Annotated in this window: 44 protein-coding genes (2 of these 44 only partly in view); 34 read left to right on the top strand and 10 right to left on the bottom strand. The window is 45.5% G+C overall.

Features of this window, described 5'->3' with window-relative positions:
• Together BUB86_RS01015 and BUB86_RS01010 are read right to left on the bottom strand one after the other, a co-directional pair.
• Window positions 1-1,304, bottom strand: partial view of a S9 family peptidase gene (locus BUB86_RS01015; protein ID WP_073204102.1) — the 5' portion only. Its footprint begins 862 nt before the window's first position; 1,304 of the gene's 2,166 nt are visible here — the first part of the coding sequence; it begins with the start codon at window positions 1,302-1,304; its stop codon lies beyond the left edge, outside the window.
• Window positions 1,294-2,796, bottom strand: a complete 1,503-nt coding sequence (locus BUB86_RS01010) for a class I SAM-dependent RNA methyltransferase (protein ID WP_073203934.1) — start codon at window positions 2,794-2,796, stop codon at window positions 1,294-1,296. The genes BUB86_RS01015 and BUB86_RS01010 overlap by 11 nt, the downstream gene beginning before the upstream one ends.
• 161 nt (window positions 2,797-2,957) lie before the next feature.
• Between BUB86_RS01010 and BUB86_RS01005 the strand changes: the two genes are divergently transcribed.
• The 13 genes from BUB86_RS01005 (at window position 2,958) to BUB86_RS00945 (ending at window position 24,016) form a co-directional block, all read left to right on the top strand.
• Entirely contained in the window at window positions 2,958-4,208 is a 1,251-nt protein-coding gene (locus BUB86_RS01005) for a PAS domain-containing sensor histidine kinase (protein ID WP_073203931.1), read from the top strand.
• An 84-nt stretch (window positions 4,209-4,292) separates the two neighbouring features.
• Window positions 4,293-5,072 (top strand): head GIN domain-containing protein, encoded by a 780-nt coding sequence (locus BUB86_RS01000; RefSeq protein WP_175549368.1) that lies wholly within the window; start codon window positions 4,293-4,295, stop codon window positions 5,070-5,072.
• 333 nt (window positions 5,073-5,405) lie between these two features.
• Window positions 5,406-6,116: a sugar phosphate nucleotidyltransferase gene (locus BUB86_RS00995; protein WP_073203927.1), complete on the top strand. Its 711-nt coding sequence runs from the start codon at window positions 5,406-5,408 to the stop codon at window positions 6,114-6,116.
• A gap of 13 nt (window positions 6,117-6,129) precedes the next feature.
• Window positions 6,130-6,927, top strand: a complete 798-nt coding sequence (locus BUB86_RS00990; protein ID WP_073204100.1) for a hypothetical protein — start codon at window positions 6,130-6,132, stop codon at window positions 6,925-6,927.
• 55 nt (window positions 6,928-6,982) lie between these two features.
• Entirely contained in the window at window positions 6,983-7,882 is a 900-nt protein-coding gene (locus BUB86_RS00985) for a CDP-alcohol phosphatidyltransferase family protein (protein ID WP_073203924.1), read from the top strand.
• A complete protein-coding gene (locus BUB86_RS00980) occupies window positions 7,879-8,583 on the top strand; it encodes an HAD family hydrolase (protein WP_073203921.1) in 705 nt (234 codons plus the stop codon). Before BUB86_RS00985 ends, BUB86_RS00980 begins: the two co-directional genes overlap by 4 nt.
• Window positions 8,576-11,182 carry a DUF5686 and carboxypeptidase-like regulatory domain-containing protein gene (locus tag BUB86_RS00975; protein ID WP_073203918.1) on the top strand — a complete coding sequence of 869 codons (2,607 nt, stop codon included), beginning with the start codon at window positions 8,576-8,578 and terminating at the stop codon, window positions 11,180-11,182. The genes BUB86_RS00980 and BUB86_RS00975 overlap by 8 nt, the downstream gene beginning before the upstream one ends.
• A gap of 230 nt (window positions 11,183-11,412) precedes the next feature.
• Complete coding sequence (locus BUB86_RS00970) at window positions 11,413-12,426, top strand: LacI family DNA-binding transcriptional regulator (protein ID WP_073204098.1); 1,014 nt, start codon at window positions 11,413-11,415, stop codon at window positions 12,424-12,426.
• A 13-nt stretch (window positions 12,427-12,439) separates the two neighbouring features.
• Complete coding sequence (locus tag BUB86_RS00965; RefSeq protein WP_081373014.1) at window positions 12,440-15,550, top strand: two-component regulator propeller domain-containing protein; 3,111 nt, start codon at window positions 12,440-12,442, stop codon at window positions 15,548-15,550.
• 94 nt (window positions 15,551-15,644) lie between these two features.
• Complete coding sequence (locus BUB86_RS00960; protein ID WP_073203913.1) at window positions 15,645-18,800, top strand: TIM-barrel domain-containing protein; 3,156 nt, start codon at window positions 15,645-15,647, stop codon at window positions 18,798-18,800.
• A gap of 23 nt (window positions 18,801-18,823) precedes the next feature.
• On the top strand, window positions 18,824-20,677 hold the full coding sequence (locus BUB86_RS00955; RefSeq protein ID WP_139261262.1) for a hypothetical protein: 1,854 nt from the start codon (window positions 18,824-18,826) through the stop codon (window positions 20,675-20,677).
• Window positions 20,678-20,680: 3 nt separating this feature from the next.
• Window positions 20,681-23,044 carry a glycoside hydrolase family 2 TIM barrel-domain containing protein gene (locus BUB86_RS00950; RefSeq protein WP_073203907.1) on the top strand — a complete coding sequence of 788 codons (2,364 nt, stop codon included), beginning with the start codon at window positions 20,681-20,683 and terminating at the stop codon, window positions 23,042-23,044.
• A 99-nt stretch (window positions 23,045-23,143) separates the two neighbouring features.
• Complete coding sequence (locus tag BUB86_RS00945; protein ID WP_073203904.1) at window positions 23,144-24,016, top strand: RNA polymerase sigma factor RpoD/SigA; 873 nt, start codon at window positions 23,144-23,146, stop codon at window positions 24,014-24,016.
• Here the strand turns inward: BUB86_RS00945 and BUB86_RS00940 are convergent.
• From BUB86_RS00940 to BUB86_RS00930, 3 genes are all read right to left on the bottom strand, one after another.
• On the bottom strand, window positions 24,013-25,770 hold the full coding sequence (locus BUB86_RS00940) for a sensor histidine kinase (RefSeq protein ID WP_073203902.1): 1,758 nt from the start codon (window positions 25,768-25,770) through the stop codon (window positions 24,013-24,015). The two genes, BUB86_RS00945 and BUB86_RS00940, sit on opposite strands and share 4 nt — an antisense overlap.
• 53 nt (window positions 25,771-25,823) lie before the next feature.
• On the bottom strand, window positions 25,824-26,408 hold the full coding sequence (locus BUB86_RS00935; protein ID WP_073203898.1) for a DUF4230 domain-containing protein: 585 nt from the start codon (window positions 26,406-26,408) through the stop codon (window positions 25,824-25,826).
• 63 nt (window positions 26,409-26,471) lie between these two features.
• A complete protein-coding gene (locus BUB86_RS00930) occupies window positions 26,472-27,170 on the bottom strand; it encodes a DUF4230 domain-containing protein (protein ID WP_073204096.1) in 699 nt (232 codons plus the stop codon).
• Window positions 27,171-27,267: 97 nt separating this feature from the next.
• Here BUB86_RS00930 and BUB86_RS00925 point away from each other — a divergent pair, with 97 nt between their 5' ends.
• The 18 genes from BUB86_RS00925 (at window position 27,268) to BUB86_RS00840 (ending at window position 48,912) form a co-directional block, all read left to right on the top strand.
• On the top strand, window positions 27,268-27,789 hold the full coding sequence (locus BUB86_RS00925; protein ID WP_073203892.1) for a DUF4738 domain-containing protein: 522 nt from the start codon (window positions 27,268-27,270) through the stop codon (window positions 27,787-27,789).
• A gap of 768 nt (window positions 27,790-28,557) precedes the next feature.
• Entirely contained in the window at window positions 28,558-29,847 is a 1,290-nt protein-coding gene (locus BUB86_RS00920; RefSeq protein ID WP_073203889.1) for a FimB/Mfa2 family fimbrial subunit, read from the top strand.
• Between the two features lie 91 nt (window positions 29,848-29,938).
• Window positions 29,939-30,847: a UpxY family transcription antiterminator gene (locus tag BUB86_RS00915; protein WP_073203886.1), complete on the top strand. Its 909-nt coding sequence runs from the start codon at window positions 29,939-29,941 to the stop codon at window positions 30,845-30,847.
• Between the two features lie 52 nt (window positions 30,848-30,899).
• On the top strand, window positions 30,900-32,234 hold the full coding sequence (locus BUB86_RS00910) for a glucose-6-phosphate isomerase (protein WP_073203883.1): 1,335 nt from the start codon (window positions 30,900-30,902) through the stop codon (window positions 32,232-32,234).
• 121 nt (window positions 32,235-32,355) lie between these two features.
• Window positions 32,356-33,039, top strand: a complete 684-nt coding sequence (locus BUB86_RS00905; protein ID WP_073203879.1) for an HAD family hydrolase — start codon at window positions 32,356-32,358, stop codon at window positions 33,037-33,039.
• A 245-nt stretch (window positions 33,040-33,284) separates the two neighbouring features.
• Window positions 33,285-35,729, top strand: a complete 2,445-nt coding sequence (locus tag BUB86_RS00900) for an SLBB domain-containing protein (protein WP_073203876.1) — start codon at window positions 33,285-33,287, stop codon at window positions 35,727-35,729.
• 4 nt (window positions 35,730-35,733) lie between these two features.
• Window positions 35,734-36,804 carry a hypothetical protein gene (locus BUB86_RS00895; protein WP_073203873.1) on the top strand — a complete coding sequence of 357 codons (1,071 nt, stop codon included), beginning with the start codon at window positions 35,734-35,736 and terminating at the stop codon, window positions 36,802-36,804.
• Between the two features lie 29 nt (window positions 36,805-36,833).
• Window positions 36,834-38,651 carry an aminotransferase class I/II-fold pyridoxal phosphate-dependent enzyme gene (locus tag BUB86_RS00890; RefSeq protein WP_073203870.1) on the top strand — a complete coding sequence of 606 codons (1,818 nt, stop codon included), beginning with the start codon at window positions 36,834-36,836 and terminating at the stop codon, window positions 38,649-38,651.
• Window positions 38,652-38,655: 4 nt separating this feature from the next.
• Window positions 38,656-39,666, top strand: a complete 1,011-nt coding sequence (locus BUB86_RS00885) for an NAD/NADP octopine/nopaline dehydrogenase family protein (protein WP_073203868.1) — start codon at window positions 38,656-38,658, stop codon at window positions 39,664-39,666.
• Between the two features lie 3 nt (window positions 39,667-39,669).
• Window positions 39,670-40,656: a phosphorylcholine transferase LicD gene (locus BUB86_RS00880; RefSeq protein WP_073203865.1), complete on the top strand. Its 987-nt coding sequence runs from the start codon at window positions 39,670-39,672 to the stop codon at window positions 40,654-40,656.
• Window position 40,657: 1 nt separating this feature from the next.
• A complete protein-coding gene (locus BUB86_RS00875) occupies window positions 40,658-41,968 on the top strand; it encodes a lipopolysaccharide biosynthesis protein (protein WP_073203863.1) in 1,311 nt (436 codons plus the stop codon).
• 8 nt (window positions 41,969-41,976) lie between these two features.
• Window positions 41,977-43,215 carry an O-antigen ligase family protein gene (locus tag BUB86_RS00870; protein ID WP_073203859.1) on the top strand — a complete coding sequence of 413 codons (1,239 nt, stop codon included), beginning with the start codon at window positions 41,977-41,979 and terminating at the stop codon, window positions 43,213-43,215.
• Window positions 43,190-43,897 carry a glycosyltransferase family 2 protein gene (locus BUB86_RS00865; protein WP_175549367.1) on the top strand — a complete coding sequence of 236 codons (708 nt, stop codon included), beginning with the start codon at window positions 43,190-43,192 and terminating at the stop codon, window positions 43,895-43,897. The genes BUB86_RS00870 and BUB86_RS00865 overlap by 26 nt, the downstream gene beginning before the upstream one ends.
• Window positions 43,894-44,604 carry a glycosyltransferase family 2 protein gene (locus tag BUB86_RS00860; RefSeq protein WP_254795059.1) on the top strand — a complete coding sequence of 237 codons (711 nt, stop codon included), beginning with the start codon at window positions 43,894-43,896 and terminating at the stop codon, window positions 44,602-44,604. The genes BUB86_RS00865 and BUB86_RS00860 overlap by 4 nt, the downstream gene beginning before the upstream one ends.
• Window positions 44,605-45,561, top strand: a complete 957-nt coding sequence (locus tag BUB86_RS00855) for an NAD-dependent epimerase/dehydratase family protein (RefSeq protein WP_317041746.1) — start codon at window positions 44,605-44,607, stop codon at window positions 45,559-45,561.
• A complete protein-coding gene (locus BUB86_RS00850) occupies window positions 45,558-46,661 on the top strand; it encodes a glycosyltransferase (RefSeq protein ID WP_073203853.1) in 1,104 nt (367 codons plus the stop codon). Before BUB86_RS00855 ends, BUB86_RS00850 begins: the two co-directional genes overlap by 4 nt.
• Before the next feature lie 3 nt (window positions 46,662-46,664).
• Window positions 46,665-47,309 (top strand): dTDP-4-dehydrorhamnose 3,5-epimerase family protein, encoded by a 645-nt coding sequence (locus tag BUB86_RS00845; protein WP_073203849.1) that lies wholly within the window; start codon window positions 46,665-46,667, stop codon window positions 47,307-47,309.
• 169 nt (window positions 47,310-47,478) lie between these two features.
• Window positions 47,479-48,912, top strand: coding sequence for an exopolysaccharide biosynthesis polyprenyl glycosylphosphotransferase (locus BUB86_RS00840; RefSeq protein ID WP_073203846.1), 1,434 nt, complete (start codon window positions 47,479-47,481; stop codon window positions 48,910-48,912).
• A gap of 50 nt (window positions 48,913-48,962) precedes the next feature.
• On the opposite strand, the gene BUB86_RS00835 is transcribed toward BUB86_RS00840, so the two are convergent.
• The 5 genes from BUB86_RS00835 to BUB86_RS00815 form a co-directional block, all read right to left on the bottom strand.
• Complete coding sequence (locus BUB86_RS00835) at window positions 48,963-49,367, bottom strand: N-acetylmuramoyl-L-alanine amidase (RefSeq protein WP_254795058.1); 405 nt, start codon at window positions 49,365-49,367, stop codon at window positions 48,963-48,965.
• A gap of 528 nt (window positions 49,368-49,895) precedes the next feature.
• Window positions 49,896-50,417 (bottom strand): DNA-binding protein, encoded by a 522-nt coding sequence (locus BUB86_RS00830; protein WP_073203843.1) that lies wholly within the window; start codon window positions 50,415-50,417, stop codon window positions 49,896-49,898.
• Window positions 50,418-50,782: 365 nt separating this feature from the next.
• The gene (locus tag BUB86_RS00825) at window positions 50,783-51,652 is read right to left on the bottom strand and encodes a DUF6371 domain-containing protein (RefSeq protein WP_139261259.1); all 870 of its coding nucleotides are present in this window, start codon (window positions 51,650-51,652) and stop codon (window positions 50,783-50,785) included.
• Window positions 51,628-52,803, bottom strand: a complete 1,176-nt coding sequence (locus BUB86_RS00820) for an AAA family ATPase (protein WP_081373011.1) — start codon at window positions 52,801-52,803, stop codon at window positions 51,628-51,630. The genes BUB86_RS00825 and BUB86_RS00820 overlap by 25 nt, the downstream gene beginning before the upstream one ends.
• Window positions 52,804-52,806: 3 nt before the next feature.
• Complete coding sequence (locus BUB86_RS00815) at window positions 52,807-53,139, bottom strand: hypothetical protein (protein ID WP_073203835.1); 333 nt, start codon at window positions 53,137-53,139, stop codon at window positions 52,807-52,809.
• Between the two features lie 229 nt (window positions 53,140-53,368).
• On the opposite strand from BUB86_RS00815, the gene BUB86_RS00810 reads away from it, so the two are divergent.
• The 3 genes from BUB86_RS00810 to BUB86_RS00800 form a co-directional block, all read left to right on the top strand.
• Window positions 53,369-55,378: a polysaccharide biosynthesis protein gene (locus tag BUB86_RS00810; RefSeq protein WP_073203832.1), complete on the top strand. Its 2,010-nt coding sequence runs from the start codon at window positions 53,369-53,371 to the stop codon at window positions 55,376-55,378.
• A gap of 493 nt (window positions 55,379-55,871) precedes the next feature.
• The gene (locus tag BUB86_RS00805; protein WP_073203829.1) at window positions 55,872-56,909 is read left to right on the top strand and encodes an acyltransferase family protein; all 1,038 of its coding nucleotides are present in this window, start codon (window positions 55,872-55,874) and stop codon (window positions 56,907-56,909) included.
• A 10-nt stretch (window positions 56,910-56,919) separates the two neighbouring features.
• Window positions 56,920-57,671, top strand: partial view of an SDR family NAD(P)-dependent oxidoreductase gene (locus BUB86_RS00800; RefSeq protein ID WP_073203826.1) — the 5' portion only. The gene runs 76 nt beyond the window's last position; only the first 752 of its 828 coding nucleotides appear in the window; it begins with the start codon at window positions 56,920-56,922; its stop codon lies beyond the right edge, outside the window.

Below are 57,671 nucleotides of genomic sequence, written 5' to 3'. Positions count from 1 at the left end.
TTGTACGACGAGAACTTCAGGGCTACTCGCTGGCCTGTTGCCGATGACTGGGCGCTCTGAATCACACCGATGCCTTGCCCTAATAGGTGGCGCTCGCCGCTCTTCACCTCAACGGTCCACAGATTGCTGTTCGTTGGGTGTATCTCGTTGCTGGTGTAGAGTATGCTCTTTTTCTTGGTGTTAAAGCCCACCAAGTCCATCACTACCCACTTGCCGCTGGTAATCTGCTTCAGCTCTTTACCGTTTATATCAAAGAGGTACAGGTGGTTATAACCGTCCTTCTGACTCTGCATTACAAACTTAGTGCTGTCCCAAGGCAGGAACTGTATGGGGTTCTGTGGCTCTACATATTTATCCGATGTCTCACGATACAGTTCGGCTATCTTCTTACCTGTTGCTGCATCGTACGATACCAGCCGACAGTCGTTCTGCTTGCGGTTCAGCTCAAACATGTAGATGGTCTTCTCGTCTGGGCTCCAGGCTATGTTGGTAAAGTAGCGGTCGGTTGGGTCGCCAGCCTGCAGATAGATGGTCTTGCCAGTCTTTACATCGAACACGCCCACTGTTACCTTGTGGCTGGTCATACCTGCCATAGGATATTTGTCGGGCTCGTATCTGGCTGTACGAGGGAAGATGTCTACCTGAGGATAGTCGGTCACCATGTTCTGGTCCATGCGATAGAAAGCCAGAAGGTTGCCCTTAGGACTCCAGAAAGTACCTTTGTTGATACCAAACTCATTACGATGCACGCTCTGGCCGTATACTATCTCGCGACTTCCGTCTTTCGAAATCTGGTGCTTCACGCCGTTGCCGTCGGCCACGTACAGCTGATGATCCTCCACCCAGGCTGTGGCGCGCGATATGGGGTTCCAGTCGTTGGCCTGCTGGCCCGATATGCTGTCCTGCCATACTATCTTCTTCTGCTCGAAGTCAATCAGAACGAATGCCTTGCGGTTACCCACAGCCACGATGGGCTTGTCAGGGTAGGGGAATGTGGCATTCATCAGGTGGCGCACGTATCTGTCGTCGTTGCTACCAGCCCACTTGTTGATGTCGTCGAGTGTAAACAGACGTTTCTTCTTGCCAGTCTTGGTGTCTATCACCTTGCACTCTTCCACGTCGGTCTCTATCAGCTTCTCGCCCCACCATGTCAGCCACATGTTCTGTGGTCGCAGGTTGGCGTAGTTTGTTCCGCCAAAGTTCAGGTCTTCTAATGTAAATAGTTTCTTATCCTGAGCGCTCATAGGAGTGAATAATGAACAGTGAATAGCGAATAGTGCTATGAGCAAATATTTAATCTTCATCATCGTCGAATCTCCTTTTCTTTCCTCCAAAGTCCTTCTTGCCGAACTCTCTCTTGCCGCCGCGCTTAAAGTCCTTGCGATCCTTACGGTCCTTGCCGCCAAAGTCCTTGCGGTCTTTGTTAAACTCCTTGCGCTCTCTGCGCTCCTTGCCGCTGCGGTCAAAGCTCTCGTGACCACCACGGTTCTTGCTCAGGTCGTGACGGTGGAAGGTAAAGTTCAGTATGTCGGCCTCTTCGTTCTCCTCTTTCTCTTCCAGACGCTTCTTGAATTCGCGCTCTTTCTTAAAGCGGTGCTTCTCGGCCATTTGGCGTTTCTCCTCTTCGGTCTTTACTACGCCACCCTCTGAACGGAAGTCCTTCAGCTTGCCGTCAAACATCTGGTACTTGCGGAATTCGCACTCCAGCGATCCGTTGTACAGAGGGATCTTGATGCTGGGCTTCAATCCTATCTGGTCAAAGCACTCCTCGCGATAGCTCAGTATCCAGGCGTCGTTGCCCTTAAACTGGTGCTTCAGTCGCTCGCCTATCATCTTATATGTTCCCAATAGGTCGGGCGTAGAAATGCGCTCGCCGTAAGGTGGGTTCGATATGATAATGCTCTTATTGGCAGGCTGTGTAAAGTTCTTGAAGTCCTGCTGCTCAATGGTGATAATGTCGCTCAGTCCAGCGGCCTTCACGTTCATGCGGGCTGTGTTCACAGCCTTCATGTCGATGTCGTAGCCATAAATCTTGTGATTGAACTCGCGCTCCAGACTCTCGTCGTTGTATATCTCGTCGAAGAGGTCGGCGTCAAAGTCTGGCCACTTCTCGAATGCAAACTCCTTGCGGAATAGTCCTGGAGCCATGTTCTTGGCTATCAGTGCAGCCTCAATCAGCAGTGTGCCGCTGCCGCACATAGGGTCGATAAAGTCAGTGTCGCACTGCCATCCTGAAAGCAGTATCATGCCAGCTGCCAGCACCTCGTTCAGTGGGGCCTCTACGCTCTCCTGGCGATAGCCGCGACGGTGCAGGCTCTCGCCGCTCGAGTCCAGACTCAGTGTACACTTGTCGTCGGCAATGTGCATATTCAGTCGGATGTCAGGGTTGCTAATCGATATGTTGGGGCGCTTGCCTGTCTTCTCGCGGAATTGGTCAACAATCGCATCCTTTACCTTGTATGATACAAACTTAGAGTGGCGGAACTCTTCGCTGAACACTACCGAGTCGACGGTAAACGTCTTGTCGGTGCCCAGATACTCAGTCCAGTCAATCTTCTTGATTTCTTCATAAACATCATCAGCGCTTCTAGCTTTGAAATGGTGTATAGGCTTCAGAATTCTGATAGCCGTGTGCAACTGAAAGTTTGCACGATACATCATTTCCTTATCACCCGTAAACGATACCATTCGTCTACCGATCTCTACATCACTTGCCCCCAATTGGGCCAACTCTTTTGCCAGCACAGGTTCCAGTCCCATGAACGTTTTGGCAATTAATTCGTACTTTTGTTCCATTACATTTAGTTTACAGGGTGCAAAGTTAATGTAAATCCACTTAAAAACACTCTTTTTTACTGTTAATCTAACAAAAAAACTTTGTTTTTATGAAAAAACGACCAAAAAATGTGGTTTTTCCAAATAAAATACTTACTTTTGCCCATTGAAATTACGAACCTATGTATAGTTTGCTACTCTATACCCAAACAGAGAATACATATCTCGTCCCGATGCTGTGGGCTGCCGGCATCGTGGCGCTCCTTGTGCTTATCATCATGATGATAGTCCAGCAGCGCATGGGCAGCCGTCTTAAGCGCGAACTTACTGACCTTGATAAGGTTAAGCAGAGTAGCATAGAATACGATTTTGTGCTCAAGGCCATGCATCTCTGTACGTGGCATATCGACTGTAAGAGTCGCCGCATAGCTGTCGATGCTGATTTTCGCGAGGATAAGGGCGATTTAGTGGCTATTCCTGAGGTTCCTCTCGAGCAGCTGTTCGATCTCATTGAAAAGAACGATGCTCAGCGTGTGCGTGCAGCGCTCGAAAAGATTTGCGATGGCAATAGCCTGTCATATCATGAGGTCTATCGTGTCATGACTGGTAAGTCGGGGTTGACCTATTGGGAGGAGAGCTTTGGCACCATCGCTGCCCGTGATGAAGAGGGTAATCCTTCGCGTATCGTAGGCACCTCTATCCGTATCGATGCCCAGAAGGAGATGGAGGCTTCGCTGATTGCTGCCCGTAACAAGGCTGAAGAGAGCGATCGCCTTAAAACTGCCTTCCTGGCCAACATGGGTCATGAAATCCGTACGCCGCTTAATGCCATCGTGGGCTTCTCTGATCTGCTGCCCGTTATCGACAACGATGCCGATCGTAATCAGATTATAGCCGAGATACAGAAGAACAATCACAAGTTGCTGAATATCATCGACGGCCTGGTTAGCATGTCTAAGGTTGAGGCCGAGGCCAAGAGCCTTGTCAAGCAGCAGGTCGACCTTGTGCCTGTGCTTCGTCAGGTGGTCGACTCGTTCTCAGGTATGGTCGATCCGTCGCAAGTTATCTTGGCCACTCAGTTCCCTATTACAGAGCTGATGGTTACCACCGATATTGGCAAGGTCAAGGAGATTATCAGCAACCTCGTTCAGAACGCCGTCAAGTTCACCGATCATGGCTCTATCACCTTAGGCTTCGATTTGCCACAGGGCGACAAGCTCATGCTGTGGGTGCTCGATACTGGTAAGGGTATCTCCGAGGCCGACCAGCAGCGTATCTTCGAGCGTTTCTTCAAGGTCGACGAGTATGTCCCTGGTACTGGCCTTGGTCTTTCTGTGGCCAAGAGTCATGCTGAGAGCCTGGGTGGTGCTATTGGCGTTGATTCTATCCTTGGCGAGGGCTCGCGTTTCTGGGTCGAAATCCCCATGCGATGATTTTTTTCAGCAGTTTGCAACTTCTTGGCCTTTCGTCCCGTCAAACGGATAGAAATGTTTAATTTTTAAAGTGTAATGTTTAGTATGAATAAGTTTTTTCTTCCGTTGTGTGCCGTTGTGGCCATGGCCCTTTGCTCTTGCAGTACTAGTGGCTTAAAGGTCAACTTTACATCCGATAATTCAACTCTTGAAACCCAAACTCGTAACATCAGCGGTTTCGAGCGTGTCGATGTCATAGGTTCGCCCACCGTCTATTATCTCCAGTCTGATTCGTTCTCTGTCCGCGTGAAAGGTCCTAACGCTGAGTATATCAATAATATTCTGACTGAAGTTGATAACGGTACACTCCGTATTCGCAACAAGAACAAGATAGGTTTCGTTAATATCAGCTCTCGTGGCGATAAGGGCGTTGCCGTCTATGTTTCTTCGCCCGATTTGATTGGCGTAACTCTCAACGGTTCTGGCGATTTTATCAGCGAGCGCCGTGTTGATACCGACGTACTCAATATCAGTCTCAAGGGCTCAGGCGATGTACGTTTCACCGATGTGGTGTGCGACCGTTGCGATGCTGAGCTTGTGGGCTCTGGCGACCTTGATATCGAGCATCTCGACACTCGTGAGACCTCTGCTACTCTCATCGGCTCAGGCGACCTTGACATCCGTCAGATCAACTCTGCTCGTACCCAGCTCCAGCTGCGTGGCTCAGGCGATATCGACATCGAGTTTATCAGTGGCTGTGGTGCCGTTGATGCTGAGCTCCTTGGTTCAGGCGATATCACTCTCAAGGGCCAGGTGCGTAGTCTCGACATGCGCAAGCGCGGTTCTGGCGATATCAATAGCAACGATTTGAAGGTCGGACAGTAGTGGTGGAGCTGCTACTGTCTGCGCTCTTTCATTTTGACGATGCAAATCGTACGAATAATTCAAATACAAAACAATACTTTTCCCCATTTATTTTTGATGATTTTTCGATTTTAACATTTGTGCCCGTCTGCCGGTACGCCAGACGTGTAGGTGTGGAATGTTAATAAAAAGTAAATAAATGAACGTAGACCGAATTAAATGATATTTATCAATGCATATTCCTAATAAAACCTAAATAAGTGTCTATAGTTTTCGGCATTTCGTAAGAAATGCATAACTTTGCAGCGCATTTCTTTGGAATAGATGCTGAAATATGATTTAGTTTGATTAAAGATGAAGTATGCAATTATAGCTGCTGGCGAGGGATCGCGATTGGTACAAGAGGGTGTTGCGGCGCCCAAACCACTGGTAAAGGTGGGTGGTGAGATGTTGATAGACCGACTGATACGCGTGTTTATGGATAACAATGCCAGCGAAATATGTGTGATTTGTAATGAGCAGATGACGGCTGTGGCCGAACATCTGAAGGAAATTTCAGAGGCAGGACGTGTGCCCCTGAAATATGTGGTGAAGAGTACCCCCAGCTCTATGCATAGCATGTGGGAGCTGAGTAAATGGCTGAAGGACGAACCCTTTGTGCTGACTACTGTCGACACCATCTTCCGCGAAAACGAGTTTAAGACCTACGCTCAGACTTTTCAGCAGTTTGCTGAATCGGGTTATGCCGACGGACTGATGGGCGTAACCGATTATATCGACGACGAGAAACCACTGTATGTAGGCACTGACGACGATATGAACATCACTGGATTTTATGACACCTGCGATCATCCGAAGTATATCAGTGGCGGTATCTACGGACTGACGCCCAAGAGTATCGACACCCTGAGCCGATGCATAGAACGTGGCGACAGCCGTATGCGCAACTTCCAGCGTGCATTGGTGAGCGACGGGTTGAAGCTGAAGGCTTACAACTTCTCGAAGGTGCTGGACATCGACCATGCAAGCGATATTGAAAAAGCAGAGGCTTTTCTTGGAAAGTGAGAAGGTGAGTGTTATGAGGATATTATTGGTGCAGCGGGCAGAGAAGTTCTCGCCGAATTCGGTTGAGAAGGACAAGGCGATACTGGAGGCAGTAGGCGCACGGCTCATGGCGGCTGGACATCAGATAGACATGGTGAGCGAGGAGGCTCTGGAGGCTCCTGAGCAGTACGACCGCATTATGACGATGGGACGACTGCCTGAGACGCTGGACAAGTTGAAGGCGCTGAACGCCATCAATTCGTCGACAGGCATAGCCAACTGTGCTCGATGCAAGTTAGAGGAAATGATGCGCCGCATAGGCATGCCCATACCACCACGCGAGGGTGTGCATGGCTACTGGCTGAAGCGCGGCGATGCTGCTGCACAGAGCAAAGGCGACGTTCAGTTTGCTGCCACCAAGAACGAATTGCAGACCAAGATACAGGAGTTTGAAGCGCGCGGCATTACAGCCTATACTGTAAGTGCCCACGTGCCTGGCGATCTGGTGAAATTCTATGGTGTGGCTGGCACAGGATTCTTTCGCTATTACTACCCAACCGATGATGGCGACACGAAGTTTGACGACGAACAGCGCAACGGCTCGGCACGTCACTATCACTTCGAGGTTGAGGCGTTACAGGCCTGCACAGAGCAGTTGGCCAAGGCAGTAGGCATCAGCGTGTATGGTGGCGATTGCATCGTGGATGAAACAGGTGCTTACAGCATCATCGATTTTAATGACTGGCCCTCATTCTCTCGCTGTCGCGAAGAGGCAGCCGACGCAATCGCTGCCTTAGGAATGGAAGATGTAAGGAAGTTAAAGGGAAGTTAAAAGGAAGGTAAAGGGAAGTTAAAAGGAAGTTAAAAGGACATTACAATAAAAATATATGGCAACATTTAAGGAATTATTGAAATTATCGTTTAAGTCGGAAGATACTGAAGAGTGGTTGGATGTGCATTTCACCCGTCCCATCGGACTGGTGTTTGCATTGTTGTGGAATAAACTGGATATCCACCCCAACGTCATCACCATCGTATCTATATTCTTGGGTGTAGGAGCAGGATGGATGTTCCACTACACCGATGTGATGCATAACATCTGCGGCGTGCTGCTGCTGATGTTTGCAAACTTCTGCGACTCTACCGACGGACAAATGGCGCGTATCACAGGTAAGAAAACCCTGATAGGCCGCATGCTCGACGGATTCTCGGGCGACCTGTGGTTTACCAGTATCTATATCGCTATCATTGCGCGCTTGTGGTATCAGAATATTCCAGGCACCGACTATCAGTGGAGCTTCTGGGCATTTGTGCTCTGTGCTATAGCCGGTATCGGTCTGCACGCCAAGCAGAGTTCGCTGGCCGATTACTATCGCCAGATTCACCTGTTCTTCCTGTTGGGTAAGGAGGGTAGCGAACTGGATAACTACAAGCAGCAGCGCGCCACCTATGAGGCCCTGCCCAAGAGCGACCTGCTGGCACGCACCTTCTACTATAACTACGCCAACTACTGTAAGAGTCAGGAGCAGCGCACACCGCAGTTCCAGAGTTTCTTTGTACGTTGGAAGCAGAACCCTAGCGAGGAGATTCGAAAGAAGCTGCTGGAGGGTAGTCGTCCGCTGATGAAGTACACCAATCTGCTGACGTTTAACACCCGCGCCATCACCATCTACGTGACCTGTCTGCTGGATTGTCCCTGGGTTTATCCGCTGGTAGAGATAACGGTGTTCCAGGCTATGTATATGTATATGCATAAGACTCACGAAAAACTCTGCGCCTCGCTATGATTAAAGGATATATTTTTGACTACGGCGGCACGCTGGATACTGGTGGACAGCACTGGGGAAAGGTGATTTGGCATGCCTACGAGCGCCAACAGGTGCCCGTGAGCGAGGCCGACTTTCGTGATGCATACGTGCATGGCGAGCGTACATTGGGTAAGAACCCGATTATCAAACCCGATTTTACTTTTAAGCGAACACTTGAAGAGAAAATTCGTCTGCAGATGGAGTTTCTTGAAGGAGAGAAGAAGTTGAGAAGTAAGGAGCTGAGTAGTATGGAGTATCAGCAGGCTGTGGTTGATGATTTGTATCGGCTGACTTGCGAAGAGACGGCACGCAGTCGTGAGGTGCTGCTGGAGCTGAAAAAGCAGTACCCCATGGTGCTGGTGAGCAACTTTTATGGCAACATAGCCACAGTGCTCAAGGAGTTTAAGCTGGATGGTATTTTCGACACCATCATAGAGAGTGCCGTGGTGGGTGTTCGCAAACCAGATCCTAAGATATTTACGCTGGGTGTGGAGGCACTGAACATGCAGCCTGACGAGGTCATCGTAGTGGGCGACAGCATGGATAAGGACATCGTTCCAGCCGGCAAGGCTGGTTGCCACACGGTATGGTTTAAAGGCGAAGGCTGGACTAACGATCCTGTAGACGAAACAAACGCTGAGCGCGTGATAACAACACTTAAACAATTGATAAATGAATAGAAGGATAACAATATTAATGAGTATGATGCTGATGGTCATGAGCGTATGGGCACAGCACATGATTACCGGTCAGATTATAGATGCTAAGACCGGTGAGCCTATCCCGTTTGCCAGTGCCCAATATTTGGGGCATGGCGTAGGTGTGGCATCAGATATTGATGGAAAATTCTCTATCGCCCGTCATAACGGATGGCAGCTCACATTTACAGCAGTGGGCTACGTATCGCATACGGTGGCCATCAACTCTGGTATTAAGGACAATATCAAGATCAGTCTGAAGGACGATACAAAGATGCTGAAAGAGGTGACCATCAAGACCAAGCGTCAGCGCTATAGTCGTAAGAACAATCCGGCTGTAGAGATGATGAAAAAGGTGGTTGCTGCCAAGAAAAAGACCGATTTGGACAATCGCGACTTCTATCAGTACAACAAGTATCAGAAGATAACCCTGGCGCTGAACGATTTTAATCCAGAGGTGCTCGACTCGCCCAAATACAAGAAAAAGCAGTGGCTGATCGACCAGATTGAGGCTTGTCCGTATAACAACAAACTGATACTGCCTATCAGTGTCGACGAGACCGTTTCGCAGAAAATCTATCGTAAGAAGCCACACGACGAGAAGACGATTATTAAGGGTATCAATACACAAGGTATCAACGACCTGATACAGACGGGCGACATACTGAACACGGTGATCAAGGATGTGTTTACCGATGTGAACATATACGACGACCAGATTCGTATGCTGCAGTACCCCTTTACGTCGCCTATTGGTAAGGATGCCATCTCGTTTTATCGCTATTATATCGAGGACACGCTGTATGTAGATAAGGATAAGTGCTTCCATCTGCACTTCCTGCCTAACAACCAGCAGGACTTTGGATTCCGTGGCGACCTGTATATCCTGGCCGACTCGAGTTGGCAGGTAAAGCGCTGCGAGATGACCATCCCCAAGAAGAGCGATGTGAACTTCGTAGAGAATATGCAGGTGGTGCAGGAGTTTACGCAGTTGCCCGATGGCGACTGGGTGCTGACCGTCGACGATATGTTTACGGAGATAAAGCTGGCCAGCTTCCTGCAGAAATTCGCCGTGATACGTAACACCCGCATTAACGACTATGCCTTCGACGAACTGCCTAAGCAGTTGTTTAAGGGCACGAAGAAGGAGGTGAAGGATGTGAACGCCATGATGCGTAGCGATGAGTTCTGGAACCAGTATCGCCAGGTAGAGCTGACCAAAGGTGAGAGTCAGATGGGCTCGTTTATCAGCAATATCGAGAATATCAAGGGCTTTAAGTATATCATCTTCGGCCTGAAGGCGCTGGTTGAGAACTTTGTGGAGACGGGCACCAAAGAGCATCCCAGCAAGGTGGATATTGGTCCTATCAACACCATGATAACCAAGAATATGATCGACGGCATACGTACCCGACTCTCGGCACAGACTACGGCCAATCTCGACTCGAACTTCTTTATGCGTGGTTATGTGGCCCGCGGATGGGGATCGAAGAAGTGGTACTATAAGGGCGACCTGATTTGGTCGTTCAACAAGAAGGAGTATCTGCCCCGCGAGTTCCCGCAGCGCACGCTGACCTTATCTTCGACCTACGATGTGATGTCGCCATCCGACAAGTTCCTGCATACCGATAAGGATAATGTGTTTACAGCCTTCAAGTGGAGCAAGGTAGACAAGATGATGTTCTACAATCGCCAGACGCTGACCTTTGAACGCGAGGAAGACTGGGGCTTCCGAACCACCTTGCAGCTGAAGACTGAAGAGAACGAGGCCTGCGGCGATCTGTACTTCATCCAGTTATCGGAGGATGGCGATAAGAGCAAGTGGAGCAACTGGAGTCATCCGCAGCTGCCTGGCACAAGCACTGTACAGAGTCAGAAGATTCGTACAACCGAGTTGCGCGCTGAGTTGCGCTTTGCACCTGGTGAGACGTTTATCAACACCAAGCAGCGCCGTCTGCCTATCAATCTGGATGCACCTGTGCTCACAGTCAGTCATACCCTGGGATTGAAGGGTGTGCTGGGTGGCCAGTATAGCTATAACTATACTGAGGCTTCTGTCTACAAACGCTTCTGGCTGAAGTCGTGGGGAAAGATGGACTGGCTCATCAAGGGCGGAATAGAGTGGGAGAAAGTGCCATTCCCATTGCTCATCATGCCTGAGACTAACCTCTCGTACATCGTACAGGACTATACCTTCGAGGCTATCAACAACATGGAATTCCCAACCGACCGCTTCCTGTCAGGACAGTTGAACTGGGATATGAACGGAAAGATACTGAACCGCATACCGCTGATACGCAAATTGAAGTGGCGTGAGTGGATTGGCTTCCGTATTCTGTGGGGAGAACTGTCGGAGAAGAACAATCCGTTCCTCGAGAAGAATGCTGGCAATACCATGCTGATGTATTTCCCTGAAGGCAGCTACGTGCTGGATCCTAAGCGTCCCTATATGGAGCTGAGTCTGGGCATACATAACATCTTCAAGATTGTGCATGTGGAATATGTACGCCGCCTGAACTATAACGAGTTGCCCACTGCCCATAAGCATGGCGTGAGATTCATGGTTCGCGCAACGTTCTAGTATAAAATCAAAGTAAGGCTGTCATCACGACAGCCTTACTTTTACATGTTTTCTAACTAACTTATTATCAACTATTCATTACTCATTTCTGACTTTTACTGGTGCAAAGGTACGAAGAAAAATGCTCAAAATCAACAGATTATATTAAAAAAATACACGTAAACGTTTGCAAATTTCAAAATAAATATGTACCTTTGCAACGTCGTAAATTTACGGAAATAATTATGGCTATAACAAAACGTCGCACATCGTTAAAGGATATAGCCCAGGTATTGGGCGTAAGCATAGCTACTGTTAGTCGCGCTCTGCGTGATTCACCAGAGATAGGCCAGGAGATGCAGATCAAGGTGAAGAAGTTGGCTCGCGAGATGAATTATCGCCCCAATCCCTTTGCCCAGAGTCTCAGAAAAGAGGCCCCAAAGGTGATAGGTGTGGTGATGCCCAACATGGTGTCGCACTACTATGCCGCCGTGCTCGATGGTATCGAGGACGAGGCGCTCAAGGCCGGCTATTCGGTCATCAGTGCCAACACCCACGAGGATAGCGAGGCCGAGGTGAATGCTATCGACAACTTCATCGGATTGCACGTTGAGGGCATCATTGCCTGCTTGTCGCAGAATACACGCGACTATAGCCACTTCGAGGAAATCTGGAAGATGGGCATACCCATGGTGTTCTTTGGTCGTACATGCTTGTCGGATAAGTTCTCGAGTGTGATGGCCAATGGTGATGTGGCTGCCCAGCAGGCCACTCAGCATCTGATAGATACAGGTAGTCGCAGGATTGCTTTTATCGGTGGGCCTAACCACCTGGATATGGTGATACGCCGTAAGCACGGCTATCTGGAGGCCCTGCGCGAGAATCGTATTCCCATTGAGCGCGAGCTGGTGGTGTGCGAGAAGATTGATTTCGATTGGGCGCTGGAAGCTACTGTTAAGCTGTTGAGGATGGAGAATCGCCCTGATGCGATACTGGCATTCAACGATATCATTACGTTTGCTGCCTTTACAGCCATCAAGCAGGAGGGTCTGCGCATACCAGAAGATGTGGCCCTGATAGGATTTACAGACGATGTGCATGCCAAATACGTCACGCCTAAGCTCTCGGCTATCGAAGACCAGAGTCATGAGATGGGGGCAGAATCCTGCAGGCTGTTGCTCAAGAGTATTAACGGCGATACCAAAATCTATAGAAAAATTGTGCCACAGAAAGTCGTGATACGCGAAACATCGGCAAAGAAATAAAAAACCTGAAAATATGAATATCAGAAAGCTACTTACCTCAATCATCTGTCTTGTCTGCCTCACAGCGAGTGCAGCTACAGCAGTGATACCCGATATGAAGTTCCGCCATCTGGATGCTCGTGATGGTTTGTCGAACTCGCAGATTAACTATTTGTTCCAGGATTCTCGTGGATTCATCTGGATTGGTACATCCTACGGACTGAACCGTTATGATGGCTACCGATTCCGTACATTCTACTCTGATCCTAACGACTCTACAACGCTTCGTAATAACTATATCGACCAGATATGGGAAGATGGTGAGGGCAAGCTCTGGCTGAAGCAGGGTATGAACTACAGTGTGTTCGACCCAGTGACTGAGAAGGTGAACCGCAACCCTATCACCATTCTGAGCAAATTGGGCATCAAGGGAGGTATCGACAGATTCTATATCGATTCGCAGAAAAGATTCTGGGTGAAGACCTACGACGAGGGCCTGTATTGCTACAATCCCAGAAAGAAAAGCAACAAACTGATAAAGTACGGCTATGAGGCTGGTGAGATCAATAAGGAATACTACTTCTCTAACTTTGCTGAGTGGAACGATAAACTGCTTGTTACATCGAGCGATGGCGAACTGATGGTTATCGATGGCGATAAAGGTCAGGTGATATTGAAGGACGACTTTATGAAGAATAATGGCGGACAACCTAGTCAGCCCTACTATTGCTATGTCGACAAGCATAGTAACTATTGGGTTGCTACCACCAACCGCCAGTTTATTTTCTCCCAGAAAGACAAGACGTGGTATAAGTCGTTGAACGAGTATCTGGGTTCCTTGGGCATTGCCCCATTGCCAGGCGATATGCAGGTGTGGGACGTGTGTATGGACCAGCGCGGCTGGGTGTGGTTGGCTACCGACCACCAGGGCATATTCGTGATTGACACCAAGAATGCCAACGTCAAGAACTTCGTCAACAACAAGTTTGATAACACATCTATCAGTGAGAATACCCAGAAGAAACTGATGCTCGACAAGACGGGTAACATGTGGATAGCATGCTATCGAAACGGCTTGAACCAATACATCGAGAAGCTGATGGGATTCAATACCCTTGAGATAGGTGATGTGAACACCACTACTGTTGATGCCAACGGCAACTTCTGGTTTGGAACCGATAACCGCGGTATTATTAAATATGTACGCGCGACAGGTGAGACTGAAGTGTATGATAAGGCCCGATGCGGATTTGCATCTGAGACGATGGTGTCCAGTCTGGCTGCCAAAGACGGCTCGGTGTGGTTCGGTACCTATAATGGTGGTATCATCCATATCTCTAACGGTCAGATAAAGAACTACACGATGACCAACACCGACGGTCAGTTGCTGAACAATAACGTGTGGTCGATAACCGAAGACAAGTGGGGTGACATCTGGATTGGTACGCTGGGTAGCGGTGTGCAGAAACTGAATCCTAAAACAGGTAAGTTCAGAGCATTTAACATGCGTAACTCTGCGCTTCCTTCCGACTTCATGACTTCTGAGGCGTGGACAAAGAAAGGATGGCTGATGGTAGGTCACTCCGAGTTCTACTCGCTGATAAACCCAGTGAGCGGTAAGGTGGCAAACATAAAGATTCCTGCTATCAAGGGACAGATGGCTGCTATGGCCTCTACTACGTGTGTTGTAGAGGATAGTCGTGGACTTGTTTGGCACGGCTCTACAGCAGGCTGTTGTGTGGTAGATATGAAGACCAACAAGCAGCACATGCTTGATATGAACTCTGGTCTGCTGGGCTCGAGTGTGGTTGGCATCATCGAGGATAAACTGCACACCATGTGGGTCATCACTGAGCATGGCGTATCGAACGTGGTTCTCAAGAAGGACGAGCAGAATAACTGGATTTTTAATGTTCGTAGCTTCAGTAGTAAAGACGGACTGCAGCAGGGACCATACAACCAGCGCTCTGTAAGTGTTACGCCCGATGGACTCATTCTGGTGGGCGGACTTGGAGGTGTTGACGTCATCAACCCATCGCTGGTAACAAATGTGGATAACACAGAGACGCCTATCTTCAGCGGACTGAAATTGTTCGGACAGCAGCTTGGTGTAGGTGAAGAGTATGATGGTCGTGTCATCATGGACGAAGACCTGAACACCAGTAAGGAACTGGTGCTTCGCTACTACGAGAACCAGTTTACCATACAGCTTGCTACCGATAAGGGTGAGATGCATAATACATCGCGCTTTGTCTACATGCTCGAGGGCTTCAGTGACAAATGGGTGAAGACGGAGGAGAACGATCCTAACATCACCTATATGTCGCTTCATCATGGTAGCTATGTACTGCATGTAAGGATGCTGAACGAGGATGGCACAATGGGTAAGAACGAGGCCATACTCAATATTACCATCACCCCTCCATTGCTGCGTAACCGCTGGATCATGGTTATCTTCTTGGCTCTTGTGGCTCTCGCCATCTTCCTGTGGAGACGTATGTTCTTGAAGCGTCAGGCCGAGAAGACCGAACGCGACTATCTGCGTATGGAGGTGATGAAGAAACAGTGGATGAGCGAGATGCGTGTTGAACTGCAGAAACAGCAGGAGAGCGACCAGAAGGCTCAGGCCGAGGAGCTGGCTGCACAAGCTTGGACTATCGAAGAGACTCATAAGAAACCGCATGATCTGCAACACTTCATGAAAGAACAGTGTGCCAAGTTCAAGGCACCCCTTGGCAAGCATGTCAAGTTCTCATTCTTCCCATTGGCCAACGATTTGACTGTTGACTTTGATCGCGACCAGATGGCCCAGGCTGTGCAGATGATTCTGAGCAACAGTGCGCTGTTCTCGCCAACCGATTGTAAGATAAAGGTGTTTGTAGATAAGACTTCTACCTCTGGCACCATCCGTATCTCGGATAATGGCGTAGGTATACCTGAGGGCGCCGAAGATAGCATCTTCGACCCCATGATCAGTGACGACGACTCAGGTATGAGCCTGTTCTTCGTAAAAGCTATCGTCGAGATGCATGGTGGAACCATTACAGCCGAGAATAATCCAAGTGGCGGTTCTATATTTACCATCACGCTGCCTGTTGAAGAAGCTTCGGTCGAGGAGGCTGTGATGATGGAAGACGACGATTAAGTGAGAACAGAGCCAAGCTCGCTTGAGCTCTGTCGAACGTGAGGCGGCTCGACACGAAGTGTCACGACGATGATTAATAACTGAAATTATAGATATGAAAAAGAGAACAATTGTTATGATGGTGTCAGCGTTGTTGGTGTCTGCCACAGCGATGGCGAGCGATGTACAGACCAGTGGAAACAATGTGACTATCCGTCCTGACGGAGGTCAGGCAAAGGTAATACGCCTTGAGGTGATGAACGATAACATCATCCGCGTGAGAGCTACATCACAAGATGCACTACCCGTGAAGCCTGCATCGCTGATGATAGTACCACAAGTAGCACCTGCAAAGGGTTCGTTCTCTGTTAACGAAGAGGGTGAGAATGTGGTTGTAAAGGCTAAAAACGTCAAGGCTGTGGTATCGAAGGCTACTGGCGAGGTGACATTCTTTGATGCCAATGGCAAGCAGTTGCTCAAGGAGGCCAAGGATGGTAAGCAGTTCTGGGACTTTACCGTTCCTGAGCGCGAGCTGGGCATGAAGACAGGATATACCGTACCTGAAGAGCAGAAGCATGGACTCACCTGGCAGATGAAGTTTGATAGTCCTGAGGATGAGGCTTTCTATGGTCTTGGTCAGCACCAGAGTGAGGAGTTTAATATGAAGGGCAAGAACGAGGATCTGTTCCAGTATAATACCAAGGTGTCGATTCCATTCGTACTCTCGAATAAAAACTACGGACTGCTTTGGGATAGCTATTCGTTCTGCCGCTTTGGTAATCCTAACGATTATCTGCAGCTGAATCGCGCTTTTAAACTATACGATCGCACAGGTAAGGAAGGTCATCTTACTGGCACCTATGTTGACCGTATGGGTAGAAAACTTGTTCGTGATGAAGACTCTATCTATTATGAATATGGTACGCCTGAGAAATCAGCGATTGCGCTGAAAACTGATAATGGTGGCATCAAGAACTTCCCCAAAGGCTTTAGCCTGATGGGCGCCAATGTCGTTTATGAAGGCTTTATTGAACCTATTGAACATGGAACATGGAACATGGAACATTGCTGCGCTAAAAATGGCTCGGCTCAGCCGCTTAGCTCGCCCAAGAATGTTCAATGTTCAATGGTCAATGGTCAATGTTCAATGGTCAATGGTCAATTATATCAGTTCGTGCTCTACTATTCTGGTTACGTAAAGGTCTACATCGACGGTAAGGAAGTGGTGCCTGAGCGTTGGCGCACAGCTTGGAACCCCAATACCTATAAGTTCTCAACCGAGTTGCAGAAAGGCAAGCGCGCCCAGTTGCGTATAGAGTGGCGCCCTGATGGTGGTGAGGCCTATTGCGGTTTGCGCGTGTCTGAACCTCGTAGCAAGCAGGAGCGTGAGCAGTTGAGCGTTTGGAGCGAGATGGCCAAGGATATGGACTATTACTTTATCGCTGGCGAGAATCTCGATCAGGTTATCTCTGGCTATCGCACTCTGACTGGTAAGGCTTCACTCTATCCCAAGTGGGTACTTGGTTTCTGGCAGAGTCGCGAGCGCTATAAGACATCTGGCGAAATCGAAGAGACACTCGCTGAGTTCCGCAAACGCCAGATTCCTATCGATAATATCGTGCAGGACTGGAACTACTGGCCCGAGGATCAGTGGGGTAGTCATGAGTTCGAGGCTTCGCGCTATCCTAACCCTCAGGCTATGCTCGACTCGGTTCACGCTATGCACGGACGCTTTATGATTTCTGTATGGCCCAAGTTCTATTGCAACACCGACAACTACAAGGAACTTGACGCTAAGGGCTGGATGTATGTTCAGAGCCCCACGGATGAGATTCGTGACTGGGTAGGCCCAGGCTATAAGAATGGCTTCTACGATGCCTATGATGCAGGAGCAAGAAAAATGTTCTGGCGCCAGATGAACGAGAAACTGTATACCGGCCTTAGCAAAGGTTCAATGGTGCGCTCGGCTTCGCCGCTTGGCTCGTCCAAGAATGGTCAATGTTCAATGGTCAATGGTCAATGTTCAATGGTAGACGCTTGGTGGATGGATGCCTCAGAGCCTAATGTACGCGACTGTACCCCAATGTGGTATCGCAAGGCGCTCAGTGGCCCCACAGCCTTAGGTACATCTACAGAATACTTTAATGCCTATTCTACGGTTAATGCCGATGCCATCTACAACGGCCAGCGTTCTGTTTGGAAGGGTAAACTCAACGAGCCACGTGTGTTCTTGCTGACTCGTAGTGGTTTTGCTGGCGAGCAGCGCTTCTCTACAGCTACCTGGAGTGGTGATATCGGCACCCGTTGGGAGGATATGCGTGCTCAGATGACAGCAGGTTTGAACTATTCTATGTCTGGTATCCCATTCTGGGGTATGGATCAGGGCGGTTTCTGTGTGGAGAATCGCTATGTAGCTGCCCAGCAGATCTACGATCGTACCAAGGTTGAGAATGAGGATCTGAAAGAGTGGCGCGAGCTGCAGACACGTTGGAACCAGTTTGGAACGTTTATTCCTTTGTTCCGCTCGCATGGTCAGTGGCCTCTGCGTGAAATCTGGAACATTGCTCCTGATAACCATCCTGCCTATAAGTCGTTTGTTTACTACGATAAGCTGCGCTATCACCTCATGCCATACCTGTATTCATTGGCAGGTTGGGCTCACTTCAAGGATTACACCCTGATGCGTGCGCTGGTGATGGACTTCAATGGTGATAAGGAAGTAGAGAACATTGGTAATCAGTGGATGTTTGGTCCTGCTCTCATGGCTTGTCCTGTAGGTTATTACAAAGCTCGCAATCGCTCGGTTTACTTCCCCAAGCAGTGCGGCTGGTACAACCTCTATACCAACGAATATGTTGAGGGTGGTCAGCGCTTGATTGTTGATGCACCATACGAGCAGATTCCTGTCTTTGTTCGTGAGGGAGCTATCATCCCATTTGGTCCTGAGATGCAGTGGAGCGATGAAAAACCCGCTGAACTCATCAACCTCTACATCTATGCCGGTCACGATGGTTCATTCCAGCTCTACGAAGATGAGGGCACCAACTATAACTACGAGAAGGGCAAGTATGCCACCATCGATATCACTTACGATGATGCCACTAAGACTGTATCTTTCAGCGCTCGCAAGGGCCAGTTCCCTGGCATGCTGAAGAATCGTCGTTTCAACGTGGTTCTCATCAGCAAGGATGCTCCCCAACCTCTCAACCTCGAAAACCCAGAGGGCAAGCTGGTTCATTATTCAGGCAAGTCTGTCAGCGTAAAGCTTTAAATAACACAATAAAACTCTAGCGTATGAAGAAACTATTAACTTTTATCTGTATGGTGCTGTTGCCTGGATGGGCGATGGCGCAGACACCCTTGGAGCAGTTGGCCAAGATCCAGGCCGACGAGAATTACATTTGGGGTGAGGGACGTAACACAACTGACTCAAAGGCGAATCAGGGTGCACTTAACGACCTTATCAGTAAGATTTCAGTCACTGTGCAGAGTGAGACTAACCTCGATATGCAGCAGATTGCAGATGGCGATAAAGTTGACTCGAAGACAGCCATGGAGGCTGTGGTACGCACCTATTCTGCAGGTAGTTTGAATAATACCAAGAGCCTGTGGATCAGTCATGAGCCTGAGGCTTATGTCATACGCTATATCCATAAGAACGAATTGGAGAAAGTGTTCCAGGAGCGCGAAGACCGTATTCTGAGTTATGTCTATACAGCCCAGAATGCTGAGCGCGAGTTGCGCATTGATGATGCACTGCGTAACTATTACTGGGCGCTGTGCTTGCTGAAGAGCCTTCAGCATCCCAATGCCGTGAAGATTGATCAAGACGGTATCAAACAAACGCTGACAGTATGGATTCCAGAACAGATCAACAGTATTCTTGTTGGCATCAAGACAGAGATTGCCAAGGTCGAGGAGAACGTGGTCGATCTGTTGATTACCTATAAGGGTAAGCCTGTTACCAGTCTCGACTTCCGTTTCATGGACGGTATGAACTACTCGTTTGTCAACTCTGCCAAGGACGGCTTGTCGCAAATCGACTTGCATCCAGGTACTCCTACCGATAAACTCCAACTCAAGTATGAGTACGAGTTTGCTGGTCAGATGCGTCAGGATCGCGAGCTCGAGATGGTGGCCGAGGTGTTTAATCCAACGCCATTCCCTAAGGCTACAGTCGTTGTCAATGGTCCTAAGAAAAAGGAGATGAAGGCCACTCAGGCTAAGTTCGAGGAGACGGTGCAGGCCATGAGTGTGGCAGGTCATGCCACTGCTGTTCAGGAGTCGGCATCTGCCGATCTTGCACAGGTTGTTGGCAACATCATCACTGCCATCAAGGGCAAGAAGTTCGATTCTGTACGTGATTATTTCACAGAGGGTGGATTCGACATGTTCACACGCCTCATTAATTATGGCACAGCAACCATTCTTGGTAATCCCAATCTTAATTTCTATCAGTTGGGCGATCGCATCATCTGTCGCAGTGTGCCCATGAAGTTTGCCTTCAAGAACAACAACCGCTCGTTTGTAGAGGATGTCACCTTTACCTTCGATGCCAATAAGAAGATTGAGTCCATCGCCTTTGGTCTCGACAAGGCTGCTCGTGATGATATCTTCAATCGTGAGGCAGCCGGTTGGACTGATAGTATCCGTATGGTCATTGCCACCTTCCTCGAGAATTATAAGACCGCCTTCGCCCTGAAGCGTGCCGACTATATCAAGAGTATTTTCGACGATGATGCGATTATTATCGTAGGTCATGTCATCAAGAAGGCCCAGAAGACAGCCGAGAACGAGAAGTATCTCGACAACGAGGTGGTCAAGCACACCCGCCTGAGCAAGCAGGAGTACATCAAGAATGTAGAGCGTAGCTTTAAGAGTAATCAGTTTATTAACATCCGATTCACTGATAACGATGTGAAGAAGATGGGTGTAGGTGCTGATACCTATGGCATCCAGATTCATCAGGATTACTATAGCTCATCTTATTCTGATACAGGCTATCTGTTCCTGATGGTCGACCTGAACGATATCGACCAGCCCTGTATCAAGGTGCGTACTTGGCAACCAAAACGCGATCCTAACATCAATGGAACGTTCGATAAGAGCGACCGTTATTATGGTTTAATCTATGGAGGAAACTTCTAAAGTATGAAGAAAACAATATTTTTGGTAATCGCATTACTATGCTCTCTGGCTGGTCATGCCAGAGAGCGAGTTTGTTTTGATAGTGATTGGCGATTCCATCTGGGCGATTCTGTTCAGATGGCTAGTCCCGAGTATAACGACTCCTGGTGGCGAAAGCTCGATGTGCCTCACGATTGGGCCATCGAGGGCGACTTCTACGCCAGTAATCCCAGTGGCGCAGGAGGCGGAGCCTTGCCAGGCGGTATCGGGTGGTACAGGAAGTACTTCTCGCTACCGGCTGGTAACGAGAAGTACTTCCTTGAGTTCGATGGTGTTTACATGAACTCAACGGTTTACATCAACGGACAGAAGGTTGGGTTCCGCCCTTATGGTTACTCCAGCTTTGAGTACGATATCACACCTTATGTGCATGAGGGACGGAATGTGGTGGCTGTACGCGTGGATAACTCTGACCAGCCCAACTCCCGTTGGTATTCTGGCTGTGGCATCTATCGTCATGTGTGGCTCACCAAGACCCATCCCATCCATATCAAGCATTGGGGCGTGCATGTGCACGATGGTAAGGTGGATGTTGACTACGAGAACCCCACCAAGCAAAAGGTAACAGTAAAGAACACTTGGTTGGATGCTGCTGGCAAGCCTGCTAGCATTAAAAAACCAAGAAAGTGGAGCTGCGAAAACCCTTATATATATAAGGTACGCACGCAACTGATAGCTGGTGGCAAGGTGGTTGATGAGGTGGTGACCACTACAGGCTTCCGTGATTTTAAGTTTGATCCCAAGACCGGTTTCTGGCTCAATGGCAAGAACTTCAAACTGAATGGCGTTTGTGAGCATCATGATTTTGGTTGCCTGGGTGCTGCCCTCAACGAAGATGCACTCCATCGCAAACTCACCAAACTCAAGGCCATGGGTGTCAACGCTATCCGTAGTTCACATAACCCTCCAGCTCCAGAGTTGTTGAATATGTGCGATACCATGGGTATCATCGTGATGGACGAATCGTTTGATATGTGGCGCCGCAGGAAGACCCAGAACGATTATGCCCGCTTCTTTGATGAGTGGCATGAGCGCGATTTGACCGACCTGATTCTGCGTGATCGCAACCATCCCTCCATCCTGATGTGGTCGATAGGTAACGAGGTGCTTGAGCAGTGGAGTGACGCAAAAGCCGATACCCTGACACTCGAACAGGCCAACCTGATATTGAATGCTGGTCACGATGCCTCTACCTTGGCAAAGGAGGGCGAGCTGAGTGTGAACTCATTGCTCACGCGCCATCTGGCAGAGATTGTGAAGCGATATGATACCAGTCGCCCCATCACGGCAGGATGTAACGAAGCCAATCCTAATAACCACCTCTTTAAGAGTGGTGCTATCGATATCATTGGTTTCAACTATCACCACCAGTGGGTGAAGGGTGTGCCTCAGAACTTCCCTAATAAACCTTTCATCTTCTCAGAGAGTGTTTCTGCCTTGCAGACGCGTGGCTACTATATGATGCCGTCTGATAGTATCTATCGTGCGCCCAAGCAGTGGTGGCTGCCCTATACTGATCCTTCATACATGTGTTCGGCCTATGATAACATGTCGGCCTCATGGGGCTCAACCCACGAGGAAACATGGGATGTGGTGAAGCATACCCCATACGTAGGTGGTCAGTTCATCTGGACGGGCTTTGATTATATCGGCGAACCCACGCCTTATGGTTTCCCAGCACGAAGCTCTTATTTTGGTATCATCGATTTGGCAGGCTTCCCTAAGGATAGCTACTATATGTACCAGAGCGAGTGGACCAGCAAGCCTATGCTCCATCTCTTCCCCCATTGGAACTGGTTGCCTGGTCAGACCATCGACCTCTGGGCCTACTACAACAATGCCGATGAGGTTGAGCTCTTCATAAACGGTAAGAGTCAAGGCGTTAAGAGAAAAAGTACACAAAAAGAACCGTCCCTTTTGTGTACTGAGTATCATGTGGGCTGGAGGGTGCAGTTTGAGCCGGGCGAGATCAAGGCTGTATCGCGCAAGAACGGCAAGACGGTTTGTGAACAGACCATCAAGACCGCTGGTCCTGCTCATCATATCCGTCTGACTACCGACTATATAGGTAAGAACACTACCTTTATCAATGTAGAAGTCGTTGATAAGGATGGCAACCTGTGCCCCTGGGCTGAGAACCAGATTGAGTTCTCTACCACTGGCGAGGCAAAGATCCTGGGTACTGATAATGGCAGTCAGACTTCTATGGAGCGCTTCCAGGCGCCACGTCGCAAAGTCTTCTTTGGAAAGTGTATGGTTGTGGTACGTGGAAATGGTACTTTGCGTGCAGAATCGATCGATTTAGAGCCTTCAGCTATAAAATTCTAGGTTAAAATCGTTAAAATACTATAAATAGACGGTACGTTGGTTGCAACGTATCGTTTTTTTTAGTACTTTTGCACACTTTTTCAGAGTAACGATAGAAATATGAGGCAATTAAAGATTCAAAAAAGCATTACTAACCGATCAAGTGAGGCACTCGATAAGTACCTTGTAGAAATCGGTCGTCAACCCCTTGTCACTATTGATGAAGAGATTGAGCTGGCTCAGGCCATCCGTCGTGGAGGTCCTGAGGGCGAGAAGGCCAAGGAGCGCCTGGTTACAGCCAATCTGCGCTTTGTGGTGTCTGTAGCTAAGCAGTACCAGCATCAGGGTTTGACACTGACCGACTTGATTGATGAAGGTAATATAGGACTTGTTAAGGCAGCAGAGAAGTTTGATGAGACACGCGGATTTAAGTTTATCTCTTATGCCGTATGGTGGATTCGTCAGAGCATTCTGCAGGCTATAGCCGAGCAGAGTCGTATTGTGCGCCTGCCTTTGAATCAGAGTGGTGCACTCAGCAAGATCAATCAGGAAATCAATAAGTTCGAGCAGATGTACCAGCGCCGTCCATCTGTTACCGAGTTGGCTGAACTCACACAGATTGAGGAGTCGAAGATTGAGCAGACAGCCAAGGCTGATAGTCACCACATGAGTATCGATGCACCTTTTGGTGAGGACGATGATAACTCAATGGCCGATATGCTGAGCTCAGGCGAGGATACTCGTACCGATAAGCTGGTTGATTATGAGTCGCTGACCTCCGACCTCGATAATGTACTGCGCAATGTACTGAAGGATCGCGAACTGAAGATTGTCAAGGAGTGCTTTGGTATTGGTTGTCAGGAGCGTGGTCTCGAGGAGATTGGTGCTGAGATGGGTCTCACTCGTGAGCGTGTCCGTCAGATACGCGAAAAGAGCATCACCAAACTGCACGACAGTGGTTATGCTCGTATCTTGATGAAATACTTGGGTTAATTCTCGTTGGCAGTTGTCAACGTCACGATAAATCGGGCACCATCTTGATAGGTGGTGTCCAATTCTACTTTTCCACCTAACTGTTCTGCCAGCTTACGACTCAATGACAGACCTAAGCCAATGCCCTCTTTAAAGTTGTCGAGCTTCACAAATCGGTCGAAGATGTGCTCGGCCTCCTGCTCGGGTATACCGCTTCCTGTATCTTCTACCATCAGTTTCAGCACTGCACCTTCCTGTTTGGCTCTGATGGTAATACTGCCTCGTTGGGTGTATTTGGTGGCATTCTCCAGCAGACAGTTCATAATGCGTCGCAGCATGTTCTCGTTGGTCTTCAGCACATAGTCGTCTGTCAGTTCTGTTTCCAGTTTCACTTCAGTCTCGCTGGTGGCATAGTCCTTATATTCGCAGGTCAATTCCTTCAGTAGTCTGTTAATGTGTGTCTCGTCGTCTTTCTGTATTTTCTCAGTCGAGTCAATCAGCGACAGTCCGATAATCTCGTCCATCAGTATCGTTACTTGTCGGGTACTCTTCTGCATCATCGTCGATATCTGCTTGCGCTCTTCCACACTTTCTGACAAATCAGGGTTGGCAATCACTTGTGCAAAACCAGTGATGATGTTCAGTGGGGTGCGCACCTCGTGGGTCACGTTCTGGATGAATGCCGTCTTCATCTTCTCTGATTCCAGTGCCTTGTCGTAGGCTATCCGCATCTCAATCATGTGCTTCTTGCGGGTCTGCACAATATAGGCCATGGCTATGATGAGCAGCATCAACATGAATATCAGTGCCAACAGTCCGTAAGTGCGGTCCAAAGCTTGTTTATGTTCCGTCTCATACAGCTTGATTTGGTCCTGAATACCATGCATGCTGTTTGAAATCACCACGTTGTCAATCGAGTCGCTGGCCAGCGATTCCTCCTTGAATGCCCGGTAGGCATCTTCCCATCTGCCTGCCCGCTCGTATATCAGTGGGATGGCTTCAGCACCTTCGTCACCCATTTCTCTTCTGGCATATTCCACGGCCTCGTCTACCTTGCCCATGCTAGCCAGATAATAGGCTTCCATGCTACGTCCGTGAACTGACGACTTGCCTTGTTTCTCGCCCTCCTTATATACTTTATAACCCTCTAGGAATTTTTGGATGTCACCACGGTTGTAGTAGCTCAATGTTTTTCTGGTCTCTATGTCGAATACACGGTCGGGCGAGTACTTCTCGGCTATCTCCTTGGCTTTGTCCAGCAGTACCATCGCCTCGTCTGGGTCGTCATCCAGGGCCACGTTTACTATATTCATATAGATAGGTGGTATGCTCTCGTAGTATCCGTTTTTCTTCATCATCTCTACCACTTCGTAGAAGCATTTCTTGGCAGCCTCTTTGTTACCGCAGTAGCGGTTGATATGGCCCATCATGTTCACGGCCATATACATCTCTTTGTCCAGCTTCTTCTCGCGCAGTTCTTTCGATAGCTCCTGTGCCTTCACGTATGCCTCGAAGATTCTCTGGCGGTTCATCTCGAAGATAATCTCATTGCACCGCTGGGTGTAGTAACCGTGATTGTCGTTTTTATTCAGCAGGTAGTTCTGCAGATTGGTTACATGGTGGTAGAATCTGGCACTGTCGCCATCATTGAATGCATGGCTCATCGAGTCGCGAAGTTCTATGTATTTCGCGTCTTTTTTATGATCTACGTTGGCTCGGCATACGCCAAAGGTCAGTAGTAGTGTTGTAGTCAAAAGGATTTTAGTAATATTCATGTGGCAAAGATACTAACTTTTCTCGAACCACCAAATAAAAATCGAAAAATTTTTCATTTTTCGATTCTTATGGTCACGTTCTTGTAGCCAAGTTGTTGCATCATGTGTTGCATTTGGGCTTCTCCATTGGTTTGTGCTGCTTCCAGATTCTCCTTGGTCAAGCAGTGCAGTATCATCTGGCGATAGGCTTTCTGGTAGAGCGCTTCTCTATCTTTGTTGCTCCATTTGCCACTTTCATAGAATGATTTTGTCTTGGCTTCATCAATAAAGTCTTTATCCAGCAGCCCCACCTTGGGCAGCGTCATCTGGAGCGAATCTCCATTCACAGTGATGGCGTCGGGCGCCAACTGCTTCATGTCGATACCCAGTCGCAGTGTACCATAGTATATGCGTACCAGCTCGTCATCTTTAAAGAAACCCTTTCTGACGGTATCCACCATTTCCTCTGCCGATACCGATAGGAACTCCCACTCGCCAATATCCTTAATCGCCTGTATCTGCGTAGGTGTAGGATCAATGGCTTCCGATGATCCCAAACTGATATAGTTGTCCTTCGTGGCTGATTTCAGCCAGAAGAATCCCGCGATAATCACAATCAATATTGCCGCAGCAATGATAATCTTTATTTTATTTGCCATAATTTAATCTGTATAATCCGTATCGCTCGGCTTTGCCGCTTGGCTAGTCCAAGAATCCGTAGGTTAATCATTTAGTTTTATCAGCGCATTCCAGTCTTGTGGGCTGTATTGCTTCCGGAACGCAATTGTGATGTTCTGCTCCTCGTAGCCCAGTTGCTTCATCATGGGCACCAGCACTTTGGCTGCATTGGCCTGGGCTGTTTCTGTGATGCCCATGTCTGGTATGCTCTTGATGATGGCCTCTCGCCCCTGTTGCTGGTAGCTGGCCAGTTCCTCGTCGCTGAAGTGTGCGCGAGTCAGTCCCACGTACTGTTTCATGTTCTTTTGGTCAATCTTCGAGCTGGTCATCACGATTTGTGGGTCGGGCAGGATAATGGTAATCTTGTCACCACTGCGTTCTATGTTCTTCTCGCTGAATTCACTGAAGTCTATGTATGCCTTGATCTTGGCATCCATGGGGATGGCAATCTTCCTGTCAGCCAGTGGCACTTTCAGGTCGAAGGCCTTACTCATCAGTTGACCTTTCAGTCGTAGGGCATCGTCGTGGGTGATGATTTTGTGCACCCTGTACTCGGCAGTATAGAGCTTAGAGCATTTCTGTACCTGTGTGATGAGCATGGGTACTGTGTCTATGCCTTGGGCTAGGGTAGTGGGGGCAGGCTCCTGCTTGGAATTCCCTTCGCATCTCACTGTCAACAACAGTATGATGATCAGCAACAACACAATGCCGCAGGCGAGTAATATCAGTCTTTTTCTATTCATTGCAATCATATTTTTCTGCAAAAGTATAAAAAATCCGTAAAATCCGTATAATCCGTAGGAAAAATTATATATCTTTGCACAGAAAATTATAAATCGTATGAATAAGAAGATAATTATTGCTCTTATAGTTGCTCCTTTGTTGTTCTCAAGTTGCGGCAAGAAGAAACAGCACGAGGATATCATTGTACAAGATGTTGAGGCGCCTAAACCTCAGGATCCCATCCGTATGCAAGACTATCGTCAGTCTACTGATGTGCAGTGGTTGGGCAAGCAGTACCAGATAGAGGTGTCTCGTACAGCGAGTGATTCTTTGGCCATGGTTAAGGATGAGTTGGGTCAGCAGTTTGTCGACAATCGTATTGTGTTGAAGGTGATTCGTGCCGATGGCAGTGTGTTCTGTACCAAGACATTCACCAAGGCTGCTTTTACAGATTGTCTTGATGATGATTATCGTAAGACGGGAATCCTTGAGGGTTTTGTCTTCGATCGCGCCGAAGGCAATCAGCTTTTCTTTGCTGCTTCTGTCTCGCATCCTCAGACTGATGAGTACATCCCCTTGGTTGTAACGCTCTCCAACTTCGCCGAAGTTTCCATTTCCCGCGACAACACAATTGAATAATCGTTGCAGGGGGTATCTTTGAGATTAAATCTCAAAAACGTCCTGGCTCAGAGGCCGGCTGTAATATTATCGTAATCATTCGATGAACTCGCTTCGCTCAGACAGCATCTCATGTCGATTTGCTTGTCTCGCTTACGCGACACAAGAATCGAAGAAGATTCCGATAATAGTACATCCTATAAATGCCTCTTCGTGCGGAATATTTTTGAGATTTATTCTCAAAGGCATGGTTATTTTTTTCTTTGAGATTTAATTTCGGAAAACATTCCGCACGAAGAGGTCTTTAGAGGAATTCTATTTTTTTGAAACAACATTGAGTCTTGGCTCAGGAAATGAGCCAAGCAACGAAATACGAAATGCTGTTTGAGCGAAGCGAGTTCATTGAGTGTTTTGAAAAATTAGGGTTCCGGCCTCTGAGCCAGGACGTTTTCGAAATTATTTCTCAAAGATATTCTTTCAGTAATCTGCAAGAGTGAGTCTTCGTTTGCTTATCGTAGTTTATTCCAATCAAAAGAATAAATGCTGTCATATCCAAGAACAGGATAGGATACTTATTAAGATGGACTTCGAATGAAGTTTTTTTTCGGATTGCAAAAATAGCGCAATTATTCAAAATAAGCAAATTTTTAGATGGAAAAATGGGGAAAAAGATTTTTTTGCAGAAAAAAACGCATTTTTTTTGAAAAACGTTTGGTGGTTTCGGAAGAATGATATACTTTTGTAATACAAATCATTTACATTAACATTAAAATAAAAAAACTCAAAATTATGAAGACTAAAAATGTATGGATGGCAGCTAAGGCTGCGTGTTTGGGGATTATTTGCCTTGGTAGCTGCACTCAAGAAGAGATGGCTTACCAAGGCGGAAAACAAGAGACAACCAAACTAAAAGTGATGACACGAGCAGAAGGAGAAGCCACACCACCGAACGATGCGAGAATCTACCTATTTAATCAGGAGGGCAAATGCACCAATTTGATAGGCACAGACGACATCAACAACAATCATGGAATAGAGGCGACACCTGGAGTCTACAAACTGATAGCCATAGGCAGTAATGACCTGAGCGTTTACAAACTACCTGATATAACTGACGCCACCGACTCAAGCTGCATTCAACTAATCGACGGCAAAAGGCAAACAGACCTGCTACTAGCATCAGAGAACATCACATTAGATGAAGGAGAAACAACTCAAATCAAACTGACACTAAACCGCGAAGTGATCTGCATCAAAGACATTTGTGCCAAAAAGATACCAGCCGACGTGACTGAAACAGAAATCATCATAAGCCCGATGTATAAGAACATCCGAATGAACGGGAAATACACAAGCGACACAGACAGTGTAAAACTCATATTGACAAAGGATACTGAAGAAGGAAAGTGGATATACAAAGGCGACTCCATCTTTTCGCTACCGCCAAAAGGCAATCCGAAAGTGACACTTAGACTTAAAACCGCTACTAACACAACAGAGTATACCTACCAAACCAGCAAACCGCTGACCAAGAACCACTTTGTGAAGTTTGATATCGTATATAAAGAGGCATTAAAGACCTATCTCTGCAGTTCGCTAGTGGCACCAGAGTGGGAAGGAACAGACTCTGTGAAATGTGAATTTAACGAAAAGGATGGCACTATTGTTTCGGGCGACATACCTGTTGCCGGACAAGTATATCATGAATATTTCGTGATATCGGTTAATCCAGCCGATAGGACAGCCGTGCTGTTGCGACGTACTGGAGAGAAAAACATCGCCAGCGAACCCTTCATGAATCAAAGAGCATACGAAATAAACAAGCCTAACGATGCTACCATTGATCACTGGAGACTGCCGACACAAGAAGAGTGCGAGTTCTATTTGAAGAACTTAAACATAAAAACAAAAGAAGCGACCTTAGACATCATAGAAGGGTCGTACTACTTTATAAAGGATAACAAGATTGGCAGAATACAGCTAACGGTAAAGAACGGGAAAAGAGAAATAACGGCATATCCGGATTCGGGATATGATAAGAATTATATCTATCGACCCGTGATTGATATCAGCTATTGAGCGTTTGCTCAATAGCTGATTAAAAATAAATCAGTATTTATTTTGTATTTCGCTCATTTTTCACTATCTTTGCACCCCAAATAGATAGATAATGGTTGAGGAAAACGAAATAAAGTGGTATGCCATTGGATGCACCAGCCCGATGAAAGAACTGAGGGTAAGGGATGACATCAGGCAATATGGCCTGGAAGCATTCGTACCCCTGAGATACATCATAAAAACTATCAAGCATCAGGAACAAAGAGCACTGGTGCCTGCCGTACCGGGACTGATGTTTGCCAAAGGCACTGAGGAAGAGCTGAAGGAGTACGTCGATCACGCTCCCTATAGAGTATATATGAGGAAGTCGACCTTCAGCAACAAGGAGGACTATCTGACCGTGCCCAACAAGGCCATGGAGAACTTTATTGCCGCCACCGAAGACCACGAGGCGCACATCACCTATTTTAAGCCAGAAGAGATCAAACTGCAGATAGGCGATCAGATTCGTGTGAAAGGCGGTATCTACGATGGCAAAGAGGGTATCATCATGCGCATCAAAGGCAAGCGCAACAAGCACTTGGTGGTGCAGATACCGGGCATGCTGGTGGCAGCGATTGAAATGGATCCAGAGCTGGTAGAGCTCAAAGTGAATAGTGAAAAACGAATAGTGAATAGTGAAAAGCCGTCGAAGGATTTGGAGGGGGATAAGAAACTGTTATATAACTATGCTCACCGCATCCTGTTCGAGATAACCGACCAATATAAGGAGAATTCAGAATACTATCTGTTGTTATCTGAGCTGAAACGTGCCAAAGCCAGACTTGCCACCTTTAAAGGCTTTACAGCTGCTACAGAGGCAGAACTGGCACTACCCATGTATATGGCAGCAGTGATTCTTGAAGAAGACATCGAACCTAGCAAAGAGCGACTCATGAAGGCTATCAAGCGACTCAAAGATTCAAGCAAGCTTAAGCTTCGCTGTCAAGAAATGCTAGAAAGATTGAACATTGAACATTGAAGATTGAACATTGAAGATTGAAAATTTACAAATATAAAATTTTAACTGATTTATGGAAATGATTAAGCTTGACATTACGAAGGCAGCTTGCTTCTTGGAGAAGGGAGCTGTGGAGAGTTTTGAACCCAAAGTTGCAGCTGCACAGAAGGCACTGGAGGATGGTACATGTCCTGGAAACGACTTCCTGGGATGGTTGCACCTGCCCAGCAGTATCACACCTGCATTCATCGATGAGTTGCAGGCTACTGCCGACACTCTGCGTGCTAACTGCGAGGCTATTGTTGTAGCCGGTATCGGTGGTTCGTACCTTGGTGCACGAGCCGTTATCGAGGCTCTGAGCCCTGCATTCGGTGCTAAGACTGGTGCAGAGATTCTGTTCGCAGGTAACAACATCAGCGAGGATTACCTTTTTGAGCTCACCGAGTATCTGAAGGATAAGAAATTCGGTGTGATCAACATCTCTAAGAGTGGTACTACCACCGAGACTGCCCTCACCTTCCGTCTGCTCAAGAAGCAGTGTGAGGCTCAGCGTGGTAAGGAAGAGGCTAAGAAGGTAATCGTAGCCATTACCGACGCCAAGAAGGGTGCTGCCCGCACATGTGCTGACAAGGAGGGTTATAAGAGCTTTATCATCCCCGATAACGTAGGTGGTCGTTTCTCAGTACTCACTCCAGTAGGTCTGCTGCCTATCGCCTGCGCTGGTTTCAGCATCAAGGAGCTGGTAGCCGGTGCCCAGGAGATGGAGAAGGCTTGCGCTCCAAGCGTACCTTTTGCTGAGAACCCCGCTGCACAGTATGCTGCTGTACGTAACGGACTCTACCAGAACGGTAAGAAGATTGAGATTATGGTGAACTTCCAGCCTAAGCTGCACTACTTCAGCGAGTGGTGGAAGCAGCTCTATGGCGAGAGCGAGGGTAAGGACCTGAAGGGTATCTTCCCTGCATCAGTTGACTTCACCACCGACCTGCACTCTATGGGACAGTGGATTCAGGAGGGTGAGCGCACCATCTTCGAGACCGTGATCTCTGTTGAGACTCCTGAGAAGAAACTGCTCTTCCCAAGCGATGAGGAGAACCTGGACGGTCTGAACTTCCTGGCAGGTAAGCGTGTAGACGAGGTGAACAAGATGGCTGAACTGGGAACACAGCTGGCTCATGTAGATGGTGGTGTGCCCAACATGCGTATCAGCATGCCTCGTCTGAATGAGCGCTACCTCGGTCAGCTCATCTACTTCTTTGAGATTGCCTGTGGTATCAGCGGCAACGTGCTGGGTGTGAATCCATTCAACCAGCCTGGTGTAGAGGCTTACAAGAAGAACATGTTTGCCCTGCTCGACAAGCCTGGCTACGAGAAGGAGTCTGAAGCGATCAAAGCTCGCTTGAAGTAATAATATGGCCTACGGATTCTTGGACTAGCCAAGCGGCAAAGCCGAGCGATACGAATTAATTAAATCCACACCGAAATAAATAATCCGTAAAATCCGTAAAATCCGTAGGAAAAATAAAAAGATGATAAAGGTAGCTTTATTTGATATGGACGGGGTGCTGTATGATTCTATGGGGAATCATGCAGTGGCCTGGGTCCAGTCGATGAAAAAGTTCGGTATCAATATGACTGCCGATGATGCCTACGCCACTGAGGGAGCTCGTGGCGTAGACACCATCCGTTATATGGTTAAGCAACAACAAAATCGCGATATCACTGAGGCAGAGGCTCAAGCCATGTATGATGAGAAGAGCAGGATCTTTCACAGTATGAAAGAGGCGCCTATCATGCCAGGCATCATAGAGCTGATGGAGCAAATTAAGCAGGCTGGCATCAGCATTGGTATCGTGACGGGATCTGGGCAGCGCCCTTTGATAGCCCGTATCCTGAAAGACTTTGGCCAATTTGTTTCGCCAGAGCATATCACAACTGCGTATGATGTCAAAAGGGGAAAACCCAATCCAGATCCTTATCTGGTTGGACTTCAGAAGGCAGGCAATATTGCGCCCACTGAGGCCATCGTTATAGAGAATGCCCCATTGGGTATTCGCGCTGGTGTAGCTGCAGGCATCTACACCATTGCGGTCAATACAGGACCGCTTTCTGATCAAGTGCTATTAGACGCTGGTGCTAACATTCTGTTCCCAAGCGTTAAAGCACTTAGTGATTCATTCAATTCTTTCTTATCAGAAAGATGTCCTTTTTGAAAATGACCAAAAGAATAAAAACCCATCTTTTTGCTATTTTCCCAGCATAAAATTTGTTTTTATAGATTATTTATGCTACTTTTGCATCGGAATAATGGAACTAGTTCCCAATTAATCCCCATTTATTCCGCAGTTTTTATTACTAATCATTTTACTAACGTTCTGTGTGTCAATTGTTTATGCATAGGTGTTGGGAATGGATATGTTGTATCTTTTTTGATTTTTAATATTTTTTTTAAGTGGTAATGAAGAAGATTTTGTTATCGATGCTTTGTGTCTTCGCCAGTGTGGCAATGTGGGGTCAGAGCATTTCCGATCAGGAGTTGGTAAAGTATGCTCTCGAATTAAGAAAATCAGGTGTTTCTAATGCCGATATGATGAAACAGTTGATGGAGCGCGGTGCAACAGTTGAACAGCTTCAGCGTTTGCGCCAGCAGTATTCCAAGCAGATTACGGAACGTGGTCTTGATAACGCTGTTGATAATTCTATCGACAACGCCAAGGAACGTATGCGTGTCAACAACGAGGTTAAGTCTGATAAGACCGGCAAAACAGGCAGAGCCGATCAAACTGGTCTTACCACTCAGCAGAGCGGCGATATGTCTTTATTCCCCGATGTTGATGAGCAGGATCTTAAGTCAAAAGGTAAGAAAGTCTTTGGTCGCGATATTTTTAATAGCAAGAACCTCTCTTTTGAGCCCCAGATGAATATTGCCACACCTCAGAACTATGTGCTGGGTCCTGGCGATCAGCTCATCATCGATATCTACGGCGCTTCGCAGGAGAGCAATTCGCTTACCGTTAGTCCTGATGGCGATGTTACAGTGCCTGATTTCGGTCCTATCCATGTTAGTGGTCTTTCTGTAGCCTCTGCCCAGAAGCGCATTCGTAGCAAACTGGGTGGTTACTATCAGAGCTCTGATATTAAGGTAACCGTTGGACAAACCCGTACCATTATGGTTAATGTGATGGGCGAGGTCAAGGTTCCTGGCACCTATACACTCAGTGCTTTTGCCACGGTATTCCATGCCCTGTATATGGCAGGTGGAATAAGCGATCTTGGAACCCTTCGTGCCATTAAGGTGTTCCGTCAGGGGCGCCTCATTACTACTGTCGATGTATATGAGTTTATTCTCAATGGTCGTTTGGCAGGAAATATCCGTTTGCAGGATAACGATGTTGTTCAGGTTGGTGCTTATGATTGCCTTGTTGATATCACTGGACGAGTAAAGCGCCCTATGGCTTATGAGATGAAAGCAAATGAAAGTCTTGCTACATTGCTTAAGTACAGTGGCGGTTTCGCTGGCGATGCCTATAAGAAGCAGGTACGTGTTCTCCGCAAGAGCGAGGATCTCAAGAGCGTTTATAATGTAGAAGAGTTCGATATGTCTAGCTTCAAGATGACCGATGGCGACTCTGTTATTGTAGACTCTGTATATAACCGTTATAAGAATATGGTTGAGATCAAGGGTGCTGTATGGCGTCCTGGCATGTACCAGTTGGGTGAAAAGGTAAGCACTGTCCGCTCTCTTATAGAGACTGCCTCTGGTCTTACAGAAGAGGCCATGACCTCACGTGCTGTTATGCGCCGCATGAAGCCCAACCGCACTCAGGAGGTGATATCTCTCAATATCGATGGCATACTGAATGGTACTGAGGCCGATGTTCCTTTAAAGAACGAGGATGTTATCTTCATTCCAACATTGGCAGCCCATCAGAATCTGCGTACCCTCACTATCGATGGTGAGGTTATCTTCCCTGGCACTTACGAGTATGCCGATAATATGACTATCGAGGACTTTATCCTGCTGGCAGGTGGACTTACCGATGCTGCATCAACTCTCAAGGTCGATGTTTCACGTCGTATTTACGATCCTAATGCCTCTGGGGCTGGCATGGAGATTGCCAAGACCTTCAGTTTCCCACTTAAGAATAACTTCAATGTAGATGGCGACCGTAGTTTCGTTCTGGAGCCATACGATATCGTTCAGGTTCGTAAGAGTCCAGTTTATCAGAATCCTGTCCGTGTAGGCGTTGAAGGTGAAGTCGCTTTCCAGGGCACATATACTATGGAGACCAAGAATCAGCGCCTATCTGATGTCATCAAGGCTGCAGGTGGAGCCATTGCCGGCAGTGATGTGCGTGGTGCTCGCTTGGTTCGTAGGATGACAGCCGACGAGAAGGCCCGTATGCAGGCAGTATTAAGAATGGCTCGTCAGAGTGCTGATGGCAAAGATTCTATTGCTATCGATAAGATTGCCCAGTCTGATACCTATACTGTCGGAATCCACCTTGATGAGGCACTTGCCAATCCTGGTTCTACTCAGGATATCGAGCTGATGGATGGCGACCGTCTGATTGTTCCTCGCTTCAATCACACTGTTCGTATCAGTGGTGATGTTAATGCACCTAACACCGTGGCCTTTAACGAAGGTCAGAACTACAAGTACTACGTAAAACAGGCAGGTGGCTTTGGCAATCGCGCCAAGAAGAGCCACACCTATATCGTCTATCAAAACGGAACAATGGCAGTAGCCAAGAAGGGTGGCAAGATTGAGCCAGGTTGCGAAATCGTAGTACCATCTAAGGCACCACGCGATGATAACGCTATCTCCCGTTGGTTAGGCATTGGTACCAGTGCAGCCAGCCTTGCTACCATGTTCGCCACAATTGCTAATTTAGTAAAATAAAACTATGACAGAGAATAAAAAAACAACCCCAAAAAGGAATCCAATAGATTATGGTAAGATTTACCATGATCTTCTTAAGTATAAGCGATTGTATTATATAGTGTTGTCTGTCGCGTTTGTATTGTCAGCCCTTATCATGCTTTCAATTCCCAACTATTACACATGTTCGGTTAAGTTGAGCCCAGAGCTTTCTAATCGCTCTGCATCAACTAGTAGTTTGGCTTCACTGGCAAGTAGCTTTGGAGTTAAATTAGGAAATGGTATGGGTAGTTCTTCTGAAGCCCTGTTCCCAACTCTTTACCCAGACTTGATGGCTTCTGTTGATTTTAAGGCTGATTTATTCAAAATTTTAGTACGTCCAGAGAATTCAGAACAGGAATATACCTATTATGATTATAAAAAGGATTTTGAGAAAAAACCTTGGTGGAGCAATGTGATAAAGGATGTATTGGGGATGTTTAAGAGCGATGAACCAGCAACATCTACTATAAATCCTAGAAAATTGACTGAAAAGCAGTATGAGATGGCAGCAGCTATTGGAAAGGATATTACTTGCTCTGTTGATAAGAAAACAATGGTAATCTCGCTCAGTGTTAAGGATACAGACCCTGTCGTTTGTATGACCATGGCTGATTCTACTATGGCCTTGCTTCAGAGATATATTACAGACTATCGTACCAGCAAAGCTCGTGTTGATTTGGAGTATAATAAGAAGATACTTTCTGAAGCCAAAGCAAACTATGAGAAAGCCAGCCGCGCATATGCGGCATTTGCTGATGCCAACTTGCATACATTCCAGGAGCGTATTCTTCAAAGAAAGTCAGAGTTGGAAACCGAGATGATATTACAGCGTTCTGTTTATCAACAAGTGGTAGCTCAATATCAGCAGGCAGAAATGAAGTTGCAGGAGGATACACCTGCTTTTGCTGTGATTCAGGCATCTACCATTCCCGTAAAGAAGACGGGACCTAAACGTTCGGTATATTGTATTTTTTTCATCCTCATGGCTTTTTTGGGAACATCCCTTTTTGCTTTAAACAGGGAACGAGACCTTAAAATGCTCTTTGGTATGTAATTAAGAATGAGTAGCAAGATAGAAAATTTATGCAAGCAGTCATTTTAGCTGCCGGTATGGGCAAGCGCTTAGGTGAATATACAAAAAACAATACCAAGTGTATGGTGCCAGTAAATGGAACACCATTAATAGATAGAGTCCTGTTACAACTATCTAAAATATCCCTTAACAGGGTTGTTATTGTTGTAGGTTATGAAGGAAAGAAACTTATGGACTATCTTGGAGCAGAAAAGAACGGACTCAAGATAGAGTACGTTAATAACCCTGTTTATGATAGGACTAACAATATCTATTCTTTAGCACTGGCCAAAGATAAGTTGATAGAGGATGATACTCTCTTAATCGAAAGCGACCTTATCTTCGATGATGGCATGTTTAAAATGCTGATTGACAATCCTCACCCCAATTTGGCTTTAGTTGCAAAATATGAGAACTGGATGGATGGCACAATGGTAAGAATTGACGAGGATAAGAATATTATTAATTTTGTACCAAAGGCTGCTTTCAGATATAGTGATGTTGATCAATATTATAAGACTGTTAATATCTATAAATTCTCAAAAGAGTTCTCTAGAACCAAGTATGTTCCTTTCTTGGATGCATATACTAAAGCCGTAGGCAATAATGAGTATTATGAGAATGTTCTAAGGGTTATAACATTCCTTAATAGTCATGACCTTAAAGCTTTACCTATAACAAATGAGAAGTGGTATGAAATAGATGACAAACAGGATCTGGATATTGCAGAAGCTCTTTTCGCAGATGAGAAGGATGTTCTTCGTAAATATTATGGGCGTTATGGTGGCTTCTGGCGCTTCCCAAAGATGCTCGATTATTGTTATTTGGTAAATCCGTATTTTAATGAGTCGCGCATCATAGATGAGATGGAAGCCTTCTTCAGGACGCTCATTTCTGAGTATCCTTCTGGTATGAAGGTTAATTCTCTTATTGCTAGTAAATGCTGGGGTGTAAAAGAAGAGTATATCATTCCTGGTAATGGAGCTGCTGAATTAATTAAGGCATTGATGGAGTTGCTCCCTGGCACTTTGGGTATTACGCGTCCCACTTTTGAGGAGTATCCTAACCGACGTGAAAGCGACAATCTTGTTACTTTTGTTCCTCAGAACGCAGACTTCCGTTATACAGCCGATGACCTGATGAAGTTCTTTGGTAAGAATCATGCAGATAATATTCTTCTGATTAATCCCGATAATCCCTCAGGTAATTTTATCCCTGTTGATGATGTTCTCAGGTTGGCTGCATGGTGTCAGGAGCAGAGCATCCGCTTGATTGTGGATGAGAGTTTCGTAGATTTCAGCATAGGATTTGAAAACAACACATTGTTGCACGACAATATTCTTGAGAAATATCCACAGCTTGTGGTTATGAAGAGCATTAGCAAAAGCTATGGTGTACCAGGAATTCGTTTGGGTATCCTGTGTTCTGCCGACACAGCTATTATTGCTAAGATGAAGAAGATGGTGAGCATTTGGAATATCAACTCCTTTGCAGAATATTTTATGCAGATATTTACCAAGTACGAAAAAGATTACAAGGGTGCTTGTGAAAAGTTTATCGCAGAACGTGAGGATTTTGAGAAGAAATTGAAAGAAATCAGTTTCTTGCGGGTTATGTCGTCGCAGGCCAACTATTTCCTCTGTGAGATACTACCTCCTAAGAATGCCAACCAGTTAGTGCTCACTATGCTCAAGAAGTATAATATACTTGTGCGTGATTGTTCAGATAAGAAGGGCTTTGACGGAAAACAGTATATGCGTATAGCAGTGCGTTCGCATGAGGACAACGCAAAGTTTATACAGGCTTTTAGAGAATTAGATAACAAGTAACTTGATGAATATTTGTATTTGTGGTGGCGGCAATCTTGGGCATGTTACTGCCGGTTTTCTATCGTCACAAGAAGAATTGCAGGTTTCGTTGTTAACAACAAAGCCAGATTCCTGGTCTCAGTATCTGGAAGTCGTTGATAACAACGGCAAATCCTATAAAGGAAAACTTTCCAATATATCGTCTAATCCCAAAGAAGTAATACCCAATGCTGATATAGTATTATTATGCTTGCCAGGATTTGCTATTCATGAAGTCATATGTAGTATTGCTCCCTATTTGGATAATAATTCTTGGGTGGGAACAGTAGTGTCAAGTACAGGGTTCTTCTTTGAGGCAATGAATCTTTTACCAAAGAATCAACCACTGTTTGGATTCCAGCGTGTGCCTTTTATTTCTCGTATTATCAATTATGGTCATGTCGCAGAGTTGAAAGGTTATAAAGAGTCCTTGAGTGTAGCAGTTGAGCAAACCGATAAGAAAGAAGAAATTAGAGCAACGCTTGAGAAATTGTTCTTGACACCTACCAAATTGCTTGATAGTTATTATGAAGTGAGTTTGTCAAATAGTAATCCGTTGCTCCATACTGCTCGTTTATATACTATGTGGAAAGATTGGAAACCTGGCATGTCATATGGCAGGAATCCTGATTTTTATAGTGAATGGACGATAGAGGCTGCAGAATTGCTGATTGTGATGGATGTTGAATTCCAGCAGTTGTTAGGTGCCTTAGGTTTAAAACCTGGTAGTATTCCTGCCGTTTTGGATTATTATGAATGTAAGGATGCTGTATCTTTGTGTGAGAAAATACGTTCAATTGTTGCATTTAAAGGTATTAAATCTCCAATGGCTATAAATAAATTTGGATCGTACGAACCGGATTTTTCAAGCCGTTACTTTACAGAAGATTTCCCTTATGGCATGAGGTTTATAATAGATACTGCTAATATATGCGGGGTTGATATTCCACATATCCGCGAAGTATATCAATGGGGAATAAACAGAATTCAGAATTAAGTTATGGATATAAGAGAAAAGTTAAAATTGCATTTTGATGACGAATTCTTTAATGAAGAGACAAGATGTGATTACAAAATATCATCTAAGACAAAAAGAATTTGGGCTGTCGAACTGGATTTGCTCAATGAATTAATTAGAGTTTGTCAGAAACATGACATCAAGATGTGTGTGTCATGTGGTACATTATTAGGGGCAATAAGACATAAAGGTATGATACCGTGGGATGACGATTTAGACGTGTCGTTAACCCGCACAGAATATGAAAAACTATGTGCAGTTGCTCCTCAGGAATTTAAGCATCAATATTTTTTTCAGAATGTGTATACCGATCCGCAGTATCTATTTGGCTATTCACGATTAAGGAATAGTTTAACAACAGGACTTATTCTCGACAATAATTCCATTAATTATAATAATGGTATTTATATTGATGTTTTTGTAATGGATGGATATGTTGACGACTTGTCACTCTTAAAAAAACAACAACGGAGAATGGATTGTTTGAGGGCGTTAGGCAATATATATAAGAATAATTTAAACCCCAAACATCCAGTAAAAGCTGCTGTAAAGAAAATGCTTGCGCCAATTCTGAAATATACATTATTCAAATTTCTTACATTCGATAAGATTGTTGATATGTATATTAAAAACCAGCAGCGCTACAATCATCTTACTGACCGTGTTGGCATTATTGATGGTCCATTATATGGCGTTAGAAAGAATTGGTGCATGAAGGAAGACCTGGAGAAAATAATTTATGTGCCTTTTGAGAATATTGAAGTTCCAGTCCCTGCTAATTATGACGATATGTTACGGCATGCCTATGGTAATTATATGGAATTTCCCCCAGTTGAAAAACGAGGTGTTTGGCACGAAGGTGTCATAGAGTTCGATCCTGACATCCCTTACAAAGAATACATTCGTCAGTCTAATTCTGACAATCATCACTATGTTGGCTCTAAAGCAAATACTGCGATAGTAAAATAGTATGCTAAATACTTATAGAAATAGGTTCAATAGTACATTATTTAAAGAGACTTTTGTTTATACTATAACAGATGTCATAGGCAAGGCTATGTCATTTGTTTTGCTGCCCATTGTATCGTTTTACATGACGCCTGATGAATTGGGCATTGCTACCAATTTCACGGTTATAACAACATTGGTTTCTTTATTTGCAGGCTTAGCAGTAGTCAATAGTTTGCCTTATTTCTTCTATGAACAGGAGAAGAATGAGAATTCCTTGATGGTTTCAAATCTGTTATTGCTCTGTTCTTTGCTTTGTGTTGTACTGGCAGTTATTATTTCTCTATCGCACCAGTTAGTTTATCACTATCTCCAGCTTCCTTTGCTTGCCCAATTATTGGGAGTGGTGTATGTTGTTGGGATGCTTGTGTCCCAGATTAGTTTGATTCTGATGCGATTAGAGAATAGATCTCATGAATTTGCTCGTATTCAGGTCTTCCAGATTATTTTTCACGCTATATCGGTTCTGTTCTTTGTCATAACGTTGAGAGGTGGTGGCTTAGGAAAGATATATGCAGAGACTATTGTTTTTGTGGTCATGGGCATCATTCACATGGTCATAATAATAAAGAAAGGATATCTGAAAATTCATTTGAGTTCAGAATGGATAAAGAAACTTCTTAAGTTTGGCATACCATTGCTTCCTCATTCTGTTTCCTTTTGGTTAAAAAGTGGATTGGATAAGGTATTTATTACTGCGTATTGTGGATTGCATTATAATGGTCTATATTCCATGGCAATAAGCATTAGTGCAGTTTACTCTATGTTGGTCCAATCTTTTTTCAATGCATATACACCTCATCTCCAAAAACAGTTGTCATCTTTCGATGATTGCGGGGAGCATGAGGGTGAGAAGATTAAGATTGTTAAACAGACGTATCTGCTTTTTGCTCTTTTTGGCATTGTAGGTCTGTTTGCTGTAGCTGTTTCTTGGGTGATCTTTAATTATCTGATAGACAATAAATATCTCCCTGCCATGGGTTATATGCCTTTGATTATATTGGCTAATTTTATCTATACATTCTATATCTTTACAGTACAATATATATATAAGGTAAAGAAGACGTTGGTCATGGGTATTATTACTTTCTCCGGTAGTCTTATACAAATGCTGCTTTCATACTGGTTGATAGGTACTGTTGGTGTTATGGGAGCTGTTTATAGCTTGTTAATAGGTAATGTGCTAATAACTGTAGGTATATCAATATATAGTAGCCATGTGTATAGTATGCCATGGAATCCCTTGCGCTTATTGGGTGAATCTAGAAAGTGATTTCTGCTATGAATGAAATAGAAAGTACTGGTATTTCAATAAAACTTTGGGATTATTTTGTTATAACCTTGTTCCTGATAACCTCAGGCGCAACATTTTGGGTGGGTTTTTTAACGGCAGGTGTCACCTTCTCTTTTTTCTTTTTAGTGGCTCTGGTTAATACTTTTTTGGTTAAGACAGAATATTCGAATACATTGAATCTTTCAGTCGCTTTTATTGGACTGGTTATTTTTCTGTGTTATCTGAATTATGTTGTATATCAACCAAGTTATATAGATAACTCAATGGTTGGATATATAGTATGTATGATAGGAGCCTACTTGGTGATTTCTAACTATGATTTCCTGTATTTCCGCCGTATATTAACAAATATTGTTTATGCATTAACGATAGTTGGAATACCTGTTTTCTTATTGTTTGAACTTGGAGTATTGCCAACTTATGAGATTGCTGTACAGTCGGGTAAGGACTATGTTATGTTTCTTGTCTATACCTTAGGATGGCCTTATTCATTCGACCGTTTTTCCGGTATATGGCATGAACCAGGAGCCTGTCAGATTATTCTGAATACCGTACTATGGCTTTATTTTGATAAATTCGTAAAATGGAATTGGGAAGAAGGTGAACTAAGGAAGGTATTGGTCATATTAATTGCTTCTTTGTTGACGATGTCCACGGGTGGTTATATGGTTCTTATGCTTTTGATTATGGCTGTAGTTATGCATATGCGAATCGAAGGTCGTTATAAGACTCTGATCTATGTGGCTATGCTAACTTTTGCAGTGGCGGCATTGATACTGATGTTCACCAGTCCTGTGGTACAGAATAAACTCTTCAATGATGATGAAGACAATGTTTCAAAGTTAGAAAGATTATCAGACATACTTGCACTTTGGCAGATGACGTTAGAGAGGCCCCTCTTGGGGTATGGCATAGGTTCGGATGAGTTCTGGAAAATGTCTGATCTTTATGGAAACACTGCATGTAGCACGGGTATCCTTACTTATTCTGCTTCTCTTGGTTTCCCCTGGTTGCTTGTCTTTATTGTATTCTTATGGTTGGGAATTAGGCGCATGAATTATGGAAAGGCCTCTATTTTCTTGTTGATTGCCATATTAATGATGCAATTCAATGAGAAGTTTATTGAATATCCAATTACCAATATTTTTATATTTAAGTTTGCATCATATTTCTGTGATGAGTATGACACATATGAAGAATATGACCCAGAATTGTCCATTGATTAGTATCGTAGTAGCAACATATAACTGCGGATCTGTTATACGTGAATTGCTTGATTCATATATTAGTCAGACCTATTTCAATAAAGAATTGATAATAATAGATGGAGGGAGTACTGATGATACTGTTTCTGTGATAAAAGCATATGATAAGGTTGTAACATATATGATAAGTGAGCCCGACCATGGTGTTTATGATGCAATCAATAAAGGAATGGCTCATGCGAAGGGTGATTTCCTGATTGTTATGGGGGCTGATGATCATTTTATATCAAGTTCCGTTCTATCTGATGTTGTTAATAATATTTCTGATATGAATACGGTATATTATGGTGATGTTTATCGTAACGCCCGTAATGATCTGTATAGAGGTAAATTTAATAAGTGGCTCCTTGCCTGTGAGAATATCTGTCATCAGGCAATATTCTACCCTAGGTCTGTATACAGTATGAATCAATACGACCTTGCTTTCCCGGTTTTTGCTGATTATGTTTATAATATAAGATTGTGGAAAAGCGTTGATTTTAGATATATCCCAGTGTGTGTCACCTGTTATAATTGTTCAGGCATGAGCGGTGGCGGAAGAAGTGATTCAGAGAAGTATGCACCAGTTTTCTTCAATGAAGTCCGTAAACATCTGGGTTGTTTCTGTTTTTTGTTAAGACATTTGTATAAACTTACAAAATGATGGTAAGTGTTTGTATGGCCACATATAATGGTGGTCAATATATAAAACAACAGCTTGAGAGTATTCTTTCTCAAATGGCACCTGATGATGAGGTCGTTATTTCTGATGATGGAAGTAATGACAATACTCGGGATATTGTTTTGTCACTGGGGGATAATAGAATAAGGCTACTTGAAAATTCGGGTAGTCATGGATTTGTGTCCAATTTCGAAAATGCATTGCGCAATGCCAAGGGCGAAATAATCTTCTTGTCTGATCAGGATGATGTGTGGTTTGACAGAAAAGTTGAAATGCTGACAGATGCTCTAAAGAATTACGATTTGGTTATCCATGATGCGCAACTTATAGATGGTGATGGAAAATCTCTTGGTAAGACATATTATTCCACGCTTCATCATAAGACCGGTTTCTGGGCAAATCTGTGGAAAACTAGGTGGCTTGGCTGTTGTATGGCATTCCGGCGTGAAGTTCTTGATTACTGCCTGCCTATTCCTAAGAGTATTGTAGCTCATGACTATTGGATTGGTATGATGGGAATGGTTAAGTTTCGCAGTTGTTTCCTGGAGGATGTGCTAATAGGTTATAGACGCCATGGAAATAATGTGTCTACATCCAGTGAGAAATCAGACAATAGTTTATGGTATAAGCTTGTTGTTAAACGAACCAATTTGCTGGTGTCGATATTAGGTAGACTTATATCAAGGTAGATGATTTTTTTATTAAATAGGAAACGAAATATGACAAAAATCCTGTTTATTGGTGGAGCTGGTTTTATTGGCTCTAACTTAATAAAAGTCCTGATAAAGGATGATTACGATATACATGTTTGCGAACCCGTTAATGCATCTTTGCACAGACTACAGGGCCTTGATGTGAAAATTCATAATTGTTCGTTGACAGATATTGCTTTGGTTAGTGATGTTATTAAGCAGAACAATATTGATATTGTTGTGCATCTTGTTTCTATGCTTATCCCAGGTAGCACATATGATGACTACAAGGAAGAGTATAAGCATGTTATTTTCCCGTCAATCGAACTCATGGAGATATGTGCTGAGGTTGGAGTTAAGTTTGTATACTTCTCCTCAGGAGGAACGGTTTATGGCAACAGGAATGATGTACTGCCGTTCACAGAGACTGATGCTATGAATCCCATATCATATTACGGGTGGTCAAAACAGATGATGGAGAATAGTATTCAGTTTATGCATCGTACCAAGGGCTTGAAATATCTTATTCTGCGTCCTTCAAATCCTTATGGTCACGGGCAGAATCTTTATGGTAAACAAGGCCTTGTAGCTGTAGCCATTGGAAGAGTTCTGAAGAATGAAGCAGTAGAAGTGTGGGGCGATGGTTCTGCTGTCAGAGATTATATATTTATCGACGATTTGGCAATAGTTTTTAAGCAGTTGATGAATATTGATGTTATTAATGAGACATTAAATATTGGTTCCGGACGTGGTTACTCTGTCAATGACGTGTTGGCTTTCCTTAAGATAATATCGCATGAGGATTTTAGAATTGAGTACAAGAATCCACGATCAGTTGACGTTTCTAATATGGTTCTTGACTTGTCACGCCTTAAGCATTATGTCAATTATGAGTTCACTCCTTTTATGGAGGGTATCAAACAGTTTTATAACGAATCATTAACTAATCAATGATAAGAATAGGTATAGTTGCAGGGGTTTTGCATTCTGGAGGAAAACGTAATCTAATTATGGAGTTCTATAGGCATATAGACCGGTCGAAAGTCCAGTTCGACTTTATATGCGACTCCGATTCTAATGGAATACCATATGAGGAGATTGCTTCTCTTGGTGGCAGGGTGTTTTTGGTCCCTCCTTACAAGAATTTGATCCCCCATCTTAGGACAACTTATAAGGTTTTCAAGGAGAACAAGTATCCTATTATTCATGCTTTTGATAATACATTAAACTTTTTTCCAATGCTTGTTGCCCGTTTGGCTGGAGTTAAGGTGCGTATATCAGAAAGTATTTCTAAAGGTGATAAAAACGAGAAAAAGACCAAGGTTAAATTGATATTACGACTGTTCTCGCATTATTTTGTTACTGATTATATGGCAAACTCCATAGATTGTGGAAAGTGGCAGTTTGGCAGCAAGACATATCAACAGGGTAGGATAAACATTTTTAAGACAGTAATCAATGCTAATGACAACGTCTTTAATCCTGTACTCAGAAATACTACTAGGTCTGCCTTTGGCTGGGATGATAAGGTGGTGTACGGCTTCATTGGTCGATATGTAGAGCAGAAGAATCCTTTATTTTTGATAGACATCTTTAATGAGATTTCAAAGAAACAGTCAAATGCTATTCTTGTAATGATAGGTTTCGGCGAATTGGAACAGGAGATGATGGATAGAATAAAAGGATATGGTATTGCTGACCGTGTTGAAAACCTTGGGCGCAGAGACGATATTAAGCAATTCTATAATGCGTTTGATGCTTTCTTACTACCTAGCTTATACGAGGGTATGCCAGTGGTTGGCGTTGAGGCTCAGTGCTGTGGATTACCTATTTTCTTCTCAAAGAATATCACCACCGAAACCACCGCTAGTAATTTAGCCCATTATTTGGGACTTAATGATTCGCCCGAGAAATGGGCCGATGCCATTATTCCGGTGGTTGAAAGTAATATGCCTGTACGTCGCAGCTATTCTGATGAGATTATTTCTGCAGGTTTTGATTCTGCTAGTGAGGCATTTAGATTGCAGAGTTTCTATCTTCAAAAAGTTAAGTAATATATGGAAGTAATTAAAACAAATATCGAAGGTGTATTCATCATTGAACCAAAGGTGTTCAAAGACTCGCGTGGTTATTTCTTTGAGAGCTTCTCTCAGAGGGAGTTTGATGAGAAAGTAAGGCCTATCACATTTGTACAGGATAACGAAAGCATGAGTTCGTATGGCGTGATGCGTGGATTGCATTTCCAGCGCCCGCCTTTCACTCAGAGCAAGATTGTGCGCTGTGTTAAGGGGGCTGTGCTCGATGTGGCAGTGGATATCCGTAAGGGATCACCAACTTATGGCCAGCATGTTGAATGCCTCCTTTGTGCTCGTGACGAGGAAGGCGAACGAATAGCCCAACAATTTGAGGGGCATAAGTTTAATGGTCAATGTTCAATGTTCAATGGTCAATTAGGTCAACAGTTCTTTGTTCCACGTGGTTTTGCTCATGGATTTGCAGTCCTCTCAGAAACTGCTGTATTCCAATATAAATGCGATGAGTTCTATCATCCTGAGGCTGATGGTGGTATAAGTATCCTTGATAGTTCGTTAGGTATTAACTGGAGAATACCTATGGATAAAGCTGTATTGAGCGATAAGGATACAAAGCATCCTTTACTCAAAGACTTCGATAGTCCTTTTGATATGAAGATCAATTTATAGAATCTATAATATTAGAAACTATTTCTATAACGCCGAGAAGTTACTTGTCTTCTCGGCGTTTTTTCGTTAATGATGGTTAATTATTGGTTGTAAAAACTACATTTTGCATTGTGTTTCGGTGTTTCTTGCTACTTTTGCGGTTGGAATGTGATGGACAGTATATAAATGTATGAGAAATAATAACCAATCCAACCGAATTATCAAGTGGTTGGTAACTTGTGGCGACTTTGTGTTGCTCAATGCTACCATCTTGTTTGCAACTCATTTTTACTGGCGGGTGGATACTTGGCCAGATAAGAGCCTACAGATATTTATTCTGGTAAACAATGTGGCGCTGATACTGGGTGAGATGCGCTTCTCGACCATTATACACCTGCGACTGATTGGCGCTGGCGACGTGATTCAGCGATTGGTATGCCTCACGTTGTTCCAGACGGTGCTGGCGTATGTACTGCTCAAGGTGTTCGACTATTATCTGCCCATAGGTCTGCTGATGTTTGGCATTGGTACGCTGTTTTTTATATTGTTGTTGGGTAAGCGTGTTTCTGAGAGGTGGTTTATCCGGCTGTATCGTGAGGCGGGAAGAAACAGTAGGGCAGTGACGCTGGTGGGTTCGGATAGCGAACTGATTGAAATCTATAAGAAGCTGAAATACGACTCTACGTTGGGATATCGTATTCTGGGATACTATGGTGATGAGTGGACAATGGACAGTGATGAGCAGGCAAGAGGCCATGAACTGCCGAAGGACTTGAAGCGATTGGGTTCGTACGAGGACTTTGTAAATGCGATTGATCATCCCGAGGATCTGCAACTGGGCGAAGAGTTGTATCTCTGTGTGTCGCGAACGCAAAAACGTGATATCCGCAAGATATCGAAAATGTGCGACCATAAGCTGGTGAGATTCTTCTACGTGCCGGTATCGGTCGAGACGATAGGACTGAACCTGAAGCGCGAACTGCTGGACGATATGGAGGTGTACACCACCTACGAGAATCCGCTGCAGAACTCTGTGAATAAAACGCTGAAGAGACTGTTCGACATCGTGATGTCTATCATCTTCCTGATACCTACCGCCCTGATATTCCCGCTGGTATTCCTGATCATCAAGATACAGAGCCCAGGCCCGATACTCTTCAGGCAGAAGCGAACCGGACTGGATGGTAAGGACTTCGACATGCTGAAGTTCAGGAGTATGCATGTAAACAAGGATGCCGATAAACTGCAGGCTACCAAGGATGATCCGCGCAAATATCCCTTTGGCAATTTTATGCGCAAGACGAATATCGACGAGCTGCCCCAGTTCCTCAATGTGCTGAAGGGCGACATGAGCATTGTGGGCCCTCGTCCGCACATGTTGCTGCACACCGAGATGTATTCGCAACTGATAGATAAGTATATGGTGCGCCACTTTGTGAAACCCGGACTTACTGGTTGGGCGCAGGTTACAGGATTCCGTGGCGAAACCAAGGAGCTCTGGCAGATGGAGGGCCGCGTCAAGCGCGACATCTGGTATATGGAGAACTGGAGCATCTGGCTCGATATCCGTATCATCTGGATGACGGTGAAGACATTTTTCGTTCACGATGAGCACGCCTATTAAACGATAAAAAGCCACCAAGACGGTGGCTTTTTATCGTTTAATGTAAGAACTTAAGTATTGAGCTCGGCATATTCGCTGACATCGAAGCAGGGGCAGGGCTTTGATACGCCTGGTAGGTCGTGATGGCCTACGATGCGGGCTTGGGGATAGTCAGCCCGCAGCTGCTTGAGGAGCTCGTAGAGTGCGTGCTTCTGTAGCTCAGTACGCGTGTCGGCGTATGCGCCATGTTCGTCAAGGCCTCCTTCGTAACAGACTGCTATCGAGCAGTGGTTATAGCCCACGGCATGAACACCCTGTACACTTTCGGGCAGAATGGGAACGATGTTGCCATTGCGCTGTACGTAATAGTGATACGAGGGTTGGCCGAAACGCTCCTTGCCGGTGTTGATGAGGCCATCGACAGTGAAGGGATGGTTGCATCTGCTGCCTGAGCAGTGCACCACGATCCACTTCACATCTTGGGAATGAAGTGACTTCATGAGCATGCACTAATATATAATAGGTGTGAGATTTAAGAAGTTGCAACTGGCCATACTGCCACCTGCAAGTAATGCAAGGATGTATGACAATGCTTTGAGAAAACGTCTTAGTTTTGGAGACATAGGATTACAATTTAGATTATATTTTTTATTTCTTCATTTTCTTTCATCACTGAAAGAAAACGGAAGCAAAAGAAAGGTGCAAAAACGTCCTGGCTCAGAGGCCGGCTGTAAGATTTTCCAAAGCACTCAATGAACTCGCTCCGCTCAAACAGCATTTCGTATTTCGTTGCTTGTACTGCTAAAGCATTACAAGACTCAATAATGCTTCAGAAAATCCTACATCCTCTAAAGACCTCTTCGTGCGGAATGTTTTTGAGGTTTATCCCTGAGTTGCCATGCTACAGGCTGCATTCATGACGGGTGTGTGGATTTGTTTCAATGTGATAACTGACTGTTGCGTCATTGCATCACCCAGGATAGCATGGCTGCCCCCCTCAGGGATTAATCACCGGGGTTGGGGGTGAGGCCGCCGGTGGGGCCGTCGTCGTTCGATGACTGATTGTTAGAATCATCGGGCTCCTCGATGTTACCAGGATCGCTCGAAGTAACACGCTTAACCACCTTGCCATCGCGATCGAAACAGGTAATGTTGATCGATGTGGCCTTCAGCTCATCCCTGATTTCAACACTTGGTGTGAAGATGACGCGACGGGTGGTAATCAGACTACTGCTCACCTTGTTGACATCCTCAACTGTTGTAGCGCGAACACCGAAGCGCATGTTGCCCAAACCGGGGATGGCGACGGAGTGACCTTCGGTGGCCCACACCTTGACTACCTGACCGATGGCATCCCAGGCGGCACTGAGTGCGCCTTCGGAAATACCGCTGCGAACGGATGCCTCGTTTACCACTTTCTGGGGTGTCAACGTGTTGTAAATTTCGGCTTGCATCATAAAGCGATACTTGCCGGCGTCTTTGCCTACTTTGAGCTGACGCTCAACTGCTTTTACTTTAATAGCCATAATACTTTAATTGATAATTGATAATTGATAATTGTGCGCTCGGCTTTGCCAAGAATTAATCACAATGCAAAGGTACGACATTCAGAGGGGGCGTTGGCCGTCTATGGCCGACTTGACGAAAAATATTTTTATTATTTTTCGGGGATGTCGATGCAGTAGTCGTTGGAGATGTACTGGACGGCTTTTGGGGGGAGCTTTTGGGTTTTAGGGGATACGCCCATGGTGGATAGGATGGGGCGGCGTGTGGCCAGATAACGACGGAAGGTGCGTGGTGACACGCCTGCTAGACGGGCTAGCTCAGATTTATACATTGCTTTCATAAACTGTGAAATTGTAAAATGGTCTTTTTGTTCGCTAAGTACTTTTCATTTGTTCGCTAACTGGTTTGCATTTGCAAAGTAGTTAGACTCCAAAATATAGTCTACTAAATCAATTTTGCGACGTTTCTGATCGGCGGTGGCGTGGCGCTCCAGGAAATCGGATACGTAGATAGGGTTGTGACGAGGCCATAGAAACAACTTCGATACCTTTTGGGCTGTTTCATACCACAGTGTGTACGCTTTGCCGTCGGGATCGGTGTCGGGTATCATAATGACCTTGTATCGCATCAGCGCATAAAACTTCGAGAGTTGCAGTTCGAACAATCCGCCGGACGCTATCCAGATGTACTGGGGATAGAGCTCGGAGAGGATGATGGCGGATTTCTCGGCTTCGACGAGGCAGACGGTCGCACCACCCCTAGCCCCTCCTCCAGAGAGGAAGGGAGTACGTTTGGGGTAAGCCCCTCTTCCCGTGAAGAAGGGAGCGCTAAGGTAATTACTTAGCAGATGGGTGCCGAAGAAGACATGGGTGGGTTGGAAGGTGTCTTGGGGCAGACCGCAATGCTTCTTCATCAGAAACGAAACCCATGTGGCGTTGCAATTCTTCAGCCGATGACAGTCGGGGCCGTACCACATCAGTTTTCCATCGTTTACGTTGCCCAACTGATCAATCTGCCAGTAGATAACGGCATCGTTCTTCGACCGGCCCAAGCGATAGCGCAGGGCGGCATGTACCATCTGGCGATGCGTTAATATACCGCATTGTACCACGGCGCGGCAGAAACAGCTCTTGGCTGACAGACGGTAGGCCCAGAGGGGGCGTTGTTGGAGGCCCTTACCCAATAGATTTACGTACTCCTGTATAGGAGTACTCCAATCTAGGGAAGGCCTCAAAAGGGGTCGCCTGGTTGCCATATTTCTTGTTGTTTAGGAATGGGGTTGGACTTGAGCTGGTAAATAACGTGATTGGTTGAATCAATCGACTTATCCATCAGGCCTTGTTTCATGGCCTTGTCGAGGCAGTTGTAGTAAAACTTGCGTGAGACGATATGGCCCAGTGTCATCACTGAGTGGAGTAAGGCAGCACCTCTCAGCTTGTCGTAACCTTGGAAGGCATCGGCAAACAGCTTTGGCACATCAACCTCCCACGATCCGTCGAGATGATGAATCACGTAGTCGTTGTTCAGTGAGCCTCGCTCTTCGTTGGCGTTGTTGTTCTGTTGAGATAAGCCTTCGGGCGTTGGTGGCTCGTCAACCAGACAGGGAAGTCCTTCGCTATTGACTGAAAAATACAGACATTGCTCTATGTCGTATTTACGGGTGTAAAGTTGTTCGAGTTTGAAAATGCGCTGAGGCATTAGCTTCTCGGTGGCAAACACGTCGAAGGCCTTGTTGAGTAGTTCGGTGCCGAGCCATCCGCGCGGGTCGCGGCTCTCACCACTTTTGTTCTGGTGTAGCACGCAGACCACGCAGCAATCATTATCTTGGGCAGCGCGCATCAGCTTTTCAATGAGTTCCTGAGCCACTGTGCCATCGTTAATGTCGCCCACCAGGTCTCGAATACCGTCGATGATCACCAGATCGGGCTTATAGTGGGCGATGGCAGCCATGAGGTAGGTCTCGCGTTTGTCGCGATCTATGTTGCGAACATTGAAAATGTCGAACATGTCTTCAGGGAAATCAGTGTCGTCGCCTGCCACTTGGTGGAATAGCGGTATGATGCGGTTCATCAGGATGTCTTGTGTAGAATTGTCGCTCTGTTCGGTGTCGTACCAAAGCAGCCGAAGCTGTCTCCCCGCCAGACGGCGGAAAGACAAAACTTCGGCAATTGCACAAAGCACCATAAGCATCGACATGACAAATGTCTTGCCGCTCTTGGCCCGGCCGGTAAAGGCCACCAACTCGCGACGCGGGAAACAGGGCTCGTTGAACAGCGAGAACAAAAACTCCATGGGTGGTAGTACCTTCTGGGAGGTGATTCTGCTTTTCTCGAGCTCCAGCAACTCTGGTGTCAGACTAGGTTGCTCGCCGGCATGAGCCAGCTCTTGGGCTATGGCGTCCATCATGACTTAATGATTTTTGAATTTGATGGGTGAACCAGCATGGGCATCGATGATAGCCTCTACGCTACCATCTTGCAGGTTGGCAACATACAAGAAGTAGTCATGTAGATCTTCGAAGATTAGGTCCAGATCTTCCTCGGGCAATGCCTTGGCGATGTAAAGTATGAATCGGCTCAATGTGTCGACTCCCATACTAGTGAATCGCTTACGGTTGAGCATCTTCGGACTGAAATGGCCGTCATGGCTGATGTCGGCCATGGTGAGGCCGACTTGATTGTTGTCTACTGCGCTGAGAATGATGTCAGCGATTTCTACCAGAAAGATTTTTTCTGAAATCATTTTTTTTAAATTTTGAGTTGATAATTGAATAGTTAATGGCAGCAAAGCCACCAGTTTATCTTGTGTAAAGGTCGCCATTTAAAAATAAATGATTTTCCCTACACGGACTTGTTATTAGACGAATTGGCATAAAATGAATCGTTTTAAGTTTTTTTGCATAAAACTGCCATTTAATTTGGCGTTTTCAAATATTAATCGTACCTTTGCGCCCTGAAACTATATTAACTGTATGAGAAATAGAATTGAAAACCTACTAAATTGGTACTTTTCGAAGAATGCATTGCCTTATTGGTGCATCCTCCTGATTGACTGTGCCATTGTGATGGCTAGTGGAGCGCTAACCTATTGGCTGTTTAATAGTGCCCAGGCTCTGTTTGATGATACACTCAGGGTGTTTGTCACCATGCTGTGCTATGTGATACTGTTTATTCCGGGCTTCCGCATCTTCCGAACCTATACAGGCTTTATGCGTTTTGCAGGTTTTGTCGACCTGATGCGCGTGGTTTATGGTAACCTGGTGGCTCTGGGCTTGATATTGGTGGCTCAGTTGGTAGCCCAATGGCTGCCTCGCGAGTGGTTTGTGCATTTCCGCCTGCCGGCCTTGCTGCTGATTATCCTGATGGTTACCCTGGGGATGTGGGCTTTGCGTATATTCGTCAAAACCCTTTACGATGTGGCTTTCTCTAATACCCGCGCCATGCGCATCCTGATTTATGGTGCCATGCAGGGTGGAGTAGGTCTGGCTAAAAATATCCGCAACCAGCGTCCCCGCAAATTCTTGTTTAAGGGTTTCATTTCTCAGATGCCGTTGAAGAGTACCAAACATCAGGAGATTCTGGGCGAGAAGGTGTATTCTGTAGAGGAAGATGTGGCTGCCGTCATCCGTGAAAACAATATTGAGGCTGTGCTGGTATCGCCTTATCGCGTCAGGGAGTTCCGCAATAGTCAGGAGCTGCAGGATGTGATTATCGGTGCCGGAGCCAAGATCTATATGGCGCAGAGTGCTATTGAAATGGATGATGCAGGCGAGTCGACCGAGGGTTTTGATGCCGGCCCCATGCAGATGCGCGAGGTGAGCGTTGAGGAGTTGCTGCCCCGTTCTGAGATTCGTGTCGATTTGAAGTCGGTTGAGGAGTTGCTGAAGGATCAGCGTGTGCTGATAACCGGTTGCGCAGGTTCGATAGGCTCGGAGATTGTGCGCCAGGTGGCTAAGTTCACCCCCTCGGCCATGATGCTGATAGATCAGGCCGAGACGCCTGAGCACGACATCCGCCTGATGATGCAGAAGGAGTTCCCCGGCATTGAGGCTGAGACTGTGGTGACATCTATCTGCAAGCAGGAGCGCATGGAGCAGATATTCAAGACGTTCCGCCCCGACTATGTGTTCCACGCAGCTGCTTATAAGCATGTGCCCATGATGGAGGATAACCCCAGCGAGGCCGTGCAGAACAATATTTACGGCACCAAGGTGATAGCCGACCTGAGCGTGAAGTATGGCGTGAAGAAGTTTGTGATGGTATCAACCGATAAGGCCGTGAACCCCACCAACGTGATGGGTTGCTCTAAGCGCATCTGCGAGATCTATGTGCAGGCACTGGATCAGGCCATTAAGGAGAAAAAGGTAGCAAGCCATATACAAAACCTGGGTAACAAGGAGAGCTTTGTGGTGGCATCGCAACTGGGCGGCCCTACAGCCAGAACGCAGTTTGTAACTACCCGTTTCGGCAATGTGCTGGGATCGAACGGAAGCGTTATCCCCCTGTTCCGTGAACAGATTAAGAATGGCGGACCAGTCACCGTGACCGACGAGCGTATCGTGCGCTTCTTTATGCTGATACCCGAGGCCTGTAAGCTGGTGCTTGAGGCTGGTACCAAGGGTAATGGTGGCGAGATATTCGTGTTTGATATGGGCCAGCCAGTGAAGATAGCCGATCTGGCCAAGCGCATGATCAAACTCTCGGGTGCCAAGAATGTGGAGATTAAGTTCACAGGATTGCGCCCGGGCGAGAAGCTCTACGAGGAGGTGCTGAACGAATTGGAGGGCACCAAGCCCACCTTCCACGAGAAGATTCGTATTGCCGAGGTGCGCGAGTACGACTATGATGAGGTGTGCCGCGATATCGATGAGCTGATAGAAATTTCTCGCCGTTACGACGATATGGCCACCGTGGCCAAGATGAAGGCTATTGTGCCCGAATATAGGTCGAATAATTCGATTTACGAAAAACTTGATAAATAAATAAAAAAAGTCACCCAAATCGGTGACTTTTTTTATTTATTTCTATTTTTATTTGGTAGTTTCAAATAAAAATGCTATTTTTGCAAGCAGAAAAATGAGGAACCGGTTCAAGTTTCCAAGTTTTTTCTGTGATATTATTACTCTTAAAACAAGTAACGTGCTGATATGTAATGAATTATGCGTATTAGCACGAATAATTAGAATTGCGCATATTCTGCGACAAAGACACCAAGCAGCACGAATGCCAGATCGAGCGGTGGGAGAAAAGTTGAGTAATTTTGTGTTAGGCATTGACCTTAGAGATTCGAATTACGTAGCGCTATCATTGGGATATCGTAGGTATATCGTAGCTTAGGCGTAGCATAGGCAGAGCATAGGCGTAGCAAGGGAGATGGAAGAGAGATGGAAGGGACTTTCGAGAGAGATTCGAGTGGGCTTCGAAGATGACTCGTTTGAATGAATTACAGGGGCGCCAATAAAAATTGTTTAGAAAATGCTTAATAAGAGTTTAAAACAGAAGGCGGTATCAGGAATGAAATTGCAAAGTCCCAAAGTACGGGATGAACGTGTCGATTCCGTCAAGTTCTGGTTGGTGGTTCTCGTTATCACTGCACATGTGATTATGAGAAAAGAATTTGTCGGCTCTACGGCTTGCGTTGCGTTGTGGAATTGGCTTTGTCTGTTCGCCATGCCCCTGTTTGTCTTTATTTCCGGCAATTACTCACGTAAGAAAGACTGGAAAACATTCTGGCCAAGCATTTGGACACTGTTGGAGCCGCTGATTATTTTTCAAGCCATAGGACTATTGTTTTATGTAGGCGAACCTCTTTCTGTTAGGACGATTCTCACGCCCTGGTACATGCTATGGTATCTGCTTAGTCTTATATACTGGCGGCTGATGCTTCAGGTGATTCCAGATAGTATATTGAGACATACGAAACTCGTTCTCATCACCACATTCAGTATCAGCATAATGGCAGGCTTTTTGCCTTTCGACCGACTCCTTTCCATACAGAGGACGCTGGCATTGATGCCTTTCTTCTTTTTGGGGTACTACATGAAGGGGAGGAATCTCTACCTGCCAGACAAATACAAACTGCTTTGTGTGGTGTTTCTGATTGCGATTCTTACCATACTGTTTTTCTATCCTCACCGCATAAACGACCTGAAATTTGCTACTCCCTACAAAAGCTTTTGGGGAGCGGCGATACGCATGATTGCCTTTGGTCTTGCTGTCCCGATGTCTATTGCATTCATCAACGTCTGCTATAAAGCACCTTGGGTTGCTCAACAGGGCAAAATATCATTGCAATACTATATTTATCATGCTCTGCTAATACCACCGATGAGTGCTCCTATAATACCACCGCTTATTCTAATAGCTGATAAAATGAATGTTCCAATGACTTTTTATACAGCTTTTGTTATAACAATAATAACAACAATTGGATTAAGTTTTATCTTAAAAAATCAACATGTCAAAATGTTTACCAATCCATCATTATTCTTTGTGAAAAAAGAAAAACTATAATGATACAGAAATGTCAAAGTCGAGATTAAAGAAATTATTGTTATTTTTATTTCATGGTAAACCAAAACCGGTATATGCTAAAATAACCTGTTTAGAGCCTTCAATGAAATTGAAAGGGAAAAAAATAGTGGTAACAGGTGGCGGTTCTGGATTGGGTTATGCAATGGCCAAGCGCTTTGCAGAAGAGGGCGCAGAGGTGCTTATTACTGGAAGAAATATAGAAACTCTTTCTAAAAGTGCAGACGAAATAGGCTGTAAATATCAGCAAATGGACATTAAAGATATTTCAGCATGCGATTCTTTTTTAGAAAAAGCAGATAATCTACTTGGAGGAATCAATTGTCTGGTAAATAATGCGGGTATATCTCTTCATGAAAGTTCTTTTTTTGATGTAACGGAAGAAACGTTTCGGAGCCAGGTTGACACAAATCTTACTGGAACATTCTTTTTAACACAACATTTCGCTAAGTACCTAATAAGAAAAGAAACAGAAGGAAATATATTGGTTATTTCTTCAGAAACCGGAATAACGTCGGATATTCGCCCTTATGGTTATACAAAGGCTGCCTTAAATAGTATGGTAGAAGGGATTGCTTATATGTTGGCCAAACAAAACATAAGAATCAATGCAATAGCTCCAGGCATTACTGCATCCCAAATGACAGGGAAAGATCCGAATGGAGATATTTCTTCTAAAAAAGAAATGCTCGGGCGAGTGTATTTGCCAGAAGAAGTAGCAGAAATTGCAGCTTTTATATTGTC

Origin of the sequence: Xylanibacter ruminicola (assembly GCF_900142525.1) — a bacterium.
Taxonomy (GTDB): Bacteria; Bacteroidota; Bacteroidia; order Bacteroidales; family Bacteroidaceae; genus Prevotella; species Prevotella ruminicola_A.
This window is presented reverse-complemented; position numbering and strand designations above follow the sequence as displayed.

Bases quoted from the DNA above. Each gene is read 5' to 3' on its own strand.
- BUB86_RS01010 (WP_073203934.1), bottom strand. From the start codon at position 2,796: ATGGAACAAAAGTACGAATTAATTGCCAAAACGTTCATGGGACTGGAA.
- BUB86_RS01005 (WP_073203931.1), top strand. From the start codon at position 2,958: ATGTATAGTTTGCTACTCTATACCCAAACAGAGAATACATATCTCGTC.
- BUB86_RS01000 (WP_175549368.1), top strand. From the start codon at position 4,293: ATGAATAAGTTTTTTCTTCCGTTGTGTGCCGTTGTGGCCATGGCCCTT.
- BUB86_RS00995 (WP_073203927.1), top strand. From the start codon at position 5,406: ATGAAGTATGCAATTATAGCTGCTGGCGAGGGATCGCGATTGGTACAA.
- BUB86_RS00990 (WP_073204100.1), top strand. From the start codon at position 6,130: ATGAGGATATTATTGGTGCAGCGGGCAGAGAAGTTCTCGCCGAATTCG.
- BUB86_RS00985 (WP_073203924.1), top strand. From the start codon at position 6,983: ATGGCAACATTTAAGGAATTATTGAAATTATCGTTTAAGTCGGAAGAT.
- BUB86_RS00980 (WP_073203921.1), top strand. From the start codon at position 7,879: ATGATTAAAGGATATATTTTTGACTACGGCGGCACGCTGGATACTGGT.
- BUB86_RS00975 (WP_073203918.1), top strand. From the start codon at position 8,576: ATGAATAGAAGGATAACAATATTAATGAGTATGATGCTGATGGTCATG.
- BUB86_RS00965 (WP_081373014.1), top strand. From the start codon at position 12,440: ATGAATATCAGAAAGCTACTTACCTCAATCATCTGTCTTGTCTGCCTC.
- BUB86_RS00960 (WP_073203913.1), top strand. From the start codon at position 15,645: ATGAAAAAGAGAACAATTGTTATGATGGTGTCAGCGTTGTTGGTGTCT.
- BUB86_RS00955 (WP_139261262.1), top strand. From the start codon at position 18,824: ATGAAGAAACTATTAACTTTTATCTGTATGGTGCTGTTGCCTGGATGG.
- BUB86_RS00950 (WP_073203907.1), top strand. From the start codon at position 20,681: ATGAAGAAAACAATATTTTTGGTAATCGCATTACTATGCTCTCTGGCT.
- BUB86_RS00945 (WP_073203904.1), top strand. From the start codon at position 23,144: ATGAGGCAATTAAAGATTCAAAAAAGCATTACTAACCGATCAAGTGAG.
- BUB86_RS00940 (WP_073203902.1), bottom strand. From the start codon at position 25,770: ATGAATATTACTAAAATCCTTTTGACTACAACACTACTACTGACCTTT.
- BUB86_RS00935 (WP_073203898.1), bottom strand. From the start codon at position 26,408: ATGGCAAATAAAATAAAGATTATCATTGCTGCGGCAATATTGATTGTG.
- BUB86_RS00930 (WP_073204096.1), bottom strand. From the start codon at position 27,170: ATGAATAGAAAAAGACTGATATTACTCGCCTGCGGCATTGTGTTGTTG.
- BUB86_RS00925 (WP_073203892.1), top strand. From the start codon at position 27,268: ATGAATAAGAAGATAATTATTGCTCTTATAGTTGCTCCTTTGTTGTTC.
- BUB86_RS00920 (WP_073203889.1), top strand. From the start codon at position 28,558: ATGAAGACTAAAAATGTATGGATGGCAGCTAAGGCTGCGTGTTTGGGG.
- BUB86_RS00915 (WP_073203886.1), top strand. From the start codon at position 29,939: ATGGTTGAGGAAAACGAAATAAAGTGGTATGCCATTGGATGCACCAGC.
- BUB86_RS00910 (WP_073203883.1), top strand. From the start codon at position 30,900: ATGGAAATGATTAAGCTTGACATTACGAAGGCAGCTTGCTTCTTGGAG.
- BUB86_RS00905 (WP_073203879.1), top strand. From the start codon at position 32,356: ATGATAAAGGTAGCTTTATTTGATATGGACGGGGTGCTGTATGATTCT.
- BUB86_RS00900 (WP_073203876.1), top strand. From the start codon at position 33,285: ATGAAGAAGATTTTGTTATCGATGCTTTGTGTCTTCGCCAGTGTGGCA.
- BUB86_RS00895 (WP_073203873.1), top strand. From the start codon at position 35,734: ATGACAGAGAATAAAAAAACAACCCCAAAAAGGAATCCAATAGATTAT.
- BUB86_RS00890 (WP_073203870.1), top strand. From the start codon at position 36,834: ATGCAAGCAGTCATTTTAGCTGCCGGTATGGGCAAGCGCTTAGGTGAA.
- BUB86_RS00885 (WP_073203868.1), top strand. From the start codon at position 38,656: ATGAATATTTGTATTTGTGGTGGCGGCAATCTTGGGCATGTTACTGCC.
- BUB86_RS00880 (WP_073203865.1), top strand. From the start codon at position 39,670: ATGGATATAAGAGAAAAGTTAAAATTGCATTTTGATGACGAATTCTTT.
- BUB86_RS00875 (WP_073203863.1), top strand. From the start codon at position 40,658: ATGCTAAATACTTATAGAAATAGGTTCAATAGTACATTATTTAAAGAG.
- BUB86_RS00870 (WP_073203859.1), top strand. From the start codon at position 41,977: ATGAATGAAATAGAAAGTACTGGTATTTCAATAAAACTTTGGGATTAT.
- BUB86_RS00865 (WP_175549367.1), top strand. From the start codon at position 43,190: ATGACCCAGAATTGTCCATTGATTAGTATCGTAGTAGCAACATATAAC.
- BUB86_RS00860 (WP_254795059.1), top strand. From the start codon at position 43,894: ATGATGGTAAGTGTTTGTATGGCCACATATAATGGTGGTCAATATATA.
- BUB86_RS00855 (WP_317041746.1), top strand. From the start codon at position 44,605: ATGATTTTTTTATTAAATAGGAAACGAAATATGACAAAAATCCTGTTT.
- BUB86_RS00850 (WP_073203853.1), top strand. From the start codon at position 45,558: ATGATAAGAATAGGTATAGTTGCAGGGGTTTTGCATTCTGGAGGAAAA.
- BUB86_RS00845 (WP_073203849.1), top strand. From the start codon at position 46,665: ATGGAAGTAATTAAAACAAATATCGAAGGTGTATTCATCATTGAACCA.
- BUB86_RS00840 (WP_073203846.1), top strand. From the start codon at position 47,479: ATGAGAAATAATAACCAATCCAACCGAATTATCAAGTGGTTGGTAACT.
- BUB86_RS00830 (WP_073203843.1), bottom strand. From the start codon at position 50,417: ATGGCTATTAAAGTAAAAGCAGTTGAGCGTCAGCTCAAAGTAGGCAAA.
- BUB86_RS00825 (WP_139261259.1), bottom strand. From the start codon at position 51,652: ATGGCAACCAGGCGACCCCTTTTGAGGCCTTCCCTAGATTGGAGTACT.
- BUB86_RS00820 (WP_081373011.1), bottom strand. From the start codon at position 52,803: ATGATGGACGCCATAGCCCAAGAGCTGGCTCATGCCGGCGAGCAACCT.
- BUB86_RS00815 (WP_073203835.1), bottom strand. From the start codon at position 53,139: ATGATTTCAGAAAAAATCTTTCTGGTAGAAATCGCTGACATCATTCTC.
- BUB86_RS00810 (WP_073203832.1), top strand. From the start codon at position 53,369: ATGAGAAATAGAATTGAAAACCTACTAAATTGGTACTTTTCGAAGAAT.
- BUB86_RS00805 (WP_073203829.1), top strand. From the start codon at position 55,872: ATGCTTAATAAGAGTTTAAAACAGAAGGCGGTATCAGGAATGAAATTG.